The sequence below is a fragment of the Robertmurraya sp. genome, from assembly GCF_036676585.1.
Taxonomy (GTDB): Bacteria; Bacillota; Bacilli; order Bacillales; family Cytobacillaceae; genus Robertmurraya_A.
Map to the genome: position 1 here is coordinate 1 of NZ_JAKFCQ010000067.1, position 55785 is coordinate 55785.

Annotated in this window: 67 protein-coding genes and 1 pseudogene (1 of these 68 only partly in view); 51 read left to right on the forward strand and 17 right to left on the reverse strand. The window is 37.0% G+C overall.

Translation table 11 applies throughout. From position 1 onward, the window contains the following. A partial coding sequence (locus ACGLXV_RS08370; RefSeq protein WP_391558262.1) for a dihydrolipoamide acetyltransferase family protein occupies positions 1 to 774 on the forward strand: 774 nt, incomplete at its 5' end. Positions 775 to 778: 4 nt separating this feature from the next. Further along, positions 779 to 2188 carry a dihydrolipoyl dehydrogenase gene (lpdA, locus tag ACGLXV_RS08375; protein ID WP_391558263.1) on the forward strand — a complete coding sequence of 470 codons (1410 nt, stop codon included), beginning with the start codon at positions 779 to 781 and terminating at the stop codon, positions 2186 to 2188. A 32-nt stretch (positions 2189 to 2220) separates the two neighbouring features. Here lpdA and ACGLXV_RS08380 read toward each other — a convergent pair whose 3' ends face one another. Next, complete coding sequence (locus ACGLXV_RS08380) at positions 2221 to 2598, reverse strand: small peptidoglycan-associated lipoprotein (protein WP_391558264.1); 378 nt, start codon at positions 2596 to 2598, stop codon at positions 2221 to 2223. Between the two features lie 172 nt (positions 2599 to 2770). On the opposite strand from ACGLXV_RS08380, the gene ACGLXV_RS08385 reads away from it, so the two are divergent. Together ACGLXV_RS08385 and ACGLXV_RS08390 are read left to right on the forward strand one after the other, a co-directional pair. Then, positions 2771 to 3013: a hypothetical protein gene (locus ACGLXV_RS08385; protein ID WP_119707388.1), complete on the forward strand. Its 243-nt coding sequence runs from the start codon at positions 2771 to 2773 to the stop codon at positions 3011 to 3013. A 206-nt stretch (positions 3014 to 3219) separates the two neighbouring features. Then, a pseudogene (locus tag ACGLXV_RS08390) lies at positions 3220 to 3396 on the forward strand (IS5/IS1182 family transposase); the annotation flags it as partial. 268 nt (positions 3397 to 3664) lie between these two features. On the opposite strand, the gene ACGLXV_RS08395 reads toward ACGLXV_RS08390, so the two are convergent. Beyond that, positions 3665 to 4099, reverse strand: a complete 435-nt coding sequence (locus ACGLXV_RS08395; protein ID WP_391558325.1) for a DUF1885 family protein — start codon at positions 4097 to 4099, stop codon at positions 3665 to 3667. A 175-nt stretch (positions 4100 to 4274) separates the two neighbouring features. On the opposite strand from ACGLXV_RS08395, the gene ACGLXV_RS08400 reads away from it, so the two are divergent. Continuing rightward, positions 4275 to 4574: a DUF3055 domain-containing protein gene (locus ACGLXV_RS08400; RefSeq protein WP_119707390.1), complete on the forward strand. Its 300-nt coding sequence runs from the start codon at positions 4275 to 4277 to the stop codon at positions 4572 to 4574. A gap of 180 nt (positions 4575 to 4754) precedes the next feature. Further along, positions 4755 to 4883, forward strand: coding sequence for a GapA-binding peptide SR1P (locus tag ACGLXV_RS08405; protein WP_119707391.1), 129 nt, complete (start codon positions 4755 to 4757; stop codon positions 4881 to 4883). A gap of 72 nt (positions 4884 to 4955) precedes the next feature. On the opposite strand, the gene ACGLXV_RS08410 is transcribed toward ACGLXV_RS08405, so the two are convergent. Beyond that, complete coding sequence (locus tag ACGLXV_RS08410; RefSeq protein ID WP_391558265.1) at positions 4956 to 6425, reverse strand: aminotransferase class I/II-fold pyridoxal phosphate-dependent enzyme; 1470 nt, start codon at positions 6423 to 6425, stop codon at positions 4956 to 4958. A 186-nt stretch (positions 6426 to 6611) separates the two neighbouring features. On the opposite strand from ACGLXV_RS08410, the gene ACGLXV_RS08415 reads away from it, so the two are divergent. Beyond that, positions 6612 to 6881: a UPF0223 family protein gene (locus ACGLXV_RS08415; protein WP_119707393.1), complete on the forward strand. Its 270-nt coding sequence runs from the start codon at positions 6612 to 6614 to the stop codon at positions 6879 to 6881. Between the two features lie 84 nt (positions 6882 to 6965). Here ACGLXV_RS08415 and ACGLXV_RS08420 read toward each other — a convergent pair whose 3' ends face one another. Then, positions 6966 to 7586: a DUF1054 domain-containing protein gene (locus ACGLXV_RS08420; RefSeq protein ID WP_119707394.1), complete on the reverse strand. Its 621-nt coding sequence runs from the start codon at positions 7584 to 7586 to the stop codon at positions 6966 to 6968. Positions 7587 to 7784: 198 nt separating this feature from the next. On the opposite strand from ACGLXV_RS08420, the gene ACGLXV_RS08425 reads away from it, so the two are divergent. From ACGLXV_RS08425 to ACGLXV_RS08435, 3 genes are all read left to right on the forward strand, one after another. Continuing rightward, on the forward strand, positions 7785 to 7979 hold the full coding sequence (locus tag ACGLXV_RS08425; RefSeq protein WP_066059919.1) for a hypothetical protein: 195 nt from the start codon (positions 7785 to 7787) through the stop codon (positions 7977 to 7979). Between the two features lie 182 nt (positions 7980 to 8161). Beyond that, the gene (locus ACGLXV_RS08430; protein WP_391558266.1) at positions 8162 to 8959 is read left to right on the forward strand and encodes an inositol monophosphatase family protein; all 798 of its coding nucleotides are present in this window, start codon (positions 8162 to 8164) and stop codon (positions 8957 to 8959) included. 85 nt (positions 8960 to 9044) lie between these two features. Next, the gene (locus ACGLXV_RS08435) at positions 9045 to 9410 is read left to right on the forward strand and encodes a GNAT family N-acetyltransferase (RefSeq protein ID WP_391558267.1); all 366 of its coding nucleotides are present in this window, start codon (positions 9045 to 9047) and stop codon (positions 9408 to 9410) included. Between the two features lie 26 nt (positions 9411 to 9436). On the opposite strand, the gene ACGLXV_RS08440 is transcribed toward ACGLXV_RS08435, so the two are convergent. After that, positions 9437 to 9622 (reverse strand): YlaF family protein, encoded by a 186-nt coding sequence (locus ACGLXV_RS08440; protein ID WP_119707397.1) that lies wholly within the window; start codon positions 9620 to 9622, stop codon positions 9437 to 9439. Positions 9623 to 9804: 182 nt separating this feature from the next. Here ACGLXV_RS08440 and typA point away from each other — a divergent pair, with 182 nt between their 5' ends. From typA to ACGLXV_RS08455, 3 genes are read left to right on the forward strand one after another with little or no spacing between them, the layout of a single operon-like run. Further along, positions 9805 to 11643 (forward strand): translational GTPase TypA, encoded by a 1839-nt coding sequence (typA, locus tag ACGLXV_RS08445; protein WP_119707398.1) that lies wholly within the window; start codon positions 9805 to 9807, stop codon positions 11641 to 11643. A gap of 22 nt (positions 11644 to 11665) precedes the next feature. After that, positions 11666 to 11986, forward strand: coding sequence for a YlaH-like family protein (locus tag ACGLXV_RS08450; RefSeq protein WP_119707399.1), 321 nt, complete (start codon positions 11666 to 11668; stop codon positions 11984 to 11986). Between the two features lie 4 nt (positions 11987 to 11990). Beyond that, positions 11991 to 12278, forward strand: coding sequence for a hypothetical protein (locus ACGLXV_RS08455; protein WP_391558268.1), 288 nt, complete (start codon positions 11991 to 11993; stop codon positions 12276 to 12278). 164 nt (positions 12279 to 12442) lie between these two features. Here ACGLXV_RS08455 and ACGLXV_RS08460 read toward each other — a convergent pair whose 3' ends face one another. After that, positions 12443 to 12643, reverse strand: a complete 201-nt coding sequence (locus ACGLXV_RS08460) for a YlaI family protein (protein WP_391558269.1) — start codon at positions 12641 to 12643, stop codon at positions 12443 to 12445. Between the two features lie 142 nt (positions 12644 to 12785). On the opposite strand from ACGLXV_RS08460, the gene ACGLXV_RS08465 reads away from it, so the two are divergent. Next, positions 12786 to 13241: a pyridoxamine 5'-phosphate oxidase family protein gene (locus ACGLXV_RS08465; protein WP_391558270.1), complete on the forward strand. Its 456-nt coding sequence runs from the start codon at positions 12786 to 12788 to the stop codon at positions 13239 to 13241. 25 nt (positions 13242 to 13266) lie between these two features. On the opposite strand, the gene ACGLXV_RS08470 is transcribed toward ACGLXV_RS08465, so the two are convergent. Further along, positions 13267 to 13866 carry a YhcN/YlaJ family sporulation lipoprotein gene (locus ACGLXV_RS08470; protein WP_391558271.1) on the reverse strand — a complete coding sequence of 200 codons (600 nt, stop codon included), beginning with the start codon at positions 13864 to 13866 and terminating at the stop codon, positions 13267 to 13269. Positions 13867 to 13986: 120 nt separating this feature from the next. Between ACGLXV_RS08470 and ACGLXV_RS08475 the strand changes: the two genes are divergently transcribed. After that, positions 13987 to 15366 carry a PhoH family protein gene (locus ACGLXV_RS08475; protein ID WP_391558272.1) on the forward strand — a complete coding sequence of 460 codons (1380 nt, stop codon included), beginning with the start codon at positions 13987 to 13989 and terminating at the stop codon, positions 15364 to 15366. 75 nt (positions 15367 to 15441) lie between these two features. Here the strand turns inward: ACGLXV_RS08475 and ACGLXV_RS08480 are convergent, their stop codons facing one another. Then, on the reverse strand, positions 15442 to 15939 hold the full coding sequence (locus tag ACGLXV_RS08480; protein WP_391558273.1) for a peptidyl-prolyl cis-trans isomerase: 498 nt from the start codon (positions 15937 to 15939) through the stop codon (positions 15442 to 15444). Between the two features lie 187 nt (positions 15940 to 16126). Here ACGLXV_RS08480 and ACGLXV_RS08485 point away from each other — a divergent pair, with 187 nt between their 5' ends. From ACGLXV_RS08485 to pyc, 3 genes are all read left to right on the forward strand, one after another. Further along, on the forward strand, positions 16127 to 16396 hold the full coding sequence (locus ACGLXV_RS08485; RefSeq protein ID WP_377057867.1) for an Fpa/YlaN family protein: 270 nt from the start codon (positions 16127 to 16129) through the stop codon (positions 16394 to 16396). A gap of 187 nt (positions 16397 to 16583) precedes the next feature. Continuing rightward, the gene (locus ACGLXV_RS08490) at positions 16584 to 17798 is read left to right on the forward strand and encodes an FtsW/RodA/SpoVE family cell cycle protein (protein WP_391558274.1); all 1215 of its coding nucleotides are present in this window, start codon (positions 16584 to 16586) and stop codon (positions 17796 to 17798) included. A 74-nt stretch (positions 17799 to 17872) separates the two neighbouring features. Next, positions 17873 to 21310 (forward strand): pyruvate carboxylase, encoded by a 3438-nt coding sequence (pyc, locus tag ACGLXV_RS08495; protein WP_391558275.1) that lies wholly within the window; start codon positions 17873 to 17875, stop codon positions 21308 to 21310. A gap of 38 nt (positions 21311 to 21348) precedes the next feature. Here the strand turns inward: pyc and ACGLXV_RS08500 are convergent, their stop codons facing one another. Beyond that, on the reverse strand, positions 21349 to 22287 hold the full coding sequence (locus tag ACGLXV_RS08500) for a COX15/CtaA family protein (protein WP_119707409.1): 939 nt from the start codon (positions 22285 to 22287) through the stop codon (positions 21349 to 21351). Between the two features lie 627 nt (positions 22288 to 22914). Between ACGLXV_RS08500 and cyoE the strand changes: the two genes are divergently transcribed. From cyoE to ACGLXV_RS08540, 8 genes are all read left to right on the forward strand, one after another. Next, on the forward strand, positions 22915 to 23847 hold the full coding sequence (cyoE, locus tag ACGLXV_RS08505; protein ID WP_119707410.1) for a heme o synthase: 933 nt from the start codon (positions 22915 to 22917) through the stop codon (positions 23845 to 23847). Between the two features lie 119 nt (positions 23848 to 23966). Beyond that, on the forward strand, positions 23967 to 25037 hold the full coding sequence (coxB, locus tag ACGLXV_RS08510; protein WP_119707411.1) for a cytochrome c oxidase subunit II: 1071 nt from the start codon (positions 23967 to 23969) through the stop codon (positions 25035 to 25037). A 31-nt stretch (positions 25038 to 25068) separates the two neighbouring features. Continuing rightward, complete coding sequence (ctaD, locus tag ACGLXV_RS08515; RefSeq protein ID WP_119707412.1) at positions 25069 to 26937, forward strand: cytochrome c oxidase subunit I; 1869 nt, start codon at positions 25069 to 25071, stop codon at positions 26935 to 26937. Further along, entirely contained in the window at positions 26937 to 27566 is a 630-nt protein-coding gene (locus ACGLXV_RS08520; protein ID WP_119707413.1) for a cytochrome (ubi)quinol oxidase subunit III, read from the forward strand. Before ctaD ends, ACGLXV_RS08520 begins: the two co-directional genes overlap by 1 nt. A 4-nt stretch (positions 27567 to 27570) precedes the next feature. Continuing rightward, on the forward strand, positions 27571 to 27906 hold the full coding sequence (gene ctaF, locus ACGLXV_RS08525; RefSeq protein ID WP_160548579.1) for a cytochrome c oxidase subunit IVB: 336 nt from the start codon (positions 27571 to 27573) through the stop codon (positions 27904 to 27906). 132 nt (positions 27907 to 28038) lie between these two features. Next, positions 28039 to 28944 carry a cytochrome c oxidase assembly factor CtaG gene (gene ctaG / locus ACGLXV_RS08530; RefSeq protein ID WP_391558276.1) on the forward strand — a complete coding sequence of 302 codons (906 nt, stop codon included), beginning with the start codon at positions 28039 to 28041 and terminating at the stop codon, positions 28942 to 28944. 25 nt (positions 28945 to 28969) lie between these two features. Then, positions 28970 to 29437 carry a DUF420 domain-containing protein gene (locus tag ACGLXV_RS08535; protein WP_119707416.1) on the forward strand — a complete coding sequence of 156 codons (468 nt, stop codon included), beginning with the start codon at positions 28970 to 28972 and terminating at the stop codon, positions 29435 to 29437. Positions 29438 to 29514: 77 nt separating this feature from the next. Continuing rightward, a complete protein-coding gene (locus tag ACGLXV_RS08540) occupies positions 29515 to 30690 on the forward strand; it encodes a GNAT family N-acetyltransferase (protein WP_391558277.1) in 1176 nt (391 codons plus the stop codon). A gap of 46 nt (positions 30691 to 30736) precedes the next feature. On the opposite strand, the gene ytvI is transcribed toward ACGLXV_RS08540, so the two are convergent. Next, positions 30737 to 31798 (reverse strand): sporulation integral membrane protein YtvI, encoded by a 1062-nt coding sequence (gene ytvI / locus ACGLXV_RS08545; protein WP_391558278.1) that lies wholly within the window; start codon positions 31796 to 31798, stop codon positions 30737 to 30739. A 151-nt stretch (positions 31799 to 31949) separates the two neighbouring features. On the opposite strand from ytvI, the gene ACGLXV_RS08550 reads away from it, so the two are divergent. Next, positions 31950 to 32288 (forward strand): hypothetical protein, encoded by a 339-nt coding sequence (locus ACGLXV_RS08550; RefSeq protein ID WP_391558279.1) that lies wholly within the window; start codon positions 31950 to 31952, stop codon positions 32286 to 32288. Positions 32289 to 32317: 29 nt separating this feature from the next. Here ACGLXV_RS08550 and ACGLXV_RS08555 read toward each other — a convergent pair whose 3' ends face one another. Continuing rightward, entirely contained in the window at positions 32318 to 32677 is a 360-nt protein-coding gene (locus ACGLXV_RS08555) for a YugN family protein (protein WP_119707420.1), read from the reverse strand. 219 nt (positions 32678 to 32896) lie between these two features. Here ACGLXV_RS08555 and ACGLXV_RS08560 point away from each other — a divergent pair, with 219 nt between their 5' ends. Next, on the forward strand, positions 32897 to 33328 hold the full coding sequence (locus tag ACGLXV_RS08560; protein WP_119707421.1) for a CBS domain-containing protein: 432 nt from the start codon (positions 32897 to 32899) through the stop codon (positions 33326 to 33328). Positions 33329 to 33523: 195 nt separating this feature from the next. Further along, positions 33524 to 34561: a CAP domain-containing protein gene (locus tag ACGLXV_RS08565; RefSeq protein WP_391558280.1), complete on the forward strand. Its 1038-nt coding sequence runs from the start codon at positions 33524 to 33526 to the stop codon at positions 34559 to 34561. Positions 34562 to 34585: 24 nt separating this feature from the next. Here the strand turns inward: ACGLXV_RS08565 and ACGLXV_RS08570 are convergent, their stop codons facing one another. Beyond that, positions 34586 to 34948, reverse strand: a complete 363-nt coding sequence (locus ACGLXV_RS08570; protein WP_391558281.1) for a hypothetical protein — start codon at positions 34946 to 34948, stop codon at positions 34586 to 34588. An 11-nt stretch (positions 34949 to 34959) separates the two neighbouring features. Further along, a complete protein-coding gene (locus ACGLXV_RS08575; RefSeq protein WP_391558282.1) occupies positions 34960 to 35445 on the reverse strand; it encodes a PaaI family thioesterase in 486 nt (161 codons plus the stop codon). Between the two features lie 113 nt (positions 35446 to 35558). Between ACGLXV_RS08575 and ylbD the strand changes: the two genes are divergently transcribed. From ylbD to ACGLXV_RS08600, 5 genes are all read left to right on the forward strand, one after another. Beyond that, positions 35559 to 35990 (forward strand): spore coat protein YlbD, encoded by a 432-nt coding sequence (ylbD, locus tag ACGLXV_RS08580; RefSeq protein WP_391558283.1) that lies wholly within the window; start codon positions 35559 to 35561, stop codon positions 35988 to 35990. A gap of 14 nt (positions 35991 to 36004) precedes the next feature. Next, a complete protein-coding gene (locus ACGLXV_RS08585) occupies positions 36005 to 36244 on the forward strand; it encodes a YlbE-like family protein (RefSeq protein WP_119707426.1) in 240 nt (79 codons plus the stop codon). Positions 36245 to 36363: 119 nt separating this feature from the next. Then, on the forward strand, positions 36364 to 36765 hold the full coding sequence (locus tag ACGLXV_RS08590; RefSeq protein WP_391558284.1) for a hypothetical protein: 402 nt from the start codon (positions 36364 to 36366) through the stop codon (positions 36763 to 36765). Positions 36766 to 36825: 60 nt separating this feature from the next. Continuing rightward, positions 36826 to 37263: a YlbF/YmcA family competence regulator gene (locus tag ACGLXV_RS08595; RefSeq protein ID WP_391558285.1), complete on the forward strand. Its 438-nt coding sequence runs from the start codon at positions 36826 to 36828 to the stop codon at positions 37261 to 37263. 96 nt (positions 37264 to 37359) lie between these two features. Further along, the gene (locus tag ACGLXV_RS08600; RefSeq protein ID WP_119707429.1) at positions 37360 to 37635 is read left to right on the forward strand and encodes a YlbG family protein; all 276 of its coding nucleotides are present in this window, start codon (positions 37360 to 37362) and stop codon (positions 37633 to 37635) included. 31 nt (positions 37636 to 37666) lie between these two features. Here the strand turns inward: ACGLXV_RS08600 and ACGLXV_RS08605 are convergent, their stop codons facing one another. Further along, positions 37667 to 38056 carry a DUF7147 family protein gene (locus tag ACGLXV_RS08605; RefSeq protein WP_391558286.1) on the reverse strand — a complete coding sequence of 130 codons (390 nt, stop codon included), beginning with the start codon at positions 38054 to 38056 and terminating at the stop codon, positions 37667 to 37669. Between the two features lie 155 nt (positions 38057 to 38211). Between ACGLXV_RS08605 and ACGLXV_RS08610 the strand changes: the two genes are divergently transcribed. The 3 genes from ACGLXV_RS08610 to coaD all read left to right on the forward strand — a co-directional run bounded on the left by ACGLXV_RS08610 (position 38212) and on the right by coaD (position 40993). Continuing rightward, complete coding sequence (locus ACGLXV_RS08610; protein WP_391558287.1) at positions 38212 to 39639, forward strand: stalk domain-containing protein; 1428 nt, start codon at positions 38212 to 38214, stop codon at positions 39637 to 39639. Between the two features lie 291 nt (positions 39640 to 39930). After that, positions 39931 to 40494, forward strand: coding sequence for a 16S rRNA (guanine(966)-N(2))-methyltransferase RsmD (rsmD, locus tag ACGLXV_RS08615; protein ID WP_391558288.1), 564 nt, complete (start codon positions 39931 to 39933; stop codon positions 40492 to 40494). A 13-nt stretch (positions 40495 to 40507) separates the two neighbouring features. After that, positions 40508 to 40993 carry a pantetheine-phosphate adenylyltransferase gene (gene coaD, locus ACGLXV_RS08620; protein WP_391558289.1) on the forward strand — a complete coding sequence of 162 codons (486 nt, stop codon included), beginning with the start codon at positions 40508 to 40510 and terminating at the stop codon, positions 40991 to 40993. A gap of 36 nt (positions 40994 to 41029) precedes the next feature. Here the strand turns inward: coaD and ylbJ are convergent, their stop codons facing one another. Next, positions 41030 to 42244, reverse strand: a complete 1215-nt coding sequence (gene ylbJ, locus ACGLXV_RS08625; protein WP_391558290.1) for a sporulation integral membrane protein YlbJ — start codon at positions 42242 to 42244, stop codon at positions 41030 to 41032. 209 nt (positions 42245 to 42453) lie between these two features. Here ylbJ and ACGLXV_RS08630 point away from each other — a divergent pair, with 209 nt between their 5' ends. Continuing rightward, the gene (locus tag ACGLXV_RS08630; protein WP_391558291.1) at positions 42454 to 43236 is read left to right on the forward strand and encodes a patatin-like phospholipase family protein; all 783 of its coding nucleotides are present in this window, start codon (positions 42454 to 42456) and stop codon (positions 43234 to 43236) included. A 6-nt stretch (positions 43237 to 43242) separates the two neighbouring features. After that, positions 43243 to 44271 (forward strand): SepM family pheromone-processing serine protease, encoded by a 1029-nt coding sequence (locus ACGLXV_RS08635; protein WP_391558292.1) that lies wholly within the window; start codon positions 43243 to 43245, stop codon positions 44269 to 44271. A gap of 9 nt (positions 44272 to 44280) precedes the next feature. On the opposite strand, the gene ACGLXV_RS08640 is transcribed toward ACGLXV_RS08635, so the two are convergent. Next, positions 44281 to 45507, reverse strand: coding sequence for a nucleotidyltransferase (locus ACGLXV_RS08640; RefSeq protein ID WP_391558293.1), 1227 nt, complete (start codon positions 45505 to 45507; stop codon positions 44281 to 44283). A gap of 164 nt (positions 45508 to 45671) precedes the next feature. On the opposite strand from ACGLXV_RS08640, the gene ACGLXV_RS08645 reads away from it, so the two are divergent. From ACGLXV_RS08645 to ACGLXV_RS08660, 4 genes are all read left to right on the forward strand, one after another. Continuing rightward, positions 45672 to 46196, forward strand: a complete 525-nt coding sequence (locus ACGLXV_RS08645; protein ID WP_119707438.1) for a YceD family protein — start codon at positions 45672 to 45674, stop codon at positions 46194 to 46196. A gap of 84 nt (positions 46197 to 46280) precedes the next feature. Further along, positions 46281 to 46454: a 50S ribosomal protein L32 gene (gene rpmF, locus ACGLXV_RS08650; RefSeq protein ID WP_023615018.1), complete on the forward strand. Its 174-nt coding sequence runs from the start codon at positions 46281 to 46283 to the stop codon at positions 46452 to 46454. Positions 46455 to 46541: 87 nt separating this feature from the next. Next, positions 46542 to 47300, forward strand: a complete 759-nt coding sequence (locus ACGLXV_RS08655; protein ID WP_391558294.1) for an enoyl-CoA hydratase/isomerase family protein — start codon at positions 46542 to 46544, stop codon at positions 47298 to 47300. 118 nt (positions 47301 to 47418) lie between these two features. Continuing rightward, a complete protein-coding gene (locus tag ACGLXV_RS08660) occupies positions 47419 to 47997 on the forward strand; it encodes an RsfA family transcriptional regulator (RefSeq protein ID WP_391558295.1) in 579 nt (192 codons plus the stop codon). Positions 47998 to 48047: 50 nt separating this feature from the next. Here the strand turns inward: ACGLXV_RS08660 and ACGLXV_RS08665 are convergent, their stop codons facing one another. Then, positions 48048 to 48512 (reverse strand): N-acetyltransferase, encoded by a 465-nt coding sequence (locus ACGLXV_RS08665; RefSeq protein WP_391558296.1) that lies wholly within the window; start codon positions 48510 to 48512, stop codon positions 48048 to 48050. Positions 48513 to 48752: 240 nt separating this feature from the next. Between ACGLXV_RS08665 and ACGLXV_RS08670 the strand changes: the two genes are divergently transcribed. The 8 genes from ACGLXV_RS08670 to rsmH form a co-directional block, all read left to right on the forward strand. Next, entirely contained in the window at positions 48753 to 50087 is a 1335-nt protein-coding gene (locus ACGLXV_RS08670) for an acetyl-CoA carboxylase biotin carboxylase subunit (RefSeq protein WP_391558326.1), read from the forward strand. Positions 50088 to 50102: 15 nt separating this feature from the next. Next, positions 50103 to 50315: an acetyl-CoA carboxylase biotin carboxyl carrier protein subunit gene (locus ACGLXV_RS08675; protein WP_391558297.1), complete on the forward strand. Its 213-nt coding sequence runs from the start codon at positions 50103 to 50105 to the stop codon at positions 50313 to 50315. A gap of 38 nt (positions 50316 to 50353) precedes the next feature. Beyond that, complete coding sequence (locus ACGLXV_RS08680; RefSeq protein WP_391558298.1) at positions 50354 to 51889, forward strand: acyl-CoA carboxylase subunit beta; 1536 nt, start codon at positions 50354 to 50356, stop codon at positions 51887 to 51889. Positions 51890 to 52000: 111 nt separating this feature from the next. After that, on the forward strand, positions 52001 to 52903 hold the full coding sequence (locus ACGLXV_RS08685; protein WP_391558299.1) for a 2-dehydropantoate 2-reductase: 903 nt from the start codon (positions 52001 to 52003) through the stop codon (positions 52901 to 52903). Continuing rightward, positions 52904 to 53293 (forward strand): DUF3397 domain-containing protein, encoded by a 390-nt coding sequence (locus ACGLXV_RS08690; protein WP_119707446.1) that lies wholly within the window; start codon positions 52904 to 52906, stop codon positions 53291 to 53293. 96 nt (positions 53294 to 53389) lie between these two features. Continuing rightward, a complete protein-coding gene (gene bshC / locus ACGLXV_RS08695; protein ID WP_119707447.1) occupies positions 53390 to 55024 on the forward strand; it encodes a bacillithiol biosynthesis cysteine-adding enzyme BshC in 1635 nt (544 codons plus the stop codon). Between the two features lie 208 nt (positions 55025 to 55232). Continuing rightward, positions 55233 to 55664, forward strand: coding sequence for a division/cell wall cluster transcriptional repressor MraZ (gene mraZ / locus ACGLXV_RS08700; protein WP_251515898.1), 432 nt, complete (start codon positions 55233 to 55235; stop codon positions 55662 to 55664). 39 nt (positions 55665 to 55703) lie between these two features. Then, positions 55704 to 55785, forward strand: the beginning of a protein-coding gene (gene rsmH / locus ACGLXV_RS08705; RefSeq protein WP_391558300.1) for a 16S rRNA (cytosine(1402)-N(4))-methyltransferase RsmH. 851 nt of this gene lie beyond the right edge of the window; 82 of the gene's 933 nt are visible here — the first part of the coding sequence; the start codon lies at positions 55704 to 55706; its stop codon lies beyond the right edge, outside the window.

Here is a 55785-nt window from a genome sequence, read left to right on the forward strand (position 1 = left end):
GCTACTGAAGTTGCTACTGAAGCGGCACAAGAAACAGCTAAACCAGCACCAACACCAATTCCACAAGGTCAATATCCAGAAACTCGTGAGAAGATGAGTGGAATTCGTAAAGCAATCGCAAAAGCTATGGTTAACTCTAAGCATACAGCTCCACACGTTACATTAATGGATGAAATTGATGTAGCAAAACTTGTTGCACACCGTAAGAAGTATAAAGATGTGGCAGCAAATAAAGGAATTAAATTAACATTCTTACCTTATGTAGTTAAAGCATTAACAAGCGCATTACGTGAATTCCCTGCTTTAAACACATCAATTGATGATGCAACAAGCGAAATCATTCACAAGCACTACTACAATATCGGAATCGCTGCAGATACTGAAAAAGGATTACTTGTTCCTGTTGTAAAGGATGCAGACCGCAAGTCTCTCTTCGCGATTTCAAATGATATCAATGAACTTGCAGGAAAAGCACGTGACGGTAAGTTAGCTCCTGATGAAATGAAAGGTGCTTCTTGCACAATCACTAACATCGGTTCTGCTGGTGGTCAATGGTTTACTCCTGTAATTAACCATCCTGAGGTTGCAATTCTTGGAATTGGTCGTATCGCAGAAAAAGCAATCGTTGTAAATGGCGAGATTGTTGCTGCACCAGTATTAGCATTATCTTTAAGCTTTGACCATCGTATGATTGATGGAGCAACAGCTCAGCACGCACTTAACCATATTAAGCGCTTGTTGAACGATCCAGAACTATTGTTAATGGAGGCGTAAAAAAATGGTAGTTGGAGATTTCCCAATTGAAACAGATACACTTGTCGTTGGTGCTGGACCTGGTGGTTATGTAGCTGCTATTCGTGCTGCACAATTAGGACAAAAAGTAACAATCGTAGAAAAAGCAACTCTTGGTGGAGTTTGTTTAAATGTTGGTTGTATTCCTTCAAAAGCATTGATTGCTGCTGGTCACCGTTATGAAACAGCAAAGCATTCTGATGCTATTGGAATAACAGCTGAAAATGTAAAAGTTGATTTTTCAAAAGTTCAAGCTTGGAAAGCTGGAGTTGTTAAGAAGCTAACAGGCGGTGTAGAAGGACTTTTAAAAGGCAATAAAGTTGAAATCGTTCGTGGAGAGGCTTACTTCGTTGATAACACAACTGTACGTGTAATGGATGAAAACTCTGCTCAAACATATAAGTTCAAAAATGCAATTATCGCTACTGGTTCACGTCCAATTGAATTACCACAATTCAAATATACGAAGCGTGTTCTTGATTCAACAGGAGCACTTGCATTAGAAGAAATTCCTAACCATATCGTTGTTATTGGTGGAGGATATATCGGAACTGAACTTGGCGGTGCTTACGCTAACTTCGGAACAAAAGTTACAATCTTAGAAGGCACTGACGAAATTCTAAACGGTTTCGAAAAGCAAATGTCTGCTATTGTAAAACGTAACTTGAAGAAAAAGGGTGCTGAAATCATTACAAAGGCACTTGCAAAGGGCGTACAAGAAACAGAAACTGGCGTAACAGTCACTTATGAAGTAAAGGGAGAAGAGCAATCTGTTGAAGCGGACTATGTGTTCGTAATGGTTGGTCGTCGTCCTAACACTGACGAGCTTGGTTTAGAACAAGCTGGTGTTGAACTAGGAGAAAGAGGAATCATAAAAATCGATAAGCAATGTCGTACAAACGTAAGCAATATTTATGCGATCGGTGATGTGGTAGAGGGTCCTCCATTGGCTCATAAAGCATCATACGAAGGTAAAATTGCTGCTGAGGCGATTGCTGGACACACATCTGAAATCGATTATTTAGCTATTCCTGCAGTGGTATTCTCTGATCCTGAGTTAGCTTCAGTAGGTTATACTGAAAAGCAAGCAAAAGATGAAGGAATCGATATAATTGCTGCTAAATTCCCATTCGCTGCAAACGGTCGTGCACTTGCACTAGACGCTGCAGAAGGCTTCTTAAAGCTTGTAACTCGTAAGGAAGATGGATTAGTTATCGGAGCACAAATCGCTGGACCTAGCGCATCTGATATGATTGCTGAATTAGGCCTAGCTATTGAAGCAGGAATGACAGCAGAAGACTTAGCAATGACAATCCACGCTCATCCAACATTAGGTGAGATTACGATGGAAGCTGCTGAAGTTGCACTTGGAAATCCAATTCATATTGTAAAATAACAAATAGACCTGCTTCCTATTGGATGCAGGTCTTATTTTTCATCCAGAACTTTTGCTATGGGCTGGACAATTTCTTCTACAGATTCTTCTCCGTTAACTGTAGCCACTATTTCATTATTATAAACTACAAGTATGGCTGGATTGTCTTTTATGGTAAGAAAGTCAAGATACTCTTCAGAGTGATTTGGATTAATCGTCTTCATGTTTTTAACGGCCTCAGGATAGGTTTTTTTTAATTCAATTAACGCATCATAATAGGCTGCCTCAAATTGATACTCCGATTCATCAGAAAGAAAAATTAGTTGTTTGACATTTTTATCAAAGGGTAAAACATCATTAGATTTTGAACGATCACAGGAAACGATAATCAGTAAGAGCATAATCACTATAAGCGTAGATAACCCTTTCAATATATCGCCTCCATTTTCTTTTTGTAATTTTCGAACATATTTTACCATAGAGTTGGGAAATTTTACTCAATGTCATCTATTTGTTACAGAAATGAAAAATAGAATTAGAAGTTTAAACATAAAATAAAATAGGACAAGTGAGAATAGAAGAATAGAGCCGGTGGTGAACAGTATGAAGGTTTACATAGTAATTATCATCCAATTAATGATATGGAGTGGATACACTCTTACTGAATGGCTTTCAAAGCATGATCAACTAATCTACAATATCTTAATGTTTTTTGTTTTTTTCTATTTAGCTATTTCAACTGGAAACCATATTATTCGTTCACCTAAAAAGACAATGATTGTAACTATGATTAGCTTGATGCTTTATAGTTCTTTTCATTTGACCATGACATTTTTCATCTATTGAAGATAATAAATATAGTTAAATAGTATTAGTGGATTTCCGTTGCGGGTGGTCGCTTTCCGCGGGCGGGGCCGAGCCGCTTCCCTCGCTGCGCTCAGTCCAGGGTCTCGACTGTCCCGCTTTTCCCGCAGGAGTCGCCACCCTCCACTCCAATCAACTAAAATTAGCTTACTCCAACTTTATAATATATAAAGAAATCCTTTGAGGTGAAACACGGAAAAAAGCCATATCCACGGGAGGAATTGAATAGGAAGAATGAGAGGAATTAAGGAAAGTACGACAAACCCTGAAAGTGGCTACTACGTAAAGGATAACTAAGCAAACGGTTTGGGTATTCGTTCCATGCTGCCACGGATGTAAAAGGATTTGTGTTAGGTACGATCGTGATTTATAGTCAAGTAACTTGCCAAGTCCAAGTTTCCAGTTTTTTTAAATTCATACCAGGAAACGGAAGCATCACTAGGAATGCTTATTGTACAAGCTTTTTCCTAGTCAATCTTTAACAGCTAAACTGCTGATTGGAGCTGAAATCAGCCTTTTCTCTACCATTCCAAATAAAAAATGACAAAAGATAACGAGAAAGAGGTCCTCGCTGCCTTTTGTCGACAATCTGAAGCAAGTGGCTAATAGGATAGCCTCTTGCTTTAATATTTCTTATTTTCTTGGGTAGTAGTACATGATTCGACCATTAAACAAATGAAGTTCTGCTTGAAGCTTTTTAGCTACAAATTTACAAAACTCATTCGCTTTTCCTTTATCACCAAAAGTTGATGATTCTGGGAGTGTAACTTGAATAAAAGTTTGTTTGTTCTCATTTCCATCCGCATCTACAATGGTTTCCTGGTCTACCCCTAATAAAATTGCATGATACCTGTCCTGATTGGAATACAAATAAAACCAAGTTCCTTTACCTGATTGCTCTTCCTTTATTTCATAAGGGAAGGCTGATGCCTCGTACTGCCAATCAAGTTGCTTTCCCGTCTTTGAAGTTATGTCCTTATAATAGTGAAAAAGCTCTTTTATTTCATCTGTGGTAACGTTTTCTTTTATTGATGCTGGCACGAGCTTTATGTATGCATTAGTAGCCACCATAATCCCCCCATTATTTGTACGAAAATATACATATTTCTTTGCTCATCTTCATTCTAGCATTGTATAAAATTAAAGTACAACAAGATATCGTTTTAAGTAGTGGTTGCTTTTCTTTGGGTCTGTAAGATATAATAAAATTCTAAATATTAAGAAAATACAGGAGGTGGCAATAATGGATTTTTTTGACAAGCTCTATGATGAGCACGAAAAGGTCAGAGTTCGATTTGTCGGTTTTGCTACAGAACAAACGCGCTATGACTTTGGAATTGTTTACACAGATATGTTTTTTGGTAAGCCTCTCGTAATTTGTATGCAAACTGGCCGCTCAACACTCCTCGACCCTAAAGACCTCGATGATATCGAATACATTCAGTCAGCATTTAGAATAAAAGATCTCCAACAAGCGAAAGATTTAGTTGAATTCTTTTCAGAGGCTTTACCAGAAACACCTTTTCAAACACAATATGAATAAATTGGACTTTGTACAGACCAAATAGGTCTGTAATTTTTTTGTTTATATATTCAACATAAATTTTTAATGTGTTATACAATTTAGGCTTGATATATTAATAATGTTATATTATTATTGATATAAAGATATTAAAGCGTTTTCAATACTTGTGATTAAATACGAATAAAGGGGAATGGGAAAATGGGAACTATCGTATGTCAAGCTTGTAATTCAACGATTGATCATTTTGAGGATGAAAAAGTTACCGTTCTTTATGCGAAGTCACATTGTAGAGATTGCTGTCATACTCAAGGGGAAGAAGAGAAGTAAATTATATGTAATAACACATATGAATATGTGATTGTAAATAAAGAGCGAGGGGATATCCCTCGCTCTCTTTTCTTATTTTATAGCCTTCTGTTCCTTAATTACTCGTAAATATCGTAGATCAAAATCTTCAGGACCTTGTACAGGAAGACCGACTTCCATATTTTTTCGGATATATGTTAAGTTATCCTCGGTTATGATTTCTCCTGGAATAAAAATCGGAATACCAGGTGGGTAGACCATGATAAATTCGGCGATAATTCTTCCTTCCGATTCATCAAAAGGCACAAGCTCTGTTTTTGCGTAAAAAGCATCACGTGGTGTCAATGCTAATAACGGTATATCTGGTAATAGTACTTCTGCTTTAACCATATCATTATTCTTAATCGGTTGAGATGCTAGCTCTCTTAATGCGTTTATTAAAAGATCCGCTTCTCTTTTCGTGTCCCCTGGTGTTACGATACAGAGAATATTGTATAAATCAGACATTTCTACTTCTATATTGTGGTTTTCTCGAAGCCATTTTTCCACATCAAATCCAGATAACCCAAGCTCCTTAACAGAAATAATTAGCTTTGTAGGGTCGTAATCATACACCGCATCCAACTGAAGGATTTCTTCTCCAACGCAAAGAAGATGCTGTGTCGTATTTACTTCTCGACGAATATATTGAGCCAACTCAATTGTTTGACTGATCAACTCTGTGCCTTCGGTAGCAAGTCTTTTACGTGCTACGTCTAGGGATGCTAGCAATAGGTAGGAAGTTGAAGTGGTCGTCAGCATACTTAAGATGGATTGCACGCGTTTTGGATTAATAAGATTTCCTTTAATATTTAGAATGGAGCTCTGTGTCATGGACCCTCCGAGCTTATGTACACTCGTCGCAGCCATATCTGCACCAGCCTGCATGGCTGATAAAGGAAGATCATCATGGAAGTGGATATGTACCCCATGGGCTTCATCCACAAGTACTGGTACATTGTATGAATGAGCAATTTCAACAATTTTCCTAAGATCTGCAGCCATTCCAAAGTATGTTGGGTTAATAACCAAAACACCTTTCGCATCGGGGTGCTGTTCTAGTGCACGTGCAACCGAATCTGTCGTAATACCATGTGAGATCCCTAACTTCTCATCGATGGCTGGATGGATAAAAATTGGTGTTGCACCAGAGAAGACAATCGCTGACATAACTGATTTATGCACGTTTCTAGGTACAATGATTTTATCTCCAGGTCCACAAACCGTCATCACCATTGTCATAATAGCTCCGCTTGTACCTTGAACGGAGAAGAATGTTTGATCCGCATCAAAAGCTTCAGCAGCGAGGTCCTGTGCTTGCTTGATCATTCCTTTTGGTTGATGAAGGTCATCTAGTGGACCGATATTAATCAGGTCAATTGACAACGCATTATCACCTATAAAATTTCTAAATTCCGGATCAATCCCTGTTCCTTTTTTATGTCCAGGAATATGGAATTGAACTGGATCCTTTTTTGCATGCTCTATAAGTCCGCTAAATAACGGTGTTTCGTATTGAGACAACGTATTTCCACACCTCTTTAATTAATAGTTAGGTTATTTCACCCATAAAACAAGTGAAATTATAGCATTATTCACTTTCGTTGCATAGAAAAACCTATTCCTATTTCATTATTATGTCAGATTGCTATGTAACTTATTTTTAGGGTACACTTTAAGAGAAATTAAATGTAACGGAGTGAATGTATTTTGGAATATCAATACCCAATTGACCATACATGGTCAACTGATGAAATTATCGATGTCATTAAGTTTTTTGAGTTCGTTGAGGCTGCTTATGAAAAAGGTGTAGGTCGTGACGAGTTTATGAAATCGTATCGTAGATTTAAGGAGATTGTTCCGAGTAAATCAGAAGAAAAAAAGATTTGTGATGAATTTGCCGAGTCCAGTGGGTATTCCACGTACTTAACTGTAAAAAAAGCAAAAGAGGGTAATTTAGAAAAAATAAAAATGAAATAAGTAAAGGGAGCCACCGGGAAGAAATCAACTCATTCGTGGCTCCCTTTTTAATTATTAAACTTGCCCATTTTTTCTGAAACCTGTTTACGCTAATTTATACAGGGGTAATAATGTCTTAAAGACATCTTCAACTTCTGTTAGGAAATCGTTAGCAGTCATGTTAATCGCATCTTTTTTCTCTATATGGATACCACATAATATTTCTGCCTTTTTTACCGTTTGTAATCGCTCGAACATAAGTCGGAGGTCTTCTTTCTTAAGTTGCTGATGTGTTGTAGCACCTGGCTTCATATGGTCCTCAGACCAAACGAAATGCTTTGGTGTATTTTTGTAGATGGAAGATAGTTTTTTCTCTAATGTCTTTCCGAAATCAGCTTTATTTGGCGCTTCATAAATCATGGCAAACCAAACAAAAACATGAGATTCCCAAAGGCCTATTTGAAAATGTGGAAGCATTTTATATCCTCTTGAACTACTTGAAAAGGCTACCCATGTATCTTTAGGAGGATTAATTGTTCTCCTAGCATGCTTTGCTACATGAGGGAACATTTCATTTGCAGTTAAAGTTGATAAAGTAGGAGAAAAATGTTCTCCAAGTGCTTCAAGCTTTGGTCTAATTGTAGTCTTTAAAGCATCCATTCTTGCATCCAAACCATCTATGGTAAAAACTTCAAAGTCCTCTTCAGTAAATCCAGTAAATTGCATTGTTTTTCCTCCCATAAATAAATCTCTCTGTAGATAATTGTAGCATATGGTAGAAAGAACGAGAAATATGTTGACTTTTGTATGGAAAATAAAAAATGTTAGGCAAAAGCGCAAATTAGTTGCATCAAAAGCATTTTGTTCATATTATAATAGTAAAAATTATCTGAAAATTATCATTATAAAAAGGGGTGTATTACTATGAAACAGCTGATTGGCTCAGCGAAAAAGAATAACGCAGAAAGAGAAAGAACGGCTGTTCTACGTTTGGAAATGGATTATGAACTTGCTACATTATTTGAAGCTATGACGGAGAAAAATGAAAAGAAGAAAACACAAGTGAAAGAAAAACTAGAAAGAATCAGAATGGAACTGGTAAAGTTAAAGGCATTGTAATTTTGTAAGGACGGTATAGATGGATGGATTTTAAAAAAATACAAAGGGAATCATAAAGGCGAACTTAAGTGCATACTTATGATCGCCTATTTTATTTCCCACATTCGTATCAGTTGTTTGTTGATTGTAATTGTTTTACTCTATAAGAATAAAGATATTTACATAGGAAAGAGATGATAAATATGGATATTAATGCAGTGGACATATTTGCAAAACAATTGGTTAAAGAAGCCGGTGAACGCATAAAAAAATCGTTCTCTAAAGTATTAAACATTGAAACCAAATCACATGCCAATGATCTCGTTACAAATATGGATAAGGAGATTGAAGAATATTTCATACATAAGCTAAAAAGCCATTTTCCAGACCATCGCGTACTAGGAGAAGAGGGAGTAGGGAGTAATCCTAAAGAACTGTCTGGAGTAGTTTGGATCATTGATCCTATAGATGGTACGATGAATTTTATTCATCAACAAAGAAACTTTGCTATATCGGTTGGTATTTATGAAGATGGTGTTGGTATGATCGGTCTCATTTATGATGTTGTCCATGACGAATTGTATCATGCTAAGAAGGGGGAAGGTGCGTACATAAATGATAAACCAATTTCTCCCCTTTCACCTGTAAAGGTAGAGGAGGCAGTCATCGGGATCAATAGTACCTGGGTCACTCAAAACCGAAGAATTGATAGCAATATTCTGTCTCCACTTGTCAGAGCCGTGAGAGGAACGAGATCATACGGTTCAGCAGCGCTAGAGATGGCTTATGTGGCTGCAGGGAGACTGGATTCATATATAACTCTTCGGTTATCTCCATGGGATTTCGCAGCAGGAATTATATTAGTGGAAGAGGTTGGAGGAAAGTGTACAACTTTAAAGGGAGAGAAGCTTAATTTGCTCGGAGAAAATTCTGTGTTTATTGCGAATGCAAGTTTTCACGAAGCAGTGCTAAAGGATTTTTTACAAAGTGGAAACTGGTAACATTCATTACCGAAAAATGCTTGAATCGGATGCTACATTATTACATGCTTTTACAAAGTTTGATTCCCTATGGAAATCGATTGAAATGGAACAATTGACAGCTATAGAATATATGAACAAATATCTTAATGGCGAATGGAGAGTGTGGGAGCAAGATGAAAGGGATGTGGCGATCACTTATCATTTGGAGTTTGCACCATCTAACAATAAACCTTGGATTGGCACGGTAATTATAAACCCAAACGAGCGGAGGAAAGGTTTAGGTATAAGGATAATACAACATTTAAAAGAGGAATTGAGAGAAAAAGGACATAAGGCGATTTTTGCAGGAATACCAGTGGAAGCTGATATGTGGATTCAATTTTTATCAGACTGTTATTTTGAACAGTTTAAGGTTGAAAAAGATGAACAAAATCAAATGTTTTTAATCATGGTTTCTCCGTTGCAATAAAAAAGGGTTGGCAAATGCCAACCCTTTTAAAGTTTTCCTTGTTCTCGCATTTTTTTCTTTGTCGTAAATCCAAATCCCATTACGATAACAAGTGCAGCTAACGAAGCAAGGATACCCCCTATACTACGATAACTAATAGCTATTCCCGTTCCCATCATACAGGCTGCTGAAGCAAATGCAAAAAATAATAATGGCCACTTAATTGATTTCAAGATAAAACCTCCTTGAGCGAGGTATTAGAATGTATTTGTTTTGTGAAAAATAAAATGAATACGCTCCCTTCATTATTTTACACAAAATATTTCTAGGTTTCCACTTCGAATATGATATAATGTTTCAGTTATGACTAAAAAAGTTAAATAAAAGTTTATATAAAAATGTAGGAGTGAACATGTTGAACTTAAGAACAGACATTAGAAATATTGCGATTATTGCCCACGTTGACCACGGGAAAACAACACTGGTTGACCAATTATTAAAACAATCAGGAACGTTTCGTACAAATGAGCACGTGGAAGAGCGTGCGATGGATTCGAATGATTTAGAAAGAGAACGTGGTATTACGATCCTTGCTAAAAATACAGCAATCCAATATAAAGATACTCGAATCAATATCCTTGATACACCAGGACATGCTGACTTTGGTGGAGAAGTAGAACGTATCATGAAAATGGTTGATGGTGTACTACTTGTCGTAGATGCTTACGAAGGCTGTATGCCACAAACACGTTTTGTATTGAAAAAAGCATTAGAGCAAAATCTTACACCAATTGTAGTTGTTAATAAGATTGACCGTGATTTCGCTCGACCAGCTGAAGTTATTGACGAAGTAATTGATTTATTTATTGAATTAGAAGCTTCAGAAGAACAATTAGAATTCCCTGTTATTTACGCTTCAGCAATTAATGGAACAGCAAGTGTGACTCCTGATAAGCAAGATGAGAACATGGAATCTTTATATGAGGCAATTGTTGAGAATATTCCTGCTCCAGTTGACAACCGTGAGGAACCTCTTCAATTCCAGGTAGCACTATTAGATTATAATGACTATGTTGGAAGAATTGGTATCGGCCGTGTGTTCCGTGGGACGATGAAAGTTGGACAACAGGTAGCCCTTATGAAGCTTGATGGTTCAGTAAAGCAATTCCGCGTAACAAAAATCTTTGGTTTCTTCGGCCTAAAGCGTCAGGAAATCCAAGAAGCTTTCGCAGGAGACCTGATCGCTGTTTCAGGTATGGAAGATATTAACGTTGGGGAAACGGTATGTCCAGTAGAGCACCAAGAGCCACTTCCTGTGTTACGAATTGACGAGCCAACACTTCAAATGACTTTCCTTGTTAATAATAGTCCATTTGCTGGAAAAGAAGGGAAATTCGTAACTGCTCGTAAAATTGAAGAAAGACTTCGTGCTCAACTTCAAACTGACGTGAGCTTACGTGTAGACAACACAGATTCACCTGATGCATGGGTTGTTTCTGGACGTGGGGAACTTCACCTTTCTATTCTTATCGAGAACATGCGTCGTGAAGGCTATGAGCTTCAAGTATCAAAGCCTGAGGTTATCGTAAGAGACATTGATGGAGTCCGTTGTGAGCCTGTAGAACGTGTTCAAATTGACGTTCCTGAGGAGCATACTGGTGCGATTATGGAATCAATGGGTGCTCGTAAAGGTGAAATGGTTGATATGATTAATAATGGTAGTGGACAAGTGCGTTTAATATTCATGGTTCCTGCTAGAGGATTAATCGGTTATACAACTGAATTCTTAACATTAACTCGTGGTTACGGTATTATCAATCACAGCTTTGACAGCTATCAACCGATGGCACAAGGTCAAGTCGGTGGAAGACGCCAAGGGGTACTTGTTTCAATGGAATCAGGTAAAGCTTCTTCTTACGGTATTATGGGTGTTGAAGACCGTGGAACAATTTTTGTTGAGCCAGGTACTGAAATTTATGAAGGAATGATTGTTGGCGAGCATACTCGTGAAAATGACATTACGGTTAATATCACGAAGGTAAAGCAAGCGACAAATATTCGTTCTGCTAATAAAGACCAAACAACAACAATGAAAAAGCCAAGAATTATGACACTTGAGGAATCACTTGAATACCTAAATGAAGACGAGTATTGTGAAGTAACTCCTGAATCAATTCGTCTCCGCAAAAAGATTCTTGATAAGAACGAGAGAGAAAGAATCGCTAAAAAGAAAAAAATGGCGGAAATGAGCTAAGCTATTAAAGGAGAGGGGTAGCGTGGAAGAACTACAAGGGTTTTCACCTAGTCTTAGATTTTTTATCGAACTAACTGATGTAAAAACGGGTACATGGCTTCAGTTTGTAACATTAATTATTTTGACAGTAATTGTTTACAAATTAGGTTTTGCAAAGAAGCTGTCCATTTTAAAAAATGTTGTCATTTACACTTGTTTAGTTTTGGGCTGCTTTGTTTTGTTGATTTTCTCCTACGGCCTTCCAATTGTAGAGGGATTAGCTGTAGCAGCGCTCATTCTCATCATATATAAAATCCGCCTTCATCAAGAGAAAAAGCATACTCAAGTGGATGTAGAGGAGTAATCATATGAAATCATTACAAGATACACTCTATAACTGGCTAACGATTAAAGTCGTAGTTGATGAACGTCCGGATGATACTGCTGCAGTGGATACAGAGAAAATGTTTTATGATATGCTTGTTGAAGATCAAGGTATACAAAATATTGAGGTTACCACTGATGCAGTTATGTATTATGTTCATTACGATTTAGATGGGGAAAGAAAGTCAAACCGCTTCCCAAGAGAGCTCATTGAGGTCATGTTAAACCAGATCAATGAGTCACCAGAAAGATACGCAAATTATCCAGAATAAAAAATCCGCTCCGTTATTAAAAACGGGGCGGATTTTTTTTCGTGGTGTCCAGCTGCAGCGCCTAGACCCTCGGGGTCAAAAGCCAAATCTCTCCAGAAGGCGGGCCTTCCTGCGTGATTCGTCTTATGCCTGTCGGGTCTGGACAAGGCGCTTCCGCTTTTCGTTTACCAGTCATCTTCTTCATCTCTTGGCTTATAAAGCCTAAAGTTTCCGGTTGCAATTCTTTCTTTTGTGCGAGTAGCAATTCTTTCTTCACATTCTTTACACATGAATGTATGTATCGGACGATTTCGAAGTCGTTTCGCTTGAAAGGAGTCACCTGGCAAAGATTCAATCTTATCGCAAATTACACATTTTACTCTCATAATCGTACACCTCAAAATTTATCTTCTTTCTGTATTGTATAGTAAAATTTTCTATATGGATAGGACCAGCAGTACAAAATAGGTTTCAAGGTTGAAACTACCATTAAGTAGTTATAAGATAGAAATATAAGGAGGGAATGGTATGCCTAACCAAGTTGAACAAAAATTAATACAGCCGCTGTTTGATGCCTTGCAAAAAGAGCGTTTTGTAACGCTTTCAACAGTAGACTTTGAAACAGGGGGTCCGAATGTAAGTGCCATCTCTTGGATTTTAGCAAAGACAGATGAAAAAATCTATTTTGCTGTTGATAATCGCTCGAGAATTGTGCAAAACATTCAAAAAAACAATCAGGTCGTTGTAAACATAATTGTGAATGAATCAACCTATTCAATTAGTGGTGAAGCAAGTGTTAAGATGGAAAAAATAAATGATGTACCACTAAAACTTGCTTTAATAGAAATTTCCATTAAAGAAGTGCGTGACGTTATGTTCTATGGTTCAAAAATAACTGTTGAGCCAGAATACGATAAAACCTATGATAAAGCGGCAGCAACACGTCTTGATAATCAAGTAATGGATGCAATGAGAAAAGCTTAGCCTTGGGCTAAGCTTTTGTTATATTTTAATCCTTATGGCCTTGTGATTGTTTTTCTTGTGCTTTATCTAACTCTTTTGTTTCTCCTTCATTCAGCTTGTTTTTTGATTCCTCGGTTGCTTTATTTGCATTTGGATCGATAATATCTGCAGGAACCTCTGGCATTAAACGACCGGATATATCAGCTAATTCATTTACAATGCCTTGAATAGGCTCGCCACTTTGTATGTCTTCTTGAATTTCTCTTAATCGCGCGGTCATATCTGGATCGGCGATAACCACAGCTCTTGCACCATGTGGATCATTTTTCAAACTTTCTGCAACAGTATATTTAATCGATCCTACTTGAGATCTGTCAATGTCTTCATTCACATCAATACCAACAATTGCATACCTTCCTAAAACAACAGCGGTCGCATCATTCACACTTGGAATGGAAGTCGCAAGATCAACCAGGTGTTTTGAAACCTCTTGGCCAGTTTCACGGTCAATATTAGGTATGGTACTATTTTTGACATTTATGGTACGTGCTTCTTCGTTCTGGTTTGCTTTAGATGTCGTATTATCCTGACTTCCGCACGCGGAAAGAAACAAGCAGCATGCCAGTATAGCAAGGGTTTTCTTCATAAAGGCCACCTCCGAATAATGTTTGGTTACCGTTTATTGTGCAAAAATTCTTCTATCTTTATACAAGAAAACATATAGTTTACCAAAGCTCTTTTCTTAAGCAGAAATTTTGGCAAGGACATGTGGTTAATTCAAATTACTATAGAATTAAGAGGAGCAGGAGGCATCAGTTTGAGTAAAATTTACGTATTAGATACCAATGTCTTGTTACAAGACCCATATTCCATCTTTTCCTTTGAGGACAATGAGGTGGTAATACCAGCCGTAGTACTAGAGGAAGTCGATTCGAAAAAAAGGTATATGGATGAAATCGGAAGAAATGCAAGACAAGTATCAAGGCTCATTGATAATTTAAGACAAACTGGAAAATTACATGAAAAAATTCCACTTGAAAATGGTGGAGTGATGAGAATTGAGTTAAATCATCGATCCTTTCATCAGCTCCAAGATATTTTTGTTGAGAAAACAAATGATAACAGAATACTTGCTGTAGCCAAAAATCTATCTTTAGAAGAGGAAACAAAAGAAAACGGCCGCTTAGTGATCTTGGTCAGTAAAGATGCATTAGTACGAGTGAAGGCTGATGCAATCGGTTTGAATTCAGAAGATTTTTTAAGTGATCGAGTCATAGAAAATGATGCCATTTATACTGGTTATGCAGAGTTATTTGTAGCTGTTGATGTTTTAAATCAGTTTTACGAAAAGGGAGAAATTCCAATATCATTATTTTCTACGTATTCTTTTTATCCAAATCAGTTCTTGGTACTTAAGGATGCAATGGGATCTTCTCAATCCGCACTTGGTATGGTCGATTCAAAGAGACAAAAGATTAAAAAGCTAGTGTTCGATCACGATCATATATGGGGAATTCGCTCAAGAAATGTTCAGCAGACTATGGCAATTGAGTTGCTTTTAAGAAAAGACCTTCCGCTTGTGACTTTAATCGGTAAGGCGGGAACAGGGAAGACTCTTCTGGCTCTTGCTGCGGGATTAATGCAAACGGAAGATTTCGGGGAATATAAGAAGTTATTAGTGGCAAGACCGATTGTTCCTGTAGGGAAGGATCTTGGATTTTTACCTGGTGAAAAGGAAGAAAAGCTACGGCCCTGGATGCAGCCAATCTATGACAATTTAGAATATCTATTTAATGTGAAAAAGCCTGGGGAGCTTGATGCGATCCTGGCGGGCATGGGTTCGATTGAAGTAGAGGCTCTTACTTATATAAGGGGAAGAAGTATACCTGAACAGTTCATAATTATTGATGAAGCTCAAAATTTAACAAAACATGAAGTAAAGACCATTCTTACGAGAGTTGGAGAAAAAAGTAAAATCGTGCTGATGGGTGACCCTGAGCAAATTGACCATCCGTATCTTGATGCATATAACAATGGCCTTACATATGTAGTCGAAAGGTTTAAGGACCAATCGATATCCGGCCATGTGAAGTTATTTAAGGGAGAGAGATCTGGTCTTGCACAATTAGCAGCTGATCTTTTATAAGTAAAGTGATTTTTTTTACCCTTAGATGGCACAAGCATTAACAAGCTATCGAATAAAAGAAGGTAGGCCCTTCTTTTATTCGATAGCTACCGCACGGATATTTTTAATTGGCTGATGCTTATTAGAGCCATCTCCGTAAAAGGCATACACGGGTCCATCTTCTGTTAATGGCTTACCATCTTTTGAAAAACCCAAAATTAATTCTTGTCCTACTTCTAGTGGCATAGATACCTCGCCATCTGTGGTCACGAGTGTTAAGTTTTTTGCATCATCTGTAATCTCTGCATTTTTTAAAAATGGCTTCAGCGGCATCCCAAATGTCCCCGTCAGCACTTTTTCTTTTTCATATTTTTTCTCCGTCTTTAAAGTGGGAGGAAAAACAGCTCCCTCCATTATTTCACGGTCCCAATGCTTGGACATGCTTTTTTTATATTCTTCTAAATCATCTACTTCTTCTTGACTTTCTTCAAAATAGGTAGTTAAATCTACTCGACGATCGTCAAAGATCCATACTCCAGGGTCTAAGGTGATTGTAAAATTTACTTTCCCTTGGATTGGTATAATATTTTCCATAACAGTTCCCCCTTTGTATCTTTAGTATAGACTTAAAGAGAATAAAAGTCATTTTTGGAGGATATTCAAAATTTCCTGAATCTTTCTACGGGTTCTCCTGATTATCCTTGCAATTTTCCTCTTAAACGTATAAAATTTATAGATAGGATAAACGCTCGGAAACGGGGGGACTAAGTTGGCGTCTGACATGGTATTAGATCATAAAGAAAGAGCAAATGCCTTATTAAAGGCTGACGCTGATAAAATTCTAAAGTTAATTAAAGTACAAATGGATAACTTAACGATGCCTCAGTGTCCGTTATATGAAGAGGTTTTGGATACTCAAATGTTTGGTCTATCTCGTGAAATAGATTTTGCTGTTCGCCTTGGATTGATTGAAGAAAAAGAAGGTAAGGCGATTTTAGGAGAATTAGAAAGAGAACTATCAGCCCTTCATGAAGCATCGCAAAGAAAATAACGTACTTTCGAAAGCTCAAACTTTCTCGAGAGAGACTGTTTGAGTTTTTTTATAAGGTATTTTTTCTGAAAATTTGATATTATTAAGATAATAATTTTCAGTTGTACTTTTCTTCACATCAAATGCATGAAATTCAATGTTATAATATAATACATATTACGACTTAGAAGATGGGGAAGAGGGTTACATGTTTAAAAAAATATTAAAATCATATGATTATTCGTTAATCCTAGTTGTGGTATTGTTATCGATATTTGGACTAGTTATGATATATAGCTCAAGTATGGTTACAGCTATTCAAAGGTATGGATATGAAAGTGATCATTTTTATGATCGTCAAAAACTATTTTTAATTGTTGGCGCTGTTTTATTTCTTTTCTTTTCTGTATTTCCTTACAAAATTATGCTTAGCAATCGCTTTTTAATTCCAGTTGTGTTATTTTCTTTTGCATTACTTATTTTCATATTTCCATTCGGTCATTCCGCGGGAAATGCTCAGAGTTGGTATAAGATAGGTCCACTAAGCCTACAACCCTCTGAATTTGTAAAGGTAAGTGCTATTGTTTACTTATCAGCAGTGTATGCAAAGAAACAATCATATATCAATCAGTTTAATCATGGTGTACTGCCACCTCTTGCTTTTATCATCATTGTTTGTTTTTTAATTGCACTTCAGCCTGACTTTGGAACAGCAGCTCTAATAGTAGCTATTTCAGGTGTGATCATCCTTTCCTCAGGAATGAATTTAAAAAATATAGGCAAATTAGTTATGTTGGGTGCGATTCCATCTATCCCACTGCTTATTTTATTTAAAGATAAAATATTTTCCTCCGTACGTGTCGGAAGGTTTGAAGCATTTATCAATCCTTTTGCTGAAGAGATAGCCCAAAAGGAAGGCTATCATATGGTTAATTCGTTCCTGGCTTTAGGTGCTGGTGGCATTAAAGGTTTAGGATTGGGACAAAGTGTGCAAAAATTAGGGTATTTACCTGAGCCTCATACGGATTTTATAATGGCTGTAATATCCGAGGAACTTGGAATATTTGGAGTTGCATTTGTATTATTCGGCTTAGGTTTTATCGTCCTAAAAGGAATCTTTATTGGTTTAAAAGGAAAGGATGCTTTTGGTAGTTTGCTAGCAATCGGTATCTCGGGGATGGTAGGTATACAATCATTTGTAAACTTAGCAGGTGTTTCGGGAGTCATTCCGTTAACAGGAGTTCCATTGCCGTTTATTAGTTATGGAGGCTCATCTATTCTGCAACTCTCCATTGCTATGGGCATCTTAGTGAATGTTTCTATGTTCGTTAATTATGAGAAAAAGTTTAAGGAAACGAATGATAAGAAAGTAGAAACGATTCATCCTAATAACCGTTTTGAAGGCGTTCAAATAAAAAAATAAGCGCTCTTGGTTACTTGACCAAGCGCTTTTTATAAATACAATATAGTATAAATATACAGAATGGGGTGTTTTACTTGCAAAGAAAGATTAATAAGGTGTTAGTTGCAAACCGAGGAGAAATAGCTATACGTGTGTTTAGAGCTTGTACAGAGCTTAATATACGAACAGTTGCTATATATTCAAAAGAAGATTCCGGTGCATATCATCGTTATAAAGCAGATGAAGCATATATCGTCGGAGAAGGTAAAAAACCGATTGATGCTTATTTAGATATCGAAGGAATTATTAACATTGCTAAACACAGTGATGTGGATGCTATTCACCCAGGTTATGGATTTCTTTCAGAAAACATTCATTTTGCAAGACGATGTGAAGAAGAAGGGATCATCTTTATTGGTCCAAAATCAAAGCATCTTGACATGTTTGGTGACAAAGTAAAAGCTAGAACACAAGCACAAGCTGCAAAGATTCCAGTCATTCCTGGTAGCGATGGTCCTGTAAATAGCTTAGAAGAAGTTATTGCTTTTGGGAAAGAATATCACTATCCGATCATCATTAAAGCATCGCTCGGTGGTGGTGGAAGAGGTATGCGTATCGTCAGGCACTTAGAAGAAGTTAAGGAAGCCTACGAGAGAGCAAAATCTGAAGCGAAAGCAGCGTTTGGAAACGATGAGGTATACGTTGAAAAGTATATTGAAAAGCCAAAGCATATCGAGGTTCAAATTATTGGGGATGAGTTTGGTAATATTGTCCATCTATTTGAAAGAGATTGCTCGGTACAACGTCGTCATCAAAAGGTAGTAGAGGTTGCACCATGTATCTCTATTTCAGAAGATCTTAGAGATAGAATCTGTTTAGCAGCTGTTGATTTAATGAAAAATGTAGATTATCTAAATGCTGGAACAGTAGAATTCCTTGTTTCAGGAGACGAATTCTACTTTATTGAAGTAAACCCGCGCGTACAGGTTGAGCATACTATTACTGAGATGATCACTGGTGTTGATATTGTTCAAACACAAATCTTGGTTGCAGAAGGACATGAGCTGCATGATGAAACGGTAGGTATTCCAAAACAAGAAGATATTCGTATTATGGGATATGCGATTCAATCTCGTGTCACAACGGAAGATCCGTTGAACAATTTCATGCCTGATACAGGAAGATTAATGACGTACCGTTCAGGTGGTGGTTTTGGAGTAAGATTGGATGCAGGTAACGGTTTCCAAGGAGCAATTATTACTCCATACTATGATTCCTTGCTTGTTAAGCTATCTACCCATGCTTTAACGTATGAGCAAGCTTGTGCCAAAATGGTAAGAAATCTACAAGAGTTCCGTATCCGTGGAATTAAAACGAATATTCCGTTCTTGGAGAATGTTGTAAAGCATAAAGATTTCCGCAGTGGAAATTACGATACATCCTTTATTGATTCTTCACCTGAGTTATTTATGTTCCCAGTCCGTAAAGACAGAGGTACAAAAATGCTCTCTTATATTGGGAATGTAACAATTAACGGTTTCCCAGGAATTGAGAAAAAGAAAAAGCCTGTTTTTGATAAGCCAAGAATTCCAGTAACAGATTCATTAAGTGTTCAAAGTGGAACAAAGCAAATTCTTGACGAAAGAGGGGCAGAAGGTCTAGTAAAGTGGATAAAGGAACAGCCAGAAGTCCTTTTAACAGACACTACGTTCAGAGATGCTCATCAATCGTTACTCGCTACTCGTGTTCGTACGACAGATTTAAAGCATATCGCAGAGCCGACATCGTTATTACTACCTGATATGTTTTCTTTGGAGATGTGGGGTGGAGCAACGTTTGATGTTGCGTACAATTTCTTAAAGGAAGATCCATGGGATAGACTTTTAACTTTAAGAAAGCAGATTCCAAATGTATTATTCCAAATGCTACTAAGAGCATCAAATGCTGTTGGTTATAAAAATTATCCAGATAATGTGATTCGTGAGTTTGTGGAGAAATCTGCTTATGCAGGTATCGACGTATTCCGTATTTTTGATAGTCTGAACTGGGTTAAAGGAATGGAAGTAGCTATTCAAGCCGTAAGAGATACGGGGAAAATAGCTGAAGCAGCCATTTGTTATACAGGAGATATCCTTGATACATCAAGACCGAAGTATAACTTAAACTACTATAAGGATTTGGCTAAAGAACTCCAAAACCAAGGGGCACATATTTTAGCTATTAAGGATATGGCAGGGTTATTAAAGCCAGAAGCTGCATATCAATTAATTTCTGAATTAAAAGAAACCATTGATATTCCGATTCACCTACACACTCATGACACAAGTGGAAATGGAATATTTACGTATGCAAAAGCCATTGAGGCTGGTGTAGATATTGTAGATACAGCATTAAGTACAATGGCAGGATTAACATCACAGCCAAGTGCAAATACATTGTACTATGCACTTGAAGGCAATGATCGTAAGCCGAAGGTAGATATTAAAGCGTTAGAACAGCTTTCTTACTATTGGGAAGATGTGAGAAAGTTTTACCACGATTTCGAAAGTGGAATGATGTCACCTCATACAGAAGTGTATCAGCACGAAATGCCAGGTGGTCAATATAGCAATCTTCAACAACAAGCTAAGGCAGTTGGCCTTGCTGACCAGTGGGAAGATGTGAAGGAAATGTATGCGCGAGTAAACCATATGTTTGGTGATATCGTTAAAGTTACTCCGTCTTCAAAAGTCGTAGGTGATATGGCGTTGTATATGGTTCAAAACGACCTAACAGAAGAGGATGTCCTTTCTAAAGGAGATAGTCTCGATTTCCCTAATTCGGTTGTAGAATTATTTGAAGGATACTTAGGACAGCCTGTTGGAGGTTTCCCGGAAGAACTTCAAAAAGTGATCCTAAAAGGTCGCGAGCCAATCACGGTAAGACCTGGAGAACTGTTAGAGGATGTGGATTTTACAGCTTTAAAAGAAAAGTTATTCAAAGAATTAGGAAGACCTGTAACGAGCTTTGATGCCATTGCTTATGCATTATATCCAAAGGTATTTAAAGACTATACGTCTATGGTTGAGCAGTTTGGCGATATTTCAGTGTTAGATACACCTACTTTCCTATACGGGATGAGACTAGGAGAGGAAATAGAAGTTGAAATTGAAACAGGTAAAACACTAATCGTGAAGCTTATCTCTATTGGTCAGCCTCAAGCTGATGGTACTCGTATCGTTTACTTTGAGTTAAATGGACAGCCGAGAGAGGTTGTTATTAAGGACGAAAGTATTAAGTCCACTGTAGCCACTAAGATTAAAGCTGATCCGAAGAAAGAAACTCATATTGGTGCTTCAATGCCAGGGACAGTAATTAAAGTGTTAGTCTCTAAAGACGAAAAGGTCGAAAAAGGTGATCACTTAATGATTACAGAAGCTATGAAAATGGAAACGACGGTTCAAGCTCCGTTCTCAGGCTTTGTTAAAGACATTTATGTATCCAATGGAGAAGCAATTCAAACAGGTGACCTACTTATCGAGTTACAGAAATAAACAGAAAAAAGGTGTTGCACATAAGTGCAACACCTTTTTTATATTGAATGATTATTTTTCTTGTTAAGAGCAATCTGATTCTTTTTACTTCGAGTAACGAGGAGGATAAAGTAGCTTAATACTCCGAATAAGCAAGAGATAAAAAATGCGTGAGCTAAGGCGACCGTTAAGTTAAGTTGAGTAAAAACGATTAAGGCACCAGTCATTACTTGGAGTGATACAAGAATAAATGCTATCGTCCAACCCCAAACAATAACCTTTTCATGTTTGTAATGCTTATAAGCTAATAGAGTAATATATCCAATCCAAAGAAAAATTAACCCAGCTGCAAATCTGTGCCCCATCTGTACCCATTCATAAAAGTTTGTGGGTAAGCCTATTGCGTTATTCAAACAAAATGGCCAGTCTCTACATACTAGGCTAGCATTCACATGCCTTACTAGAGCGCCAGTGTAAACGACTACATAACTGTATACGCTAACTCCGATAATATGCTTTCGCAAACGTGAATCAATGATTAATTTATGAGCTTCAAAACGCTTGTCTATCTCAAAAATAAGTAGTGTTAAAAGTAAGACAGCAGCGAATGAAATCAAAGAGATACCAAAATGTAAAGCTAGTACAAAATCTGACTGGCCCCAAACAACAGCGGCAGCACCGATTAATCCTTGTAATACGAGGAAGAAAAATGATAATGCCGATAAAAATTTCGTCTCACGGATATGACCAATCGTTTTCCAAGACCATATGGATAATACCAATACCATTAAGCCGACAACGCCAGAAACAACACGGTGAGCAAGTTCAATAATTAACTCAAGTGATATGTCAGTTGGAATAAGTTGACCATTACATAAAGGCCAAGAACGACCACAACCCATTCCAGACTCTGTTTTTGTAACAAGAGCTCCTCCTAATAGAATAAATAACATACCAATCGTTGTAAGGACAGAAAACCATTTCAAGGCTCTGTTCAAAAAAATCACCTTCTCATCCAAGTTCACAAATTTGTCATAAGTTTCTATTGACATGTATAATGAACAGTATAATAATAACCACATTTTAATATATCTTTATCATAACGAATTAGTAGGAAAAAAAATAGAAGTTAATATGAGAAATACTGCATTTTTGATACTACACAATCTACCGAGTTTTTACAATATATATTATGCATTTAACACTATGAGCGAATTGGAAACTAATAGGTTGTTTTTAAAATATAATTATAGGAATGGTAAGGATACATATTGGAGTTTGTTTTAAAGGAATTATACAATCAATCAACTGTGAAAATGTTATTTTAACAAAATAAATGGTCTGTTTTACAAAACAAATCAGGACACAAATAATTCAAAAATAATTCAAAAAAAGTTCACAAAAATGGAGCGAAGTATGATTTAATAGATTGAGGAAATGTTATTTTTCTACACAAATATTTAACATTATTTCCACTATTAAGATAATGAAAACTATTGGCAGAATATTGACTAAAATCGGTGATAGCCGTTTTTCATTACAATATAGCATTAGAGCTAATAATGTACTATAGTTATTGTAGTGTCGTGAGACCTGATTTGTGTACAGGGAAAGGAGGAGAGGAAATGGCGGGTTCAAGATCAATAAGTGAAGCAACGATAAACGGTGATGATAACGGCATTGAGATACCAAAGACAAATGCATGGAAGGATTTTCTTGCTTTGATTAAAATTGGTATCGTAAACTCCAACTTAATTACTACCTTTACTGGACTTTGGTTAGCGCTTCACTTTGGAGAGAAAAGCTTCTTATCAAATCTAGACATTGTTTTTTATACGTTAATTGGATCTTCGCTCATTATAGCAGGATCCTGTGCCATAAATAACTACATTGATAGAGATATTGATCCTCTAATGGAACGCACAAAGGATAGACCAACAGTAACGGGAAACATTCAGCCACGAAAAGTAATTATAATGGGGTTAACCCTTATTACAATAGGTACTATTTTTCTTGCGTTAACAACAATAACAGCTGTTGTTATCGGACTTGTAGGAGTGTTTAGCTATGTTGTACTTTATACGATGTGGTCTAAGCGCCAACTTGTTTCAAATACCATCATAGGAAGTATATCGGGTGCCGTACCACCACTGATTGGTTGGTCAGCGGTTGATGGGGATTTGAGTATCATGGCATGGAGTTTATTCTTAATTATGTTTGCATGGCAACCACCTCATTTTTATGCATTAGCGATGAGAAGGGTTGAAGAATACAGAGCTGCTAGCATTCCTATGTTACCAGTTGTAAAAGGATTTGAAACAACAAAAAAGCATATCATTTTATGGATTGTTGCGTTGTTGCCGCTTCCATTCTTACTGACTAGCTTAGGGATACCATTCCTAATTTTAGCGTCAGCATTAAATGTTGGATGGTTAGTTACTGGTTTATATGGCTATAAGAAAAAGGACGATATGAAATGGGCAAAGATCATGTTTGTCTATTCACTACAATATCTAACTATTCTTTTTGTAGCTATGGTAATTGTCACACTAATATAAAATATGTTTGTTAGAAAAACCTTTCCCTCCTGTCTGAGGGAGAGGTTGTCTATAAATTTTTTTACTGATCAAACATTTCAGGGAAGAAATATTTTACGAAAGAGGGGTTTGATTAAGCTATGAAAAGGCTTGCGAAATGGCGAATGATTTCAATGTTTGCAATCATAACGCTACTGCTTTCCGGATGTGGTGAACCGTTCTTGTCAACGTTACAGCCAGCCGGTGAGGTTGCTAAAGAGCAATTTGATTTAATGATGTTATCCGTGGCGATAATGGTAGGGGTAATTATCGTCGTAACCTTGATCTTCGCGATCGTGGTTGTAAAATTCCGCCGCAGGGATAATAGCATTCCAAAACAGGTGGAAGGTAGTCATAAGCTAGAAATCATTTGGACTGTTATCCCAATTATTCTACTTCTTATTCTTGCTGTTCCAACAGTAGCTTCTACATTTAAGTTTGCGGATGTATCAGAGATGGATAAGAAAAATGAAGAGGGTAAAACGGATGCACTAGTAATTAATGTCCGTGCTAACCTTTATTGGTGGGAATTCGAGTATCCAAACGAAGAAATTATTACGAGTCAGGACCTAGTTGTTCCTACAGGACAAAAGGTGTACTTTAACTTAAAGGCATCTGATGTAAAGCACTCTTTCTGGATTCCTGCTGTTGGTGGGAAAATGGATACAAACACTGACAACGTGAACAGATTTTATTTGCAATTCGATGAACAAAAAGCAAACGAAGCTGGAGATTTATTTTACGGGAAATGTGCGGAGCTTTGCGGACCTTCTCACGCTCTAATGGACTTTAAAGTTAAAGCGATTTCACCAGATGAGTTTGACAAGTGGGTTGCCGATATGCAATCTGTCAAAGAACCTGAAACGGCTGAAACGCCTCTAGCTCAACAAGGTCAAGAAGTCTTTAATAACAGCTGTATTGGATGTCATGCTGTAACACCAGCTACTGGTGCTCCAGAAGCTGCTCGTCTTGGACCAAATTTAACGAACTTTGGTGAAAGATCTCGTATTGCAGGTGTATTAGACCATACAGAAGAAGAACTTAAAAACTGGATTTCTGATCCTGAAGCGTATAAGCCAGGGAACAAAATGACAAATGCATACAACAAATTAACTCCAGAAGAATTAGATGCTGTAGCAGAATACTTAATGAACTTAAAGGTACAGGATTAATAGGGGACTTTGTTAAAAGGGAGGTAGAATTGTGAGTACCTATGCTCAGAAAAAGGGGTTCGGAGCGACTGTATGGGATTACTTAACTACAGTAGACCATAAAAAGATCGCTATCCTTTACTTAATTGCAGGTGGACTATTCTTTGTTTTAGGTGGTCTAGAAGCAATGTTTATTCGTATCCAGCTTGCAGTACCAAACAATGATTTTGTAAGCGCTGGATTATATAACGAAATTCTAACGATGCATGGAACAACAATGATTTTCTTAGCAGCCATGCCTCTGTTATTTGGTTTTATGAATGCCATAATGCCATTACAAATCGGAGCACGTGACGTTGCGTTTCCATTTGTAAATGCACTTGGATTTTGGTTATTCTTTTTTGGTGGTATTTTCTTAAACCTATCTTGGTTTTTAGGAGGAGCGCCAGATGCTGGTTGGACTTCATATGCATCTCTATCGATGGCATCGGAAGGACACGGAATTGATTTCTATGCACTAGGATTACAGATTTCTGGTGCGGGTACGTTAATGGGGGGGATTAACTTCCTAGTAACGATTATCAATATGCGTGCTCCTGGGATGACTTACATGAGAATGCCATTGTTTACATGGTCTACATTCGTGGCATCAGCACTTATTTTATTTGCATTTCCTCCACTTACAGTGGGACTATTCTTGATGATTTTTGACCGTATGTTCGGTTCAAACTTCTTTGATGTTGCAAATGGTGGAAATACTGTCATTTGGGAGCATTTATTCTGGATCTTCGGACACCCAGAGGTTTATATTTTAGTCTTACCGGCTTTCGGTATTTTCTCGGAAATTTTTGCTACTTTTTCGAGAAAACGTCTGTTTGGATACTCATCTATGGTGTTTGCTACCGTTCTTATTGGATTCTTAGGATTCATGGTTTGGGCTCACCATATGTTTACAACTGGATTAGGCCCAATTGCTAATGCAATCTTTGCTGTTGCAACGATGGCAATTGCTGTTCCTACTGGTATTAAAATCTTTAACTGGCTCTTCACGATGTGGGGAGGAAGCATCAAGTTCACAACACCTATGCTTTATGCCGTTGCATTTATTCCATCTTTCGTAGGTGGTGGTGTAACAGGGGTTATGCTTGCTTCAGCTGCAGCTGATTATCAATACCATGATTCCTATTTCGTAGTTGCCCATTTCCACTATGTTATCGTTGGTGGAGTTGTATTTGGTCTTTTAGCAGCGACACATTTCTATTGGCCAAAAATGTTCGGAACAATGTTAAACGAAACATTAGGAAAAATCACGTTCTGGTTATTCTTAATTGGATTCCACTTAACATTCTTTATCCAGCATTTCCTAGGATTAATGGGGATGCCAAGACGTATTTTCACATTCTTACCTAACCAAGGCTTGGATGCTGGGAACTTAATTAGTACGATTGGTGCATTCTTTATGGCGATTGCTACATTAATTCTGTTAATTAACATTGTGATAACAAGCGTGAAAAATCAAAAGGTTGGAAATGATCCTTGGGAAGATGGACGTACACTTGAGTGGGCAATTCCGTCACCGCCACCTTTCTACAACTTTAAACAGCTTCCGCTTGTTCGTGGATTAGATCCACTTTGGATTGAAAAAATGGAAGGCAAAAATGGTATGACACCGGCTGAGCCGCTTGGTGACATCCATATGCCAAACAATTCATTTAACCCATTTATGATTTCACTTGGATTATTTGTGGCCGCATTTGGTGCACTTTACCGTGAAGATTATAATTGGGGTGTAATGGTTCTTATCGCAGGTATGGGCATTACGCTATTATCAATGTTCGTACGTTCTGTTAAGGATGATCATGGCTTCCATATTCACAAGGAAGATCTATTAAACGATGATGATAAGGGGGGGAAGGCATAATGCATGTAGAAGATAAGTTTACTGCTGAAACATGGCCTGCCGCACCTGAAAAGCAAACCCTTGAAGGAAAAAATAAATTTTTAGGCTTTTGGTTATTTCTGGGTGGAGAGACGGTTCTCTTTGCATCACTTTTTGCAACTTACTTAGCATTAAAGGATAAGGTTCCGAATGCTGAACACGCACTAGCAAAGGATCTTTTCGAATTGCCACTTGTATTTGTGGCAACGATGTTACTTTTAACTAGTTCGTTAACAAGTGTATATGCAATGTACCATATGAAAAATTTCAATTTCAAAAAGATGCAGCTATGGTTAGGTTTAACAGTGCTGCTAGGACTTGCGTTCTTGCTTCTTGAAATTTACGAGTTCAATCACTATGTACATGAGTTTCATCATACATTTACAAGTAGTGCATTTGGATCTGCTTTTTATACACTTGTTGGATTCCACGGAGGTCACGTTGCTTTCGGTCTTCTATGGATCGTCACGTTAATGGTAAGAAATGCAAAGCGTGGGTTAGATTTGTACAATGCTCCAAAGTTTTATGTTGCAAGTCTTTACTGGCACTTTATTGACGTGGTGTGGGTATTTATCTTCACGGTAGTATATTTAATGGGAATGGTGGGATAAACTGATGGCAAGTGAACAAACACATTCAGGTAACCCTAGAGTAGACATTGAATATCGTAAAAAGAAAAGTGCAGAGGAAATGCGCTATCAAATCGTATCATTTTCTATGATGATCTTTTTGACTTTTGTAGCATTTATTGCTGTAGGCTATGGTGATTTTTCGGCATGGTTTATCGTTCCTTTCATTCTTTTGCTAGCTGTCGTGCAAGTAGTCTTTCAATTATATTACTTCATGCATATGAGTCATAAGGGACATGAAGCGCCAGCGCTTTTCCTATATTCAGGTTTATTAGTTGGGTTAATAACAATATTAGCTTTTATGACCATTATTTGGTGGTAATTGAGTAAAAGAAAATCGGCCTCCTGAGCCGATTTTCTTTTTGCACTAAATAAAGGAAAACCTCATTCATTGTAGTATTCATTACAAATCAGGTATAATATAACTGACTTAAAAATAACGAGGTGATCGTCATTGGCGCTTGATATATTTGGTTTTAGGGCATTATGGAGTCCATTTTTCCTTATTCTTTTACTAGTGATTTTAGCTAGCTATTTTCTCGTTACTACGAAGTACCGAACTCTTTTTCAACAATCTGAAGCATTAACGAGAAAACAATGGATCAGCTTTGCTTCAGCTATGATTCTCTTGTATGTGGTAAAGGGATCTCCCATTGATTTGCTAGGACATATAATGTTTTACGTTCATATGATCCAAATGGCAATTCTTTATTTAGTGATTCCTATTCTATTTATTTATGGAATTCCTTCATGGATTTGGAGATCTGTACTATCTAGACCAATCATTAAACCATCGTTTGCATTTTTCACAAAACCACTAATTGCACTTATTCTTTTTAATGGAGTCTTCTCTTTTTACCACGTTCCTAATATTTTTGATATTGTAAAAACAGATATGTGGTTGCACGCCATTTATACTTCGGTACTATTTTTATTAGCGATTTGTATGTGGTGGCCACTAGTGAACGAGTTAGAAGAGTATGAAACATTAAATGGGTTAAAAAAGGTAGGTTATATTTTTGCTGATGGAATTTTGTTAACTCCAGCATGTGCATTAATTATCTTTGCAGATACACCAATGTATTCTACTTTTTCTGATCCCAACGCATGGGCAAGCGCACTTGAATTATGCGTTCCATCAACGACACTAGCTTCTTTAAATTTAAGTGGGCCAGAGATGTTTAATTCGATGTCGCTTCTTGAGGATCAACAAACGGGCGGAGTGTTAATGAAAGTAATCCAAGAGGTTGTGTACGGTGTAATCTTAGCACAGGTGTTCTTTGCTTGGTTCAAAAAGGAACAAACGATTGATGAATTACCTACAAGTCAAACTAGCCTTCAACCAGAACCTACTAAATAAAATAAGTTATTAAGAGGAGAAACAAATGGAGTTCACATTACCTATTTTACCTACAATTAGTACAACCTTTATTGTGCTAAGTGGTCTAACTGTTGCAATTGGATGGTGGCAAATCAAGCAACGTAAAATAGAGGCCCATCAAAAAACGATGTTTTTAGCAGCAATATTCGCTATTATCTTCTTTGTCATCTATGCTAGCCGAACCATTTTTATTGGTAACACAGCGTTTGGTGGACCAGATGATATTAAAATTTACTATACAATCTTTTTGATCTTCCATATTACATTGGCGACGGTTGGAGCAGTATTAGGGATCATTTCGTTGTATACAGGCTATAAAAAGCAACTAGAAAAGCATAGAAAACTTGGACCAATCACAAGCATTGTTTGGTTTTTTACAGCTATTACAGGAGTAGCGGTTTACCTGCTATTATACGTTTTTTACCACGGAGGAGAAACTACTTCTGTTATCAAAGCAATCCTAGGGTTCTAATGAAGCATAAAAGCGCTACAAGTAATTGTGGCGCTTTTTTTTGAATAAGTGTACAGAAGTTGTGATAAGGGGTGGGAATGATGGAATTTGTTGTGTTAACAGAAAAAGATTATGAAGAAGCCATTAAATTGTCAATGTATGCTTTTCAATACAAGGTAAAGGAGGAAGACATACCTAAGAGAAAACAAATGTTAAAATCACACGATATTCTTGCAGTTAAAGATGGACAAAAGCTTGTTGCAAAATTACACATTATCCCATTTTCTATTTATATAAACGATAAAAAGTTTCAAATGGGGGGCATTGCTGGAGTTTCAACGTATCCAGAATACCGTCGGCACGGCTATGTGAAACAACTTATTACTGACGCCTTAAAACATATGAATCAGAAACAGCAATACATATCCTTTCTTCACCCTTTTGATGTTCACTTTTACCGTAGATTTGGTTGGGAGCTTTTTACAGATAACAAAAAGGTAACGATTGAGAAAAAAGATTTGGTTAAGTTGCCTTCCAATCAAGGCAAAGTTTTAAGGGACATTCCGGAACATGAAAGAGGACAAATTAAAAGAGTATATGAGTCTTTTGCGGCATCTCATAGCGGGATGCTTGTTCGTACACAAGAATGGTGGAACGACCATGTATACAGCGAGGATCATATGGCTGCGTACGTGAATGACAATGGTGAGTACGAAGGTTATATCGTATATTCAGTGAAAAATAAAGAGTTGGAAGTCATTGAAATCATTACTGCTACTCATCAGGCAGCGATTGGTCTATGGAATTTTATCTGTCAACATGACTCCATGGTAGACAAGGTAGTGGTAACCACTTCGACTCATGATTTATTCCCATATTACCTAAAACAACCAAAACAAAAGACTGATGTCCACCCATACTTTATGGCTAGAATTGTTAATGTAGAAGAGTTTCTAAAATCCTACTCTTTTCAGTCAACTGGTGATAAAGTATTTATTCATGTGAATGATAAATACTGTAGTTGGAATATTGGTTCGTATTTACTTGGCGATGAGTCTATAACTGCTTTCAAGGAGAAAGAAGGAAGTGTCTGTGCTCATCCACCTAAGGTAGGGTTGCAAATGGACATAGGAACATTGTCTACGCTTTTGTTAGGATACAAAACGACTGAAGAATTGTATCACCTTGGAGAAATTACAGGAAGTTTAGATGATATAAAGAAGTTAGAAAGGAAAATTCCAAGATTACGACCATTTTTTCCTGATTTCTTTTAATGCTTATAAAAAGCGCAGACTTCACTAATATGAAGACTGCGCTTTTTTAAATTCTAAAATTCAGCTTAATTATTCCGGCTTCTTTTGCCGAATTGAATGCAATTAGTAGTAAAGGGCCAATAATAAATCCTAGTATTCCGAGCAACTTCAGACCAAGGTACATCGCGATTAAAGTAGACAAAGGTGAGAGGCCAATATGTGTCCCCATCACTTTCGGTTCGACCGTGCGACGAATAATTAACAAAATAACTGCTAAAATAGCTAGTTTTGTACCTAAGACTACATCACCGGTAATGAAATGAAATAAAGCCCATGGTGCCATGATCACAATAGACCCAATGATTGGGATAAAATCAATAATCCAAATGATGGTGGCCATTAATAAAGCTACTTTTGGAGTGATAATGAATAGCCCAATTAATGTAACTAAAAAAATGAGTACAGAAACAAGAAATTGAGCTTTAACAAAGCCTATTACAACAAAGGATAGACGAGAGGTCATAAAATTAACTTTATCAGCTGTTTTCTCTGTTAAATGACTGTATAAAGAAATTTTTAACCTTGGTAAATCTAATAGGAAAAGAAATAGAGCGATCAAATACACTAAAAAACTGACAAGATAGCTAGGAATATTTGTAAGTAATGACCGGACATTATCGATGTTTAAGTAAGCTACTAAATCGTTTTTCGTTCCATTAAGAAAAGTTTGTATTTGGCTGCTAATTCCATCTACTACTTCCTTCGGTAATTCCTTTGCTGCTGAGGTTAATTTCTCCTCTGTATCTAACCAAGCTCGATTAATTTCATTTATTAGCTGAGGAGCGTATTCAACTACTTGAATGGCTTCTGTGATTACCTTTGTAACAATGAAGTAGCCGCTAACCCCAACAAACAGTAAAAAGCCCAAAAATACAACTAAGACAGATACTTTCTGATTAAGTTTGGTTCGATTTTGTAACATTCGTACGAGCGGTTCGAGAAATAAGGCAGTTATAAATGCAGTAATCAAAGGGATAGAAACAGGCAGGATAAGATATAACAAAAGGGCTGCTATACAGACACCTAGAATAATTAAAAAATAACGTTTCTTAAAAAAGCTTAGTAACAAAAGATGTTCTCCTTCCATAAATAAAAAATATTTGTTAATTTCGGAACACTTAAATTATAGTATGCATTTAATAAAATAACCAATGAAAATAATAAAAATAAGAAGTTATATATTCTGAGGTGTTTATTAGACGAGCCTAAAAGGAGGGATTATGTTGGTAAGTATGTTTGAGCAAAATGAAAGCAATCGAGCCGTTCACAACATTATTTCAGCAATAGTCGAGTCTAATATAATTGAAAGCGATAACTATGTCGTACTCAAAAAAAGAGGAAATATCATTGATCGCATCCAAGGACAATTCCATCCGACAAAAAGTCAAACGTATGAAGTGATACTGAAAGAAAGCGTTGTTGGAATCATTTTAAGATTAAGTGCCATTAATTATAGAGGAATTATCGAAAAAATAGAAAGTTTACAGGCAGCCATTCAAGAGGAAGTGTACTTGTTGACTGGGTATAAAGTAAGTTATATTCATGTGAAACTTAGTTAAAAATAAAAAAGACGCAAAAAGCGTCTTTTTTATTTAGCGAATTTTTCTACTTCTACTTTTACTTCATTAAGAAGCTTTTCACATTGGCTGATAAGTCCTTTTGGAAAGGTTTCACCTTCACCGTATTCTACACCGTGTGGATAATAATGCTTACCTAATAGTGGTGTCATTAATTGAACGGTTGCTTTGTGTGCTCCAACATCACCTTCTACAGCATATCCGAATACACGAAGGTAGAAAGTTCCTTCTTTTAGGATAAACTTACGGTCGTATGTTACTCTTTCATAATCCCATTGTCCTTCACGAACTAACCCATGATCAAGCATAACTTCGTCCAAACGATTTAAATCCGCTTTTACGCTCTCAAGGCCTACATTTTCAAACTTCATTATTTTCCCTCCTACAAACACGATACCCGTCTACTTGAAACTGAACTTTTCACTATGTAATGATAACTTCTTCATTTTTAATAATAGTAGAAATTATAGGAAGTTGCAATGAGAACGTTCACAAAAGTCAGATATGTTTTCCTCATATACAATGCGGGAATAGTTGAACATACAAAAGGGAACGATACAACTGACAGATATTTTTTAGGAGGGCTCAGGATGAAGACCATAAATGAATTGATGACTAAGGAAGTCGAATGTTGTACACTTCTTGATAATGTGTACGAGGTCGCACTTAAAATGAAAGAACTAAACGTAGGTGCGATTCCAATTGTTGATGATGATAAGTTAATCGGAATGATTACCGATCGTGATATTGTCGTTAGAGGTGTTGCTGAAAAACATCCTGGGTCGACGAAAGTAGAAGATATCATGAGTAAGCAGATCATAACTGTATCACCTGAAACAACTGCTAGAGACGCGGCTGAATTAATGGCCAAGCATCAAATTCGACGTCTTCCTGTAACAGAAGGAAAAAAACTAGTAGGAATAGTAGCACTAGGGGATTTGGCTGTTGAGAAGATCACCGACTATCAAGCCGGTAAAGCCCTATCTGACATTTCCGAACATTCTTCTTCTGACATGCATTAATGAAGGCACCTTTTTGGTGTCTTTATTTTATTTATGTAAAGAGCCTGGTAGGTTATAATAAGATAAATAACTACCTTATTAACCTATTTTATTTTCTATGAAATACTATACTATTTATATAATGCTTGCATACAATGATAGAAAGAATGATAGAGAGGAGGATGGCCTCTGAGAAGTTTAGGAAGAATATTGATATTGATTACTGCTATATTAGGAATTGTATTTTATTTTAATATTCAAAATGGTGACGAAGAGATACTCTTAGAAGACGGGACACAAAAGAGAGGAAGTAACCAGGACTTATCAAATAATACGAGTGATGAAGGAACAAACTCTGAAAGACCAACGGAGGGAGTTTCAACTTATATCGGAATGTCTATAGAAAGCTTGGAGGAAAACTTAGGTCAACCTAACAGAGTAGATCAGACTTATTATGGGTTTGATTGGTGGATCTATAATACTGACCCTGCCAATTATTCTCAGATTGGTGTGAAAGACGGGAAGGTAGTAACCGTTTATGCCATCGGTTCGGAAGTGAATATAAGTCCCTTCAAGATAGGACAACATGTAGATGAAATTTTTTCTTCAAGTTATGTAGAAACAGAAATAGGGTTAGATTATGAAGGAAGTTCCTATCAATTTGAGCTATCAGAGTCGGATCTAAATACAAGACCATTGTTGAAAATGGGGGATATCTTCGTTCAACTCTATATTGATAAATTTACGGCAACATTATCTAGTTTTAGGGTAATGGATGCAGAAACTTTATTGAAGTTAAGACCTTATGAATTGGTTTATTTTGGTGATTTACAAGAAATTGAACCTGATGAGATGGCACCAGATGAAAAAGTCGAGGATGCAAATGAAAAACAAATATATGATATTACGAATATTATGAGAATGAGATTTGGACTTGCTACCTTACAATGGGATGAAAAAACGGCAACTGTAGCTTATGGACATAGCAAGGATATGGAAGAGAGCAACACTTTTTCGCATACATCTGAAAAGTTCGGGGAGCTCTCCGATCGCTTAGAGGCCGGGGAAGTATTTTATCAGGTAGCCGGTGAGAATATTGCCGCAAACTATGCTGATGCACCAGCAGTTATGGAAGGCTGGTTAAATAGTAAAGGTCACCGGGAAAGCTTATTAAACGAAGACTTTACACATATCGGTGTAGGTGTATATAAAAAATATTACACGCAAAACTTTATCCAAGCATGGGAAGAATGACGAAAAGGAGCTGAGTGCTCCTTTTTATTTTTGAAGTATTTCATATCTACCAAAACGAAAATGGCCTTCCTTCCAATTACCGTAAACACGTACCTCATCACCCAGCTGAAAATCATTCGTAAGGACTTTCCCTTTTACAATTGGAGTAATTTTTGAGACAACAGTCGTTGTCTGGTTATATATAAGTGTGAGTTCGACAATATGTACATATCGATGATAATAAAAACGTTCTTTTCTTATATTTATATGATGAATCTTTCCTGTAACGATCGCTTCTTCATATACTTGTTCTAGTGCTAACCATTGCACCGTATGAGATTGTAACTCTCGCTTTGAAATAATATAAAAGTAAATAATAATGATAGGTATTACAATGGCAGTTACCAAATCGGTTCACCCTAAATTCTTTTTTCAATGACAAGAAAACTACCTGTGCCAATGGCTATCTTAACACCATCTGAACGATGAATTTCTGCGGATAATACAAGTGTTTTTGAGCCTTTATGTTCCATTTTTGCTCTACAGACCATATGTTCTCCAATTCCAGCGGCAATATAATTAATATTCAACTGGGTAGTGACGGCACCATAGCCATTAGGAACAAGTGAATTTGCTAATACACCCATTGCTGTATCAAGCAAAGTCGCAGTAATTCCCCCATGAACAATATACAAAGTATTATATAAAAGAGGAGAAATCGGTATGGTTATTTCACAGTCGTCATCCGTTATTTTACGTTCCATTTGCAAAAGACTAGAGATAAACGTGGTGTTCTTTCCTGATTTCCAAAGTTGAAAACCTTTTAGAAGCTGTTCGAGCAGTACTAAGTCATGCTCGGTCGCATGAAGAGTAATGTCTTGGATTTGTTTTTGAATATTTTCCATTATATCCCTCACTTTATCTTTCCTTTCCATTTTATCATGAAATCTAAGGTGCACATATTTTTCTTTTTTTCATATCGTATTATAGGCATTCGTTTATGTTGAGGTGAAATATAATGGCCAAAAAGCAACTGCATCCTTCTGTAAAAAAGTTCAAGGAGTATGTTCGAGCCCACCCTGAACTCATTAAGCAGGTTAGAAGCGGGACAAATACGTGGCAAGAGTTATACGAGGAATGGTATCTATTCGGTGAGGATGATTCTAAAGGAAATGGAAACGTTGATGACGGTAATCAATCAACGGAAGATTCAAAGGAAGAATCATCTCCAAAGGAAGAATCATCTAAAAAGGATTGGATGTCAACCGTACTAGGTGCTGTGAGGAATATGGATCCAAACCAGCTTCAACATCATATCGTGAGTATTAGTTCTGCCTTAGGTGCCATTCAAGGGGTAATTTCCTCCCTGCAAGGAGGGAGTAGCGTCCAAAATCCGCCTAAAAAAAGTGTAAGCCCACCATCACATCCATTTCAATTTAGACAAGACTAGTAGGGGGCTCTTGAATGAGAGAAGAAATTAATGAATATTTACGTATGCAACCACAATTAAAACAGTTTTTAAGGGAACAGCCCATTTGGTACAGAAAGCTAGGGAGAAATCCACATGATATACAAAGCTTTGAAATATCAGCTTTACACCATTATAAAAAGACCATTCCCCATCGTGTGGAGCAATTCAATCATAGTGTACAAATGGCGAATATGATGATGAGCATGTTTCAAGCCATGAATAGTAACCAATAAGAAGCCTTCACTTTACGAGAGTTTGAAGGCTTTTTGGTTGGATTTTTGACTAAGCTTGCTGTTAATTGCACAAAATATGTAAAATTGTGTGATTGGGGGCAACCGAGGTGGTAAGGAAAATGGTCTTTGTTTTTCTGATTGGACTTCTGTTAAATGCTTGTCATAAAGATATACCAGATCCTGAAGTGAAAAGAGAAGTATCTATTGTACCTATGCACACTGTAAGAGCAGAAAATGATGTGGTCGTATTAGGAATGAAATCAGAACAATCATTTTCAGTTCAGCACCATGTGAAGGAAAATAATGTTTATGTTGAGTGCTTTATACCTGATATCTCATTTACGAATCGTAATACGAGCTTAATTGTCTCAGTGGATGGGAAACAAAAAAAAGTAGTGACAACAGCTGCCTTTATTATTAAAGGGCTTTCAAAAGGCTCCCATCAAATTCAATTACAAGTAGTTGAAAAAAATCAAAGAAGAGAAGATATGAAAAAAAATTTTGAAGTTCTCATACGGTAGGATGTAAAAAGTTCATTTCTGTGCTTATTCATGGTAAAATATGAATCGGAGGTGAGCGGATTGCTTGCTACATCAGAAAGTATGGAAATTCTAGAGTATGCAGATGAATTAGCTACAATGGTGCTCGAGTCAACAGTGGTGGAGGCTTATTATATATGCTTGAATAATGTAAAAAAAGATAAAGAAACACAAAAGAAAATTAAAGCGTTTATACAAATGAAGGATCGTTATGAAGAGGTTGAACGCTTTGGAAGATATCATCCTGATTATAAAACAGTCATGATGGAAATCCGTAATTTGAAAAGAGAAGTAGATCTCGACCTTAATGTAGCTGAATTCAAAAAAGCGGAGAACGATCTACAAGCACTTCTTGATGAAATAAGTGTACTCATTGGCCGGTCAGTATCTGACTTTATCAAGGTCCCATCCGGAAATCCGTTCTTTGAATCAAGTTGTGGTGGAGGCTGTAGCACAGGCGGAAGCTGTGGTTGCTCATAAACTAACTGTAAGCATAGGAGAATTCCTATGCTTTTTTTATACACATGTATGTGTTAGAATAAAAAGACAATTGTGTAATTAAAAAGGAGTAAAGCGATGCTAGGTCAACGTCAAGGAATTATTGTATGGCTATTTTCTCTTAAGCAAGCGAAAATGCTTCGCAAATTTGGGAATGTTCATTATGTATCAAAAAGATTGAAGTACGTGGTCTTATATTGCAACCAAGATGAAACCGAAACAATCATGGAAAAAATAAAAAGCTACTCCTTTGTCAAAAAAGTCGAGCCATCCTTTAAACCTTTCTTAAAGGTTGAATACGAAAATTCGAGACCAGATAAAGCAAAGGAATACGACTATAAAATGGGAATTTAAAAGATCAGGAGGGGATACCCTTCCTGATCTTTTATTGTAGTGGAGCGATATAATGATTTAAACGTAAGATACCTATTACATAGTGATAGAATAATTCCTTTTCTGAAAAAGCAGTAGAAGGTTTTACATCAAATTGGATAATTTCTTTCCCATATTCAGTAGCTAACCTTTCGAATAACTCAAAACGCTTGTTTTTTGTCACATGTGGATTCGGAATTCCTTCGCGACAAACATACAGTGGTTGGAAGTTGCCAGGATCAGTGGGCTTTAAAACAACGATTAATGAAGTTACAGACCTTTTATTTATTTCTGTATGTAACGCCATGAAATGCATGAGTCGCTGTTTATTTGCTTTAGCAATTTCTAGTAACTCATATATGTCTGAATAGCCCTCTCCTAATTCAATAAACCTTTGAATCAATGAAATGACCTCCTTTTTAGTTATATTGTACTCGCAGACTGGTGTCGAACTAAGTCAAATTTCGTAGTTTTTTCAAAAATTCTGTGTGACGTTAATCCTTCTATCTGCTATTGTAATGGTAAGAGATTTAAGAGATTTTAACAAGGGGAATGGATATGTGGAAGATACCGTTCACATTTTTTATCATATTATCAGCTGTCATCAGTGGCTTGTTATTTTGGCAATGGGATGCCTATTCTAAGGAAATGGAACATCCTGCTGACATGGAGCTTGCAAGTCAAAACATTTCGATTAAAACAGAAATAGACACGTTAGTAATCACACAAAAGCTAAGTGGTCTTACAGGAAAAAAGGAAATCCCTTTTGCTCTTCCTAGTGGAGTGATTACCTGGCAATGTCTTCTTGAGGATGGCAGTGAATGTGAAAAACAGGAAGAAAGTGTAGCATCACTAAAGCCCGATAATAAAGGAAATATTCAAATACAATTCACACTACCGATAAAAGCGAACGAAAAAGCTTTTCTTTTCAATCAATGGTTAGCTCTGTTTTCGAATGTTCAAGTGACAGACACAAAGGTCGAGCTTATCGATTCAACGAAGAGAAATGGAACATGGGTAATGGGTATTCCCTTAATAGGAAACAAAAAGCTTGATCTTATTGATTATTATGTTTTTGAGGGCCAATTGGCTAATCCCTCTCTTTATTGGCAGGCTAATTCTTTATTGCAAGAAGAAGTCGACAGCAAGCTTATGATCTACTCTGAACAGGAGGGCAATCTTGGTCAAACATTTAACTCCCTACAGCAAATATCTAACAGACCTCACGTGACAGTGGTAATAACCAACCAACTGCAAGAGGGCAATGGAAACGGAATGATTATTACTCGTCCGGACATAAAACCAGAAATGCTAGAAAAGAAACTTCTTTACTCATTATTAAAATTAAAGTTTGACAATCTTCCGATGGAACAAAGCTGGTTAGTTGATCTTCATGTGTCATTGTTATTAAACAGTGAAAGTCAAATTTCTAAAAGTAATCAAATAATCCAAGAATTAAAATTGAAGCTGACTGAAAAGGAGCTAGAGAGCTATCTCCAAACATTTTTGTCAGAAGAAATTCTTTTTACTCCTCAAAAGTTAGACGATTTACTTGAAAGTGTAACGGGGAAACCAACTAGCTTCTTTGATGATAATAAAAATGAAGACACGAATTTGATTCCGTTGTATTTCTTAGAAAAGAGAAATATATCTGTAAAGGGTAAAATTCAGAAAGATCTTCACATTATTTATATGGGAGATCAAAAGCTTTTCCCATTTGTTGAGACGGTATCATCCCTTGGTTTTCAAGTAAAGGTTCTTTCTGATAATGAGACCTTATTGCTCACAAAGGGACTAAATAGTTATCGCTTTTACGTTAACCAAAATATATTTATTTATAATGAAGAAGATTATGGACTGTTAGAAAATCCACTGACGAAGATTAATCATACCATTTATATTAATTATCAATGGTTAACCTCATTATTTAACATACAGATTGATGAGGATGAAAATACGGTCTATCTGAAAGAATCAACGGAATAAAAAAGAAAACCCTGCAGAAAATTTTCTGCAGGGTCCTTCTATATCCTAATGGATAGAAGGCAAAGGGAGAGGAGAAACCGGAGGAAGAACTTATGGGGAAACGTAAGTCTTCTCCGCGGTTGGCAACAACATCTCGAATAGATGTTGTTATTTACATTATTTCCACTCCTTGGATGGATATACACGAAAAATCGATATTTTCTTAATAAGTTACAACTATTGGCTTCATAAGGACATTATGTTAGGATAAGAAGGAAATTTACATGAATATGAATTGATAGTGGTGAGACAATGAGGGTTGTATCTGGTGAATATAAAGGGAAAGCATTGAAAGCGGTTCCTGGAAACTCAACAAGACCTACTACAGATAAAGTGAAAGAATCGATTTTTAATATCATTGGACCTTATTTCAGTGGTGGAATAGGACTGGATTTGTTTGCTGGTAGCGGTGGGCTTGGGATTGAAGCGCTGAGTCGCGGAGTAGAAAAAGTAATCTTTGTCGATCGTGATGGAAAGGCAATTGCAACAATTAAGGAAAATCTTCAAACATGTGGGTTGTTAAATCAATCAGAGGTATATAGAAACGATGCGGATCGAGCTTTAAAGGCAATAATGAAAAGGGAGATCATGTTTGACTATATTTTTCTTGATCCTCCATATAAAAAGCAACAACTTGAGCACTTGCTTGAAACCATACAAAATGAAAACCTCCTTACGAATAATGGAATCATTGTTTGTGAACACTCAAAGGATGTTGTCCTTCCTGTTGAGGTTGGACGTTTGCAGCAAGTGAAATTCGAGAATTATGGGATTATTTCCATTTCAATTTATGCTCTTAAATCGGAAGAAGAATAAGGAGTGACATCTTATGGCAAGTATTGCTGTTTGTCCAGGGAGTTTTGACCCGATTACATATGGCCATCTAGATATTATTACACGAGGTGCAAAAGTATTTGACGAGGTTTTTGTCGTAGTATTAAGCAATTCATCTAAAAAACCTTTATTTTCAGTTAAAGAACGTACCGAAATGATCCAAGAAGTAACAAAGCACTTACCGAATGTTAAGGTGGACTCGTTCCAAGGGTTGCTTGTGGACTATGCTAGTTCAGTCGGTGCAAGTGCCATTATTCGTGGATTACGAGCCGTTTCAGACTTTGAGTATGAAATGCAAATCACTAGTATGAATAGAGTATTAAATGATCAAATCGAGACATTTTTTATCATGACGAATAGTCAGTATTCTTTCTTAAGCTCAAGCATCGTAAAAGAAGTAGCAAAATACAAAGGGAATATTTCTGAATTGGTTCCACCTCTGGTAGAAAAAGCACTATTGGAAAAGAATACAGTTAAGTAAATACATAAGAAAACGAGCACCATGAAGTGCTCGTTTTTATTTTACATTTATTCTTCTTGAATATACAAAAATATAGATTACTAGAGAAACAATGGTCACGAGTGGACCGATTTGTGCTAGATAAGAGTACGTGTTTAAAGCCCATGATCCTGTTTCTAGGACAGACACGGGGATGGCGTTGGAGGGTTGGTCACTTTTAGCTAATCCTTCGTATACGGTTCCCCAAAGTAAAAAGGCATATATAGCAGCGAAAAAACCGTGCATAATACGAGCAATAAAAAAAGGCTTAAAAGCAATATCGGTTTGCGAAGTGATACTTGCTACTTGTGCCTGTACACTAAATCCGCTAAAGGCAAGAATAAAACTAGTAATGATAGCTTGTTGCATAAGGGTCGCTTCCTGAACCTGACTAGTCAGCTGACTTCCCAAAGTAATTTCAAACAATCCAGAAATATAGGGAATGCTTAATACATCGGGTAAATGTAAGCTAACAAGGATAAACTCAACAAACTGTCCTAAAAAAGCTGTGATGTGCAGATGGAACAGAAGCTTGTTTATCACTGAAAATAAAATGATAAACCCGCCAATCATAAGTAAGGTCTGCACGGATGACATGACGGCATCTCCTAGCAGTCGTCCTAAAGGTCTCTGTTCTTTCAATCTTGTTCGATGCAGTTCTCTTAATGCGAGAATAATAGAGAATTTCTGCTCTTTGGTACGTTTTTTCTCCTCCGTGTCATTTCCGTAAAATCTCATAATTAACCCAACGGAAATATTTCCAAGATAGTGAGCCAGAGCCAATAGAAAACCGAGTTTTGCATTTCCAAAAAAACCAATGGAAACAGCGCCAAATATAAAGAGGGGGTTTGAGCAATTTGTAAATGAAACTAATCTTTCTGCTTCTACTTTAGTTAATTGCCCTTCCTGCCTTAATCTTGCAGTGAGTTTAGCTCCAGAAGGGTATCCCGATGCCATCCCCATTGCCCAAACAAAGCCTCCAACACCAGGTACTTTAAATAGTGGTCGCATAAGGGGCTCTAATAATACTCCAATAAACTTAACAACTCCAAAACCTATAAGCATTTCTGATACGATAAAGAAAGGAAGCAAAGAAGGAAAGACAATTTCCCACCACATGTCTAAGCCGCGAATCGACGCATCAACAGATTCTTGTGGGAAAGCTATCAATGAAATAGCCATTAATGTTACAGATAGTGCTAATACAACGGTTTTCAGTCTGGATCGAAACACACCTATATCCTCCCTTGAAGGTGAACTTACTGTGCAAGTATGGAAAGAAGTGATAAAATATGAGAAAAGTGGGGACCCCTACATGGAAGGTTACAAAAAGGATTTCTTTTTATAGGTCTTGTCCTCATAAATCAATATACTCATATAAAATGAAAATAGACCATAAGATTAGAATATGTAACACAATCTTTTTAAAGGGGGAGGAGTACTTGTCTCGTCCGAAAATTGGATTAGCACTTGGTTCTGGTGGGGCAAGAGGCTTTGCCCATTTAGGTGTAATTAAAGTGTTACAAGCCGAAGGTATCCCTATTGATTTTGTTGCTGGAAGTAGCATGGGGGCACTAGTGGGCTGTTTTTATGGAGCAGGATTAGATGTAGAGAGGCTATATAAACTTTCAAAAGCATTTAAAAGAAAATATTATTTAGATTATACGGTACCAAAAATGGGCTTTGTTGCTGGAAAACGAGTAAAGGAGCTTATCCGCGTATTTACTCATGGGAAAAATATAGAAGAGTTAGACATTCCGGTTGCGGTGATAGCTACTGATTTAATGACTGGTGAAAAGGTCGTTTTCAAGGAGGGGCCGATAGCAGATGCAGTTCGAGCTAGCATCTCCATTCCTGGAATTTTTGTGCCAGAAAAGCATAATGGTCGCTTGCTTGTTGACGGTGGCGTTGTTGACCGAATACCGGTTTCTGTCGTGGAAGAAATGGGTGCAGATATTATCGTTGCGGTTGATGTTAGTCCAGTAAAATCCACTGCAGAAATTACCACGATTTATGATGTGATTATGCAAAGTATAGACATTATGCAAATGGAACTCGTTTCAAATCGTGAGGTAAAGTCCGATATCATGATTCGTCCTCCTGTACAAATGTATAATTCTCGTGCGTTTACAAATATCGAGGAGATTATAGCTATCGGGGAGGAGGAGGCTCTTAAAGCTGTACCAAAGATTAAAGAGCTGTTAAGTAATTGGAAGGGGTACTAGAATAAAATGAACAAAAAATGGATCGGGCGTATCGTACTATATATAATTGCCATTGCCTTACTAGTTGGCGCCTTTTTTTCACTACCATATTATATAACAAAGCCCGGAATGGCAAAGGAACTTGACCCCATTATTGAAGTGGAAGGTGGGTACGAGGAAGAAGGAAGTTTTATGCTTACTACGGTAGTCATGGGGCAAGCAAATATTTATACGTATCTGTTAGCAAAAATAAGTGAGTACCAAGAAATTTATCCTCTATCAGCCATTCGAGCGGAAGAAGAAAGCGATGAGGAATATAAAGTAAGACAGTTGCATTCTATGTCTACCTCTAAGCTAGCCGCTATTGAGGTAGCTTATAAAAAAGCGAATAAACCGATCTCATTTGAATATAAAGGAGTTTATGTATTAAGTGTCATGGATGGAATGCCTGCCATGGGGCAATTAGAGCCTGGTGATCGAATTTTTCAAGTAGATGAACTTACGTTTCAATCATCAGAAGAATTTATCAACTATGTAAGTAAAAAACAAGCAGGCGATACAATTACTTTATATTTTGAACGTAATGAGAAAGAAGAAAATGTTACTCTACCATTAAAAGCATTTGAAGCAGATCAAACAAAGGTAGGAGTAGGAATCGGTTTAGTGGATGATAAAGAAATTATTGTGGAGCCAGAGGTCACAGTTGAGACAAGTGATATAGGAGGCCCTTCAGCTGGACTGATGTTCTCTCTTGAAATATATAACCAATTGGTGAAAGAGGATTTAACAAAAGGTTACAATATCGCAGGGACTGGAACAATCGATGAAAACGGTACGGTCGGACGTATCGGAGGCATTGAACAAAAGGTAATTGCGGCAGATAAAGCAGATGCAGAAATTTTCTTTGCGCCAAATGAGGAGGGGGCTGCGGACTCAAACTATTTAGCAGCCGTCCAAACGGCAAAGGATATTGATACGAGTATGAAAATTGTACCGATTAATACATTTGAAGATGCAATAACGTATTTAGAAGTATTAGAGAAAAAAGAAGAATAGCCGCCCGAGCTATTCTTCTTTTTTTGAAATGAACATAGGTGCTTGTTTATATTCTAAGGATAGAGCACTGTGACGTTTGGTTTTGTCCAAACCGAGGGAATATATTTTTGCAGCCTTAATATCAAGTTCAATCTCTTTTCCGTTGTAGGAGGCAAGTCTTGAGACAATTGGTAGATTACTTTGCTTTTTCCACTTGTTTAAGTACTGCCTTCCCAAAGCTGTCATACCGAGCAGGCGAAGATAACTAGCTCGGTCGCTCAGGGCCCTCATTTGCTCTTTATTTGTATTTGTCAAAATATGAACGCAAAGCCGTTGCAAACGTGTCCATGTATACCTTTTTGTTTTGAGCAAGGTCATAAACTCGGAAAATGAATTTGCTTTATCAACCATTTGTAAGATTCGATTTTCTATTCCCTCTTCCACTTCGTAAATTCTAGCGAGTTCACTTTTATCAGTTGTTAGTAAACGATACTGAAGAAGTGGCCAATAGTCTTCCCATTGAAGAAATTGCCCAAACTGTCTCTTATAGTCCACAAGTTCTGTGTAGGTGGTGTTAGGGACATAAGAGGAAAGTTCATTCAACTGTCCGTCATTCGAAAAGATAGATTTACGAATGCTTGTCGCACTTGCAATATGGGTGGTGGATAATTCTGGATCATGATAACCCGCATTTTTTCTGGCTACAGTTAGCGGTGTTAAGCTTAGGTTTAACTCTTCAATTGCTCGAATATATTGAAAGCCAAGAATATTGTTTGGTTTTGATAGATCCATTATCTGACTCGAAGGCCTAAGCTCTTGGAAAGCGGAAGAAGTTGCTCTTGGATAGCTCATTCCTACATCCATATTCTTTTTGATTAAATGGTCATACGTTTCTTGATGTGTATGAATAAAATGTAGGGTAGAATAAAAGTCTTCTATGTGACCAGATTCACTACCAAAGCAGACGTAGTCACAACCTGCAGCAGCTAAAATGTCAATCGCTCCACGAGCAAAAGTTTCTGCCTTTTGTGTTGCAAAAGCGTAAGGAAGTTCAAAGACAATATCAACTCCACCTAATAATGCCATCTTAGCTCGATGCCATTTTGATAAAAGGGCAGGTTCTCCACGTTGTAAAAAAGGTCCGCTCATGACAGCAATGACCACATCAGCTCCTGACAAAATCTTTGATTGTTCTACATGGTAGAAATGTCCGTTATGAAATGGGTTGTACTCAACTACTACTCCAACAGCCTTCATAAAAAACTCCTTGATTTTATTGTGAAAAATAAAGATAATAAGCAAATAATGTTTTTTTACGATTAAGAACGAGGTTTAATGTCTACATTATAGTGTAAAGAAAAAATATTGACAAATAATTATATGAAAGCTATAATTACCTTTGTTGCCTTGAGGTGATTCGTATGAAATGGACATTAAGTCAGTTACAAAAATATCGAAGCAAGGACTTTCCTGTCGATGAAACAGTTAATATGGATGAGATTATGAAGATTGATCCAACCATACGTCGCGTATCACCAATTCGTGTGACGGGACGAGCTGATATAGATTCGTCAAAAGTAACCTTTCATTTAAAAATAAAGGGTTATCTCGTGTTGCCTTGTTCTCGTACGTTAGTTGACGTGAATTTTCCAATTGATGTCGAAACAACAGAAACTTTCCTCTTAAAAGGACTCGATTATGAGCTTGAAGAGGAAGTTCATCAAGTAAAAGGTGAAGTGATTGATCTTTTACCGGTCATACAAGAAATCCTTTTGCTAGAAGTACCTATGCAAGTATTTTGCGAAGACTATACTGGGACGGATGGTGCTCCTCAATCGGGTAAAGATTGGGAAGTTATTCACGAACAGGAGAAGCAGGATAAGATTGATCCTCGTCTAGCGGGACTTGCGAAATTACTGGATCAAAATGATCCTTCTTCACAATGAATGTGAAGAAGACAAGAAACATTTGAAGCTCAAGGAAACTTGGACTTCATAACTTTCTTAATACTCTTTAAGGAGGTGGGAAGAATGGCTGTACCTTTTAGAAGAACATCTAAAACTGCGAAAAGAAAGCGTCGTACTCACTTTAAACTACAAGTACCTGGTATGGTAGCATGCCCAAACTGTGGTGAAATGAAACTTGCTCACCGTGTATGTAAAGCTTGTGGAACATACAAAGGAAAAGAAGTTGTAAACGACTAATTTGAATGGCGTAAGCGTCTTACTTAATAGTAAGGCGCTTTTTGCATTTTTGTATTATTTACTCTTTTATCTGCAGGAGGGATTCCTTTGGCTTACGAGATTATAGAATTAGAGGAAGGCTTTTTACAATTTGTTATCAAGCGACATGAAAGAAGAAATGCAGTAAATTTTGAAGTGATGGATGGTCTTCAAACAGCCATTGATACAGTGAAGAAATCCAACCATTTAGGACTGGTTATAACAGGTGAAGGAGATAAAGCCTTTTGTTCTGGTGGGGATTTGTCTGTTTTCCATAAATTAAAGACAGAGCAAGAAGCATACGCGATGCTCTCTAGAATGGCAAAAATTCTATTTGAATTATTTATGCTTCCAAAGCCGACTATTGCTTTGTTAAACGGAATAGCGATTGGTGGAGGTTGTGAAATAGCAGCGGCATGTGATTTCCGATTTGCTCATTCCAGTGTTAAAGCTGGATTTGTACAAGGAAATCTAGCCATTACAACTGGATGGGGTGGGGGATCGATGCTCTTTGAGAGAATATCTTCTAGTCAAGCTCTATCAATGCTTATGAAAGCAAAAATATACGAAGCTCCCGAGTTAAAAGAAATGGGTTTTGTGGATTTTATGTATGAAGGCAGTCATTCAGAAGGCTTACGGGCAGGATTAGAGACGATGTCTTCCATAGAGAACGATGTGCTTCAAGCTTATAAGCAAATCGTTCTTAGTAGAAGAGATCCACTTAGATTGCAGGAGCAAGTGAAAAGGGAAGTTCGTCAATGTTCCATTCTATGGGAAAAAGAAGCCCACCATGAGAAAGTGAACCGTTTCATTAACAGAAAAAAATAGTAATATAAACATTTTTTACGTTTAAAAGAGAATTTGTTACGAAACCTCTTACAATATCAGTCTATCTTTCCTAGTAGAAGCATATGAATGAATAAAAAACACTAGGAGGGATTTGACAATGCCAACAAATCGTCAAGATGCTTGGTCACAAGATGAAGATTTGCTACTTGCTGAAGTAGTTTTACGTAATATTAGAGAAGGTGGAACACAACTGCAAGCATTCGAGGAAGTAGGAAAACAGCTTTCAAGAACTGCTGCTGCTTGTGGATTCAGATGGAATTCATACGTACGTAAGCAATACAAATCTGGAATTGAAATAGCAAAAAAACAGAGAAAAGAACTAAAGAAGAATGCTATTGCTCCAAGTGAATTTGCGGAGTTGGAAGAAAGTGCTTTAACTGAGCAACCTGCAGTCGAAGTACCGCAGACTCGCTCCTATCAAATAGAATTCAATGATCTTGTTGCTTTCTTAAAGGAACTGTACGAAAAAGCAGATTCAAGTCAAAGGGAAGAACATGAGAACTATAAAAAGCACATTCAAGAATTAGAAAAACAGCTTTATTATTTAGCAGCAGAAAATGAAAAGCTTGAAAAGGAATTAAAGCTTATTGAACAAGATTATAAAGCGCTTATAGATATTATGGAGAGAGCTAGAAAGATGGTTGTTTTACACGAAGAAGATCGGCTGAAAAAATAAATAAAAAACAGAAAAAGCGGACAAATGTCCGCTTTTTAATTTGTTCATTATTATTCCTTTTTTAAATCGTTTGACCAGATTAATGGATTTTCTCCAAAGTCCCGTCCGAGATCGTATTCAACTGGTTGGAAGCCCATATGAATCCAAAAGTCTCTTGAATTTACTCTCGGGTTTGTCTTAATCGGAAGACCGATATTCTTCGCAAATGCTACTAAGGCAGAACCGTAGCCTTTATGCTGGTAATCTGGTAAAACTTCAAGCTTCCAAAGCTCTAAATAGTCACACGGTGGTTCAAAGTAGCGGTTGTATTTAGCGTCCACTTGATACAAGCTCATTCGTGCTACAAGCTTATCTCCAAAATAAATTCCGTAAAAAGGAGATTCACTATCGTTCTCTATAATATTTGCCTCTAAATCCTCTACCATCGAGAGCTCTTGTAATCCATATTCTTTAAACTTTTTAAACTCTTCTAGCGTTTTATAATTAACTTTTAGTTTTTCAACCTTGTACCCCATATACCTTCCCCCTTGTCTTGTTGCAGTGAAATTCGTTTTATTTTGTATAAGTTTATTTCCCCTTGAATAAACATGAATGGAATCTTCACTACTGCATATGAACTAGAATTGCTTTAATTATATAACAAATTAACAAAAAATTCTGCTTTATATTTAGGAAAACGCTTTCAAAATTAGAAGGATATTGGCATGCTTATGAAGAAATGATTTTAGATGCTTCAATTAGAAAGGGGAACAATGATGCAAAAGATTCTAATTGCTAATCGGGGAGAGATAGCTTCAAGAATTATTAAAACATGCAGCAAAATGGGTATACAAACCATTGCTATTTATTCAGACGCGGACAAGGATCTACCTTTTGTATCCGAGGCAACAACCTCCTATCGAATCGGTGAAGCTCCTGTCGGAAAGTCATATATGAATCAAAAAGTAATATTAGAGATAGCTAAAAAAGAAAAGGTAGACGCTGTTCATCCTGGGTATGGATTCTTATCTGAAAATGCTAGCTTTGCCGAAGATATTAGAAAACAGGGTATTATTTTTATTGGACCGAATTCTAAAACCATACAAATGATGGGAGATAAAATCATTTCACGTGAAAAGATGTTGGAAGCAGGGATTCCAGTTGTACCTGGCAGTAATGAAGAACTTACGACAGAAGAAGAGGCAGTAGCAGCAGCAAATTCCATAGGTTATCCTGTGATTTTAAAAGCAAGTGGAGGTGGTGGTGGGATCGGAATGGTTCGGTGCGAGGATGAAAAAACTCTACGTAAAAACCTAGAAACTACCAAAAAAAGAGCAAAAACTTATTTTGCAAATGAGAAAGTATATGTTGAAAAGTACATACAATATGCACGCCATATAGAAGTCCAGATCTTTGGTGACAAAGCTGGGAATATCGTTCATTTATTCGAAAGGGATTGTTCGATCCAGCGTCGCCATCAAAAGGTGGTAGAAGAATCACCTTCTCCATTTTTATCAAAGGGTGCTAAAGAGAAAATGCTTCAGGCGGCTGTCCGGGCAGCAAAAGCAGTAGGGTATGAGAATGCCGGAACAGTAGAATTTATCGTCGATGAGGAAGAGAATTTTTATTTCCTTGAGATGAATACGAGATTACAAGTAGAACATCCGGTTACAGAAGAGATTACGGGCATAGATCTTGTTGAATGGCAAATTCTTGTGGCGAGGGGAGAAACATTGCCGTATAAGCAGGAGGAGCTGGAATCAAAAGGGCATGCCATTGAGTTTCGATTATATGCAGAAGATCCTGTGACCTTTATGCCTTCACCGGGCTGTATTGAGGTATTGGATTGGGGTAAGGGTGATGCGAGAGTGGACTTTGGATATAAAGAGGGTGTAGCGGTAACGCCTTTTTATGATCCGATGATCGCGAAATGTATTGTTCATGGAGAAAATAGAGATGAGGCTATTGAGAAAGCATCTGTTTTTTTTAACCAACTTCAATTAGAAGGAATAAAAACCAATGCTCCATTATTTAAGCATATTTTAAACGACACTGACTTTAAGACCGGCAAGTATTTTACTAACTACTTATCAGTAAAAAGATTTAACTAACAAGGGGGAGTTTTTATGTTACAAATTACTTCAACAATGGCTGGGACAATTCTTCAAATCAACATATCAGTTGGTGATCAAGTAGAAAACAATCAAGAAATTGCAATCCTTGAATCAATGAAAATGGAAATTCCTGTGGAAAGTCAAGAAGCAGGAAGAGTGAAGGAGATAAAGGTTGCTGAGGGTGATTTTGTTAATGAAGGGGACGTATTAATCGTACTGGAATAAAGGGACCTATTCCATTAACCGGCCGAGGAGGGAGAAAGATGGAGAAGCATTTTTCGGAACAATTAGGAGAAAAAATTAGGAAGATTGAAGAAGGTGGTCACAAGAAATATCATGAGAAACTTGAGGAACAAAAAAAGCTTTTTGTCAGAAAAAGATTAGAGCTTTTATTCGATGAGGGCATTTATGAGGAGGATGGAAAGTTTGCCAATTGTCAAAAAGATGAACTTCCAGCAGATGGTGTTATTACAGCTTTAGGGAAGATTAAGGGGCGGACGGTTTGTGTCATCGCCAATGACTCCACGGTGAAAGCTGGTTCATGGGGAGCTAGAACGGTAGAAAAGATTATACGAATTCAGGAAGTGGCTGAGAAATTAAAGGTTCCACTTTTGTACTTGGTCGATTCAGCAGGGGCTCGGATTACTGATCAACTTGACATGTTTCCAAATCGTCGGGGGGCAGGAAAAATATTTCATAATCAAGTAAAACTATCAGGGATGATCCCTCAAATTTGTATTTTGTTTGGTCCATCTGCAGCTGGTGGAGCTTATATTCCTGCGTTTTGTGATATTGTGATTATGGTTGATGGAAATGCCTCGATGTACCTTGGGTCACCACGTATGGCAGAAAAGGTTATTGGCGAAAAGGTTACATTAGAGGAGATGGGTGGAGCAAGGATGCATTGTTCAGTCAGCGGCTGTGGGGATATACTTGCTCAAAGTGAAGAGGATGCAATTGAAAAGGCTATTACCTATTTACATTACTTCCCGCAAAACTATCAGGTAAGGCCAAGCATAATCAAAGCCGTGGATGCAAAATTTGAAAAGCATCTGGAGGAGATCATACCCTCAAATCAAAATGCACCATTTAATATGTATGACTGTATCAATACATTGGTGGATGAGGGAAGCTTCTTTGAAATAAAAAAGCTGTTTGCAAGCGAACTTATTACCGGATTGGCAAGGATGAATGGTAGGGTTATAGGTATAATAGCCAATCAGCCAAAGGTAAAGGGTGGCGTCTTGTTTATTGATTCAGCTGATAAGGGAGCAAAGTTCATTCAATTATGCGACGCATTTCATATCCCGTTATTATTTTTAGCTGATGTTCCTGGCTTTATGATTGGTACAAAAGTAGAAAGGGCTGGAATTATTCGTCACGGCGCAAAATTAATTGCCGCCATGAGTTCAGCTACTGTTCCAAAAATCTCCGTCATAGTTAGGAAAGCATATGGTGCTGGATTATACGCGATGGCTGGTCCCGCATTTGAACCTGATTATTGTGTTGCGTTACCAACAGCTCAAATTGCCGTCATGGGTCCGGAGGCTGCGGTAAACGCAGTGTACTCGAATAAAATTAATGAAATCTCTGATCCTAAGGAGCGGTTAGCCTTTGTGAAAGAGAAGCATGAGGAATATAAAGAGCATATTGATATTTATAAATTAGCTTCCGAATTAATCGTGGACGACGTTGTAGGAGCGAATGATTTGCGCCAGGTGTTGATTCAGAGATTTTCTATATATGAAACAAAGGATGTTGTATTTAGTACGAGAAAGCATCCGGTGTATCCTGTGTGAGTAAAGACCTCTCTTCCGGAGGTCTTTTTTGATACGAATGACCTTTCTAATACCTTCTTTCAGTTTCTTCTGGTAAACTAATAGTAATATTGACGCATCGAGGGAGATAGAATGAAAATTGCGATCATTGGTGGTGGAGCTGTAGGTCTTTTGTTTTCTTCTTACTTACAAGAAGAAAATGATGTAATCCTTTACACGAGGTCAGAGGATCAGAGTGAAAGTATTCGTACGAATGGTTTGATAAGGAAAAATGGTGAAGAATCTATCTGTTTGCCAATAAACGTTCGACCGATTAGTCAATGGGATGAAACTGGTATGGAACTTGTGATTCTTTGTGTGAAGGAATATATGTTAGAGGAAATAATAAAGGACCTAACTTTTCCTCCCAACTTACCATTATTGTTTGTTCAGAATGGAATGGGACATTTATCTCTTCTAAAAAAAATAAATGCAAGGTCCCTATTTATAGGTTCCGTTGAGCATGGAGCATTAAGAGAAAATAACCATACGGTGAGTCATACAGGCATAGGGGTTACGAAACTAGCGATATTTCGAACGGTTGAAGGAGACCGATGGATTCTTGATGAGCTTATCTTCCAGTCCATAAAGAATTTTCCCGCTCAATTCGAACAGGAATACATGGTCATGCTAACGAAAAAGCTCGTTGTGAATGCGGTAATAAACCCTTTAACAGCTATATTAGGTGTGACCAATGGAAGTCTTTTAACAAATAAATACTATCAAATGATATTTGAACAGTTGTTTGATGAGGTTTGTCTTGCACTAAGTTTAGACCGCCTTACATATTATGAAAACCTTGTACACGTGTGTAAAAATACAGCAAAAAACGAGTCGTCTATGCTTAAGGATGTAAAAAATGATAGAAGAACAGAAATTGATGCCATTCTCGGGTACGTTCTTGAGGAGGCACAAAGGAAGGAAATAAAAGTGCCGCTCACTTTAACCTTTTATCATTGCATAAAAGGCAAAGAAATAAAGGAGGAGGGGATGTAAATGGGAAGCTTTTTTGCTACAGTATTTGCCACATTAGTGACCGTTCCAATTATAGGGTATTTTGTTGTGTTTGTTATTGCTAAACAGATTACAAAGAAACATAGAAAAGCAGTTCACCTTGCTTTGGATATCACTACAGTACTTTTTATCCTGTCTGTTCATTATCTTATTGTTACAATCTGGGACTTCTCATTATTGTGGCTTATTTTTATTTTAATGATTGCCATGGCCATTCTATCTTTACTCCTTCAGTACAAATTAAATGAAGAAGTTGATTTAAAAAAAGTGTTTCGGGGATTTTGGAGGTTTAATTTCTTATTGTTTTTTTCTGCCTATATCATATTAATATGCGTAGGTATCTTTTTAAGTGTGACAAAATCTATTTCGTGAACGAATGCATGATGAAAATGCAAAGGTTTTTATTTTCCATAAACACAGTGCTATACTGAAGATTAGAAATACTGTAAAGAGAAAGGAAGTACATAAATGGAGATGGTTAATCTCTTTCTCCCATCAACGAATCAGTTTGCTACCGATTATAGTACTGGGAATTCATTCATACGTCCGTTATTTCATTATCAATTTCAAGAAACAGAGAGCTATAGGAAAAGAGTAAAGGATCTAGAAAATATAAGCTTTAAAAGGGAAGAGCTTGCTGACTATATTGGGGAGTACATGAGTAAGTTCCCTAGTTCGAATGAGGTTGTTGCATCAATTTCTAAACTAAGGAACCCGGATAGCGTGGTGGTCATTGGGGGACAACAAGCAGGTATCTTAACCGGACCTCTATACAGTATACATAAAATCCTCTCTATTATTTTATTTGCTAAGAAGCAGGAAGCAGAACTGTCTGTTCCGGTTGTTCCGGTTTTCTGGATAGCAGGTGAGGACCACGACTATGATGAAGTGAATCATATTTTTGTAGAAAAAGACAATCAACTTGAAAAGTCGATGTACCCGGAGAAGGTTCTTGATAAACGAATGGTTACCAATATTGAGATCAAGAAGGATGTTTTAAAGAATTGGGTTACTGATATCATCTCCTCCTATGGGGAGACGGAACACACGAAATCCCTGCTTCAATTTGCCGATGCTGCTATTGAAAAGTCAGTAACGTTTGTCGACTTTTTTGCACAGATTACGATGAGCCTGTTTAAAGATTATGGTTTACTTATCGTTGATTCCGGTGATAAGGGATTAAGAAAGTTAGAAAAAGAATATTTTATTAATCAAATTAAAAGTACAAAAGAGATCACTGAAAAGGTAAAAAAGAAGCAGCAAGAACTCGAAGAGATAGGAATGACACAAACGATTGTGATAAATGATCTTTGTGCAAACCTCTTTTATTACGATGAAGTTTCTCATGAAAGAATTTTATTAGATTATATTCCAGAACAACAACAATTTGTAGGCGCTTCTGGTTCTGTCTCTTTTTCATACGATGAAATGTTAGAAATTGCCAGTGAGTTTCCTGAACGCTTAAGCAATAATGTCGTGACGAGACCACTTATGCAAGAGTGCTTGTTTCCGACATTAGCGTTTATTGCAGGACCAGGAGAGATTGCATACTGGGCTGAATTAAAGGAAGTGTTTGAGCATTTTGATATGAAAATGCCTCCGATTGTTCCGCGGCTAAACATTAGTTTGATTGAACGAAATGTGAGCTCCGACATGGAAGAACTAGGGTTAAAGTTAGAAGACGTTCTAACTGCTGGAACGGGAAAACAAAAGGAATTATTTCTAGATGCCAACCGTGACAGTAGTTTCCAGACATTGTTTGCTGAAACAAAAGACCAGTTAGTCAAAAACTACCTGGAAATTGAGAGAAAGACAGAGCAACATTATAAGGGTATGCTTCCGTTGTTGAAAAAAAATGAAAGCTTACTTTTAAAGCAAATCGATTTTATGGAAAATCGACTTGAACTTGCGTTGCTACAAAAGCATGAAGTGGTTATAGAAAAATATAATCGAATCGAACGTAAACTGAAGCCATCCGGTTCACCGCAAGAAAGAATCTGGAACCTCTTTTATTTTCTTAACCAGTACGGACTCTCGTTTATCGATGAATTATTAACACAACCGTATTTGTTTGATGGAAGTCACCAAGTGGTAAAATTATAAACTAGGAAAGACCTTGTCGTTATGATAAGGTCTTTTTTGTCGGTTTTTATAAATTTTTATATGATTTTAAAGCTTTTTATAAGAAAAAGGGGAATCATTCTCATTCTATTTTTGCAGGAAAATAACAGTGGGGGGAGAATTTATAAAAACATGTGGAGGAAAGTGGGGGATTGTGGTACATTTAGGGTAGAGAGTGGGGGTAGCGGGCATGTTTATGGGTGAATACCATCATAATGTTGATACGAAGGGACGTTTAATTGTGCCTGCAAAGTTCCGTGAACACTTAGGAGAAACCTTTGTGCTAACACGCGGCTTAGATCAATGTTTATTTGGTTATCCTCTTAGTGAATGGGATCAGATTGAGGAAAAGCTCAAAGGTTTACCATTAACTAAAAAAGACGCTCGTGCATTTACCCGTTTTTTCTTCTCAGGTGCGACTGAATGTGAAGTGGATAAACAAGGAAGAATAAACATTGCTACTCCACTAATGCAATACGCAAAGCTTGAAAAAGAATGCGTCGTTCTCGGAGTCTCAAACCGAATTGAAATTTGGAGTAAGACATTATGGGAAGAATACTTTACAGAATCTGAGCAATCTTTTGCTGAAATTGCAGAGAATATGATTGGATTTGATATTTAAGGATTCTATTCATGGGCGTAATTCGAAAGGTGGACAACAATGTTTGAACATACTACCGTGCTTTTGCACGAAACTGTTGATGGACTCAATATTAAACCAGATGGTATATATGTGGACTGTA

Excerpts from the sequence above, each read along its gene's own strand:
- coaD (WP_391558289.1), top strand. The coding sequence starts at position 40,508 with ATGGCAAGTATTGCTGTTTGTCCAGGGAGTTTTGACCCGATTACATAT.
- ACGLXV_RS08600 (WP_119707429.1), top strand. The coding sequence starts at position 37,360 with ATGCTAGGTCAACGTCAAGGAATTATTGTATGGCTATTTTCTCTTAAG.
- ACGLXV_RS08435 (WP_391558267.1), top strand. The coding sequence starts at position 9,045 with ATGGAACAATTGACAGCTATAGAATATATGAACAAATATCTTAATGGC.
- ACGLXV_RS08425 (WP_066059919.1), top strand. The coding sequence starts at position 7,785 with ATGAAACAGCTGATTGGCTCAGCGAAAAAGAATAACGCAGAAAGAGAA.
- ACGLXV_RS08535 (WP_119707416.1), top strand. The coding sequence starts at position 28,970 with ATGGAGTTCACATTACCTATTTTACCTACAATTAGTACAACCTTTATT.
- ACGLXV_RS08635 (WP_391558292.1), top strand. The coding sequence starts at position 43,243 with ATGAACAAAAAATGGATCGGGCGTATCGTACTATATATAATTGCCATT.
- ACGLXV_RS08640 (WP_391558293.1), bottom strand. The coding sequence starts at position 45,507 with ATGAAGGCTGTTGGAGTAGTAGTTGAGTACAACCCATTTCATAACGGA.
- ACGLXV_RS08690 (WP_119707446.1), top strand. The coding sequence starts at position 52,904 with ATGGGAAGCTTTTTTGCTACAGTATTTGCCACATTAGTGACCGTTCCA.
- cyoE (WP_119707410.1), top strand. The coding sequence starts at position 22,915 with ATGGCGGGTTCAAGATCAATAAGTGAAGCAACGATAAACGGTGATGAT.
- ACGLXV_RS08680 (WP_391558298.1), top strand. The coding sequence starts at position 50,354 with ATGGAGAAGCATTTTTCGGAACAATTAGGAGAAAAAATTAGGAAGATT.
- ACGLXV_RS08520 (WP_119707413.1), top strand. The coding sequence starts at position 26,937 with ATGCATGTAGAAGATAAGTTTACTGCTGAAACATGGCCTGCCGCACCT.
- ACGLXV_RS08575 (WP_391558282.1), bottom strand. The coding sequence starts at position 35,445 with ATGGAAAATATTCAAAAACAAATCCAAGACATTACTCTTCATGCGACC.
- ctaF (WP_160548579.1), top strand. The coding sequence starts at position 27,571 with ATGGCAAGTGAACAAACACATTCAGGTAACCCTAGAGTAGACATTGAA.
- coxB (WP_119707411.1), top strand. The coding sequence starts at position 23,967 with ATGAAAAGGCTTGCGAAATGGCGAATGATTTCAATGTTTGCAATCATA.
- ACGLXV_RS08470 (WP_391558271.1), bottom strand. The coding sequence starts at position 13,866 with ATGAAGAAAACCCTTGCTATACTGGCATGCTGCTTGTTTCTTTCCGCG.
- ACGLXV_RS08590 (WP_391558284.1), top strand. The coding sequence starts at position 36,364 with ATGGTCTTTGTTTTTCTGATTGGACTTCTGTTAAATGCTTGTCATAAA.
- mraZ (WP_251515898.1), top strand. The coding sequence starts at position 55,233 with ATGTTTATGGGTGAATACCATCATAATGTTGATACGAAGGGACGTTTA.
- ACGLXV_RS08475 (WP_391558272.1), top strand. The coding sequence starts at position 13,987 with ATGTGGTTAATTCAAATTACTATAGAATTAAGAGGAGCAGGAGGCATC.
- ACGLXV_RS08675 (WP_391558297.1), top strand. The coding sequence starts at position 50,103 with ATGTTACAAATTACTTCAACAATGGCTGGGACAATTCTTCAAATCAAC.
- bshC (WP_119707447.1), top strand. The coding sequence starts at position 53,390 with ATGGAGATGGTTAATCTCTTTCTCCCATCAACGAATCAGTTTGCTACC.
- ACGLXV_RS08400 (WP_119707390.1), top strand. The coding sequence starts at position 4,275 with ATGGATTTTTTTGACAAGCTCTATGATGAGCACGAAAAGGTCAGAGTT.
- ACGLXV_RS08480 (WP_391558273.1), bottom strand. The coding sequence starts at position 15,939 with ATGGAAAATATTATACCAATCCAAGGGAAAGTAAATTTTACAATCACC.
- ACGLXV_RS08540 (WP_391558277.1), top strand. The coding sequence starts at position 29,515 with ATGATGGAATTTGTTGTGTTAACAGAAAAAGATTATGAAGAAGCCATT.
- ACGLXV_RS08550 (WP_391558279.1), top strand. The coding sequence starts at position 31,950 with ATGTTGGTAAGTATGTTTGAGCAAAATGAAAGCAATCGAGCCGTTCAC.
- ACGLXV_RS08610 (WP_391558287.1), top strand. The coding sequence starts at position 38,212 with ATGTGGAAGATACCGTTCACATTTTTTATCATATTATCAGCTGTCATC.
- ACGLXV_RS08385 (WP_119707388.1), top strand. The coding sequence starts at position 2,771 with ATGAAGGTTTACATAGTAATTATCATCCAATTAATGATATGGAGTGGA.
- ACGLXV_RS08685 (WP_391558299.1), top strand. The coding sequence starts at position 52,001 with ATGAAAATTGCGATCATTGGTGGTGGAGCTGTAGGTCTTTTGTTTTCT.
- ACGLXV_RS08430 (WP_391558266.1), top strand. The coding sequence starts at position 8,162 with ATGGATATTAATGCAGTGGACATATTTGCAAAACAATTGGTTAAAGAA.
- ACGLXV_RS08560 (WP_119707421.1), top strand. The coding sequence starts at position 32,897 with ATGAAGACCATAAATGAATTGATGACTAAGGAAGTCGAATGTTGTACA.
- ACGLXV_RS08460 (WP_391558269.1), bottom strand. The coding sequence starts at position 12,643 with ATGAGAGTAAAATGTGTAATTTGCGATAAGATTGAATCTTTGCCAGGT.
- ACGLXV_RS08420 (WP_119707394.1), bottom strand. The coding sequence starts at position 7,586 with ATGCAATTTACTGGATTTACTGAAGAGGACTTTGAAGTTTTTACCATA.
- lpdA (WP_391558263.1), top strand. The coding sequence starts at position 779 with ATGGTAGTTGGAGATTTCCCAATTGAAACAGATACACTTGTCGTTGGT.
- rpmF (WP_023615018.1), top strand. The coding sequence starts at position 46,281 with ATGGCTGTACCTTTTAGAAGAACATCTAAAACTGCGAAAAGAAAGCGT.
- ACGLXV_RS08555 (WP_119707420.1), bottom strand. The coding sequence starts at position 32,677 with ATGAAGTTTGAAAATGTAGGCCTTGAGAGCGTAAAAGCGGATTTAAAT.
- ACGLXV_RS08465 (WP_391558270.1), top strand. The coding sequence starts at position 12,786 with ATGCCTAACCAAGTTGAACAAAAATTAATACAGCCGCTGTTTGATGCC.
- ACGLXV_RS08405 (WP_119707391.1), top strand. The coding sequence starts at position 4,755 with ATGGGAACTATCGTATGTCAAGCTTGTAATTCAACGATTGATCATTTT.
- ACGLXV_RS08645 (WP_119707438.1), top strand. The coding sequence starts at position 45,672 with ATGAAATGGACATTAAGTCAGTTACAAAAATATCGAAGCAAGGACTTT.
- ylbD (WP_391558283.1), top strand. The coding sequence starts at position 35,559 with ATGGCCAAAAAGCAACTGCATCCTTCTGTAAAAAAGTTCAAGGAGTAT.
- rsmD (WP_391558288.1), top strand. The coding sequence starts at position 39,931 with ATGAGGGTTGTATCTGGTGAATATAAAGGGAAAGCATTGAAAGCGGTT.
- ACGLXV_RS08455 (WP_391558268.1), top strand. The coding sequence starts at position 11,991 with ATGAAATCATTACAAGATACACTCTATAACTGGCTAACGATTAAAGTC.
- ACGLXV_RS08490 (WP_391558274.1), top strand. The coding sequence starts at position 16,584 with ATGTTTAAAAAAATATTAAAATCATATGATTATTCGTTAATCCTAGTT.
- ACGLXV_RS08660 (WP_391558295.1), top strand. The coding sequence starts at position 47,419 with ATGCCAACAAATCGTCAAGATGCTTGGTCACAAGATGAAGATTTGCTA.
- ACGLXV_RS08585 (WP_119707426.1), top strand. The coding sequence starts at position 36,005 with ATGAGAGAAGAAATTAATGAATATTTACGTATGCAACCACAATTAAAA.
- ACGLXV_RS08485 (WP_377057867.1), top strand. The coding sequence starts at position 16,127 with ATGGTATTAGATCATAAAGAAAGAGCAAATGCCTTATTAAAGGCTGAC.
- ACGLXV_RS08670 (WP_391558326.1), top strand. The coding sequence starts at position 48,753 with ATGCAAAAGATTCTAATTGCTAATCGGGGAGAGATAGCTTCAAGAATT.
- ACGLXV_RS08665 (WP_391558296.1), bottom strand. The coding sequence starts at position 48,512 with ATGGGGTACAAGGTTGAAAAACTAAAAGTTAATTATAAAACGCTAGAA.